The 57030-nt window shown below is 72.9% G+C and carries 52 protein-coding genes (1 of these 52 only partly in view); 20 read left to right on the top strand and 32 right to left on the bottom strand.

Features of this window, described 5'->3' with window-relative positions; genetic code table 11:
* Window positions 1-177 precede the first annotated feature (177 nt).
* The gene (locus ACFYON_RS12340) at window positions 178-747 is read right to left on the bottom strand and encodes a nucleotidyltransferase family protein (protein WP_355047349.1); all 570 of its coding nucleotides are present in this window, start codon (window positions 745-747) and stop codon (window positions 178-180) included.
* 439 nt (window positions 748-1186) lie between these two features.
* Here ACFYON_RS12340 and ACFYON_RS12335 point away from each other — a divergent pair, with 439 nt between their 5' ends.
* A complete protein-coding gene (locus ACFYON_RS12335) occupies window positions 1187-1912 on the top strand; it encodes a methyltransferase domain-containing protein (protein WP_355047348.1) in 726 nt (241 codons plus the stop codon).
* 111 nt (window positions 1913-2023) lie between these two features.
* On the opposite strand, the gene ACFYON_RS12330 is transcribed toward ACFYON_RS12335, so the two are convergent.
* Window positions 2024-3037, bottom strand: coding sequence for a LacI family DNA-binding transcriptional regulator (locus tag ACFYON_RS12330; RefSeq protein ID WP_354874560.1), 1014 nt, complete (start codon window positions 3035-3037; stop codon window positions 2024-2026).
* A gap of 151 nt (window positions 3038-3188) precedes the next feature.
* Between ACFYON_RS12330 and ACFYON_RS12325 the strand changes: the two genes are divergently transcribed.
* From ACFYON_RS12325 to ACFYON_RS12310, 4 genes are read left to right on the top strand one after another with little or no spacing between them, the layout of a single operon-like run.
* Window positions 3189-4700: an alpha-N-arabinofuranosidase gene (locus ACFYON_RS12325; RefSeq protein WP_354874562.1), complete on the top strand. Its 1512-nt coding sequence runs from the start codon at window positions 3189-3191 to the stop codon at window positions 4698-4700.
* A 36-nt stretch (window positions 4701-4736) separates the two neighbouring features.
* Window positions 4737-6068, top strand: a complete 1332-nt coding sequence (locus ACFYON_RS12320; protein ID WP_354874564.1) for an ABC transporter substrate-binding protein — start codon at window positions 4737-4739, stop codon at window positions 6066-6068.
* A gap of 6 nt (window positions 6069-6074) precedes the next feature.
* On the top strand, window positions 6075-7037 hold the full coding sequence (locus ACFYON_RS12315; RefSeq protein WP_354874566.1) for a sugar ABC transporter permease: 963 nt from the start codon (window positions 6075-6077) through the stop codon (window positions 7035-7037).
* 9 nt (window positions 7038-7046) lie between these two features.
* Complete coding sequence (locus ACFYON_RS12310) at window positions 7047-7871, top strand: carbohydrate ABC transporter permease (RefSeq protein WP_354874568.1); 825 nt, start codon at window positions 7047-7049, stop codon at window positions 7869-7871.
* A 69-nt stretch (window positions 7872-7940) separates the two neighbouring features.
* Here the strand turns inward: ACFYON_RS12310 and ACFYON_RS12305 are convergent, their stop codons facing one another.
* The gene (locus ACFYON_RS12305; RefSeq protein ID WP_354874570.1) at window positions 7941-9434 is read right to left on the bottom strand and encodes an amino acid permease; all 1494 of its coding nucleotides are present in this window, start codon (window positions 9432-9434) and stop codon (window positions 7941-7943) included.
* Window positions 9435-9704: 270 nt separating this feature from the next.
* Here ACFYON_RS12305 and ACFYON_RS12300 point away from each other — a divergent pair, with 270 nt between their 5' ends.
* Together ACFYON_RS12300 and ACFYON_RS12295 are read left to right on the top strand one after the other, a co-directional pair.
* Window positions 9705-11369 (top strand): family 10 glycosylhydrolase, encoded by a 1665-nt coding sequence (locus ACFYON_RS12300; protein WP_354874572.1) that lies wholly within the window; start codon window positions 9705-9707, stop codon window positions 11367-11369.
* A gap of 161 nt (window positions 11370-11530) precedes the next feature.
* Window positions 11531-12073, top strand: coding sequence for a phospholipase (locus tag ACFYON_RS12295; RefSeq protein ID WP_354874574.1), 543 nt, complete (start codon window positions 11531-11533; stop codon window positions 12071-12073).
* A 56-nt stretch (window positions 12074-12129) separates the two neighbouring features.
* Here ACFYON_RS12295 and ACFYON_RS12290 read toward each other — a convergent pair whose 3' ends face one another.
* Window positions 12130-14946, bottom strand: coding sequence for an adenylate/guanylate cyclase domain-containing protein (locus ACFYON_RS12290; RefSeq protein WP_354874576.1), 2817 nt, complete (start codon window positions 14944-14946; stop codon window positions 12130-12132).
* A 155-nt stretch (window positions 14947-15101) separates the two neighbouring features.
* Window positions 15102-15317 carry a zinc ribbon domain-containing protein gene (locus tag ACFYON_RS12285; RefSeq protein WP_354874578.1) on the bottom strand — a complete coding sequence of 72 codons (216 nt, stop codon included), beginning with the start codon at window positions 15315-15317 and terminating at the stop codon, window positions 15102-15104.
* A gap of 56 nt (window positions 15318-15373) precedes the next feature.
* Between ACFYON_RS12285 and ACFYON_RS12280 the strand changes: the two genes are divergently transcribed.
* From ACFYON_RS12280 to ACFYON_RS12270, 3 genes are all read left to right on the top strand, one after another.
* Complete coding sequence (locus ACFYON_RS12280; RefSeq protein WP_387320738.1) at window positions 15374-16648, top strand: murein transglycosylase; 1275 nt, start codon at window positions 15374-15376, stop codon at window positions 16646-16648.
* Between the two features lie 67 nt (window positions 16649-16715).
* A complete protein-coding gene (locus ACFYON_RS12275) occupies window positions 16716-17732 on the top strand; it encodes a GNAT family N-acetyltransferase (RefSeq protein WP_387189703.1) in 1017 nt (338 codons plus the stop codon).
* Window positions 17733-17824: 92 nt separating this feature from the next.
* Window positions 17825-21091 (top strand): lamin tail domain-containing protein, encoded by a 3267-nt coding sequence (locus ACFYON_RS12270; RefSeq protein ID WP_387189641.1) that lies wholly within the window; start codon window positions 17825-17827, stop codon window positions 21089-21091.
* A 32-nt stretch (window positions 21092-21123) separates the two neighbouring features.
* Here the strand turns inward: ACFYON_RS12270 and ACFYON_RS12265 are convergent, their stop codons facing one another.
* The 6 genes from ACFYON_RS12265 to ACFYON_RS12240 form a co-directional block, all read right to left on the bottom strand.
* Window positions 21124-21828 (bottom strand): helix-turn-helix transcriptional regulator, encoded by a 705-nt coding sequence (locus tag ACFYON_RS12265; protein ID WP_354874584.1) that lies wholly within the window; start codon window positions 21826-21828, stop codon window positions 21124-21126.
* A gap of 426 nt (window positions 21829-22254) precedes the next feature.
* Entirely contained in the window at window positions 22255-23238 is a 984-nt protein-coding gene (gene hemB, locus ACFYON_RS12260; protein WP_357711497.1) for a porphobilinogen synthase, read from the bottom strand.
* Window positions 23239-23252: 14 nt separating this feature from the next.
* A complete protein-coding gene (locus ACFYON_RS12255; RefSeq protein WP_354874588.1) occupies window positions 23253-24833 on the bottom strand; it encodes a uroporphyrinogen-III synthase in 1581 nt (526 codons plus the stop codon).
* Entirely contained in the window at window positions 24830-25816 is a 987-nt protein-coding gene (gene hemC, locus ACFYON_RS12250; protein ID WP_354874590.1) for a hydroxymethylbilane synthase, read from the bottom strand. Before hemC ends, ACFYON_RS12255 begins: the two co-directional genes overlap by 4 nt.
* The gene (locus ACFYON_RS12245; protein WP_357711494.1) at window positions 25813-27186 is read right to left on the bottom strand and encodes a glutamyl-tRNA reductase; all 1374 of its coding nucleotides are present in this window, start codon (window positions 27184-27186) and stop codon (window positions 25813-25815) included. The genes hemC and ACFYON_RS12245 overlap by 4 nt, the downstream gene beginning before the upstream one ends.
* Entirely contained in the window at window positions 27183-27953 is a 771-nt protein-coding gene (locus tag ACFYON_RS12240) for a redox-sensing transcriptional repressor Rex (RefSeq protein ID WP_354874594.1), read from the bottom strand. Before ACFYON_RS12240 ends, ACFYON_RS12245 begins: the two co-directional genes overlap by 4 nt.
* Before the next feature lie 390 nt (window positions 27954-28343).
* Here ACFYON_RS12240 and ACFYON_RS12235 point away from each other — a divergent pair, with 390 nt between their 5' ends.
* Together ACFYON_RS12235 and ACFYON_RS12230 are read left to right on the top strand one after the other, a co-directional pair.
* On the top strand, window positions 28344-29645 hold the full coding sequence (locus ACFYON_RS12235; RefSeq protein ID WP_354874596.1) for a sensor histidine kinase: 1302 nt from the start codon (window positions 28344-28346) through the stop codon (window positions 29643-29645).
* 84 nt (window positions 29646-29729) lie between these two features.
* Entirely contained in the window at window positions 29730-30386 is a 657-nt protein-coding gene (locus ACFYON_RS12230; RefSeq protein ID WP_354874598.1) for a response regulator transcription factor, read from the top strand.
* 9 nt (window positions 30387-30395) lie between these two features.
* Here the strand turns inward: ACFYON_RS12230 and ACFYON_RS12225 are convergent, their stop codons facing one another.
* The 3 genes from ACFYON_RS12225 to ACFYON_RS12215 are packed head-to-tail and all read right to left on the bottom strand — an operon-like array spanning window position 30396 to window position 31564.
* On the bottom strand, window positions 30396-31037 hold the full coding sequence (locus ACFYON_RS12225) for an HAD hydrolase-like protein (protein WP_354874641.1): 642 nt from the start codon (window positions 31035-31037) through the stop codon (window positions 30396-30398).
* Window positions 31038-31061: 24 nt separating this feature from the next.
* Window positions 31062-31316, bottom strand: a complete 255-nt coding sequence (locus ACFYON_RS12220; RefSeq protein WP_013288752.1) for a glutaredoxin family protein — start codon at window positions 31314-31316, stop codon at window positions 31062-31064.
* Complete coding sequence (locus ACFYON_RS12215; RefSeq protein ID WP_355047351.1) at window positions 31289-31564, bottom strand: hypothetical protein; 276 nt, start codon at window positions 31562-31564, stop codon at window positions 31289-31291. The genes ACFYON_RS12220 and ACFYON_RS12215 overlap by 28 nt, the downstream gene beginning before the upstream one ends.
* Before the next feature lie 568 nt (window positions 31565-32132).
* On the opposite strand from ACFYON_RS12215, the gene ACFYON_RS12210 reads away from it, so the two are divergent.
* The 3 genes from ACFYON_RS12210 (at window position 32133) to ACFYON_RS12200 (ending at window position 35232) form a co-directional block, all read left to right on the top strand.
* The gene (locus tag ACFYON_RS12210; protein WP_355047345.1) at window positions 32133-33104 is read left to right on the top strand and encodes an ECF subfamily RNA polymerase sigma factor, BldN family; all 972 of its coding nucleotides are present in this window, start codon (window positions 32133-32135) and stop codon (window positions 33102-33104) included.
* Between the two features lie 282 nt (window positions 33105-33386).
* Window positions 33387-34241 (top strand): DUF5667 domain-containing protein, encoded by an 855-nt coding sequence (locus tag ACFYON_RS12205; protein WP_354874605.1) that lies wholly within the window; start codon window positions 33387-33389, stop codon window positions 34239-34241.
* Window positions 34242-34353: 112 nt separating this feature from the next.
* Window positions 34354-35232, top strand: coding sequence for an HAD family phosphatase (locus ACFYON_RS12200; RefSeq protein WP_357711489.1), 879 nt, complete (start codon window positions 34354-34356; stop codon window positions 35230-35232).
* A 15-nt stretch (window positions 35233-35247) separates the two neighbouring features.
* On the opposite strand, the gene ACFYON_RS12195 is transcribed toward ACFYON_RS12200, so the two are convergent.
* From ACFYON_RS12195 to ACFYON_RS12145, 11 genes are all read right to left on the bottom strand, one after another.
* Entirely contained in the window at window positions 35248-36138 is an 891-nt protein-coding gene (locus tag ACFYON_RS12195; protein ID WP_355094549.1) for a lysophospholipid acyltransferase family protein, read from the bottom strand.
* A gap of 263 nt (window positions 36139-36401) precedes the next feature.
* Window positions 36402-37475, bottom strand: a complete 1074-nt coding sequence (locus ACFYON_RS12190) for an NAD-dependent epimerase/dehydratase family protein (RefSeq protein ID WP_354874608.1) — start codon at window positions 37473-37475, stop codon at window positions 36402-36404.
* 120 nt (window positions 37476-37595) lie between these two features.
* Complete coding sequence (locus ACFYON_RS12185; RefSeq protein WP_007465623.1) at window positions 37596-37697, bottom strand: 30S ribosomal protein bS22; 102 nt, start codon at window positions 37695-37697, stop codon at window positions 37596-37598.
* A 221-nt stretch (window positions 37698-37918) separates the two neighbouring features.
* On the bottom strand, window positions 37919-38128 hold the full coding sequence (locus tag ACFYON_RS12180) for a helix-turn-helix domain-containing protein (protein WP_013288759.1): 210 nt from the start codon (window positions 38126-38128) through the stop codon (window positions 37919-37921).
* Window positions 38129-38347: 219 nt separating this feature from the next.
* Window positions 38348-39532 (bottom strand): ABC transporter permease, encoded by a 1185-nt coding sequence (locus ACFYON_RS12175; RefSeq protein ID WP_354874611.1) that lies wholly within the window; start codon window positions 39530-39532, stop codon window positions 38348-38350.
* On the bottom strand, window positions 39529-40419 hold the full coding sequence (locus ACFYON_RS12170) for an ABC transporter ATP-binding protein (protein WP_354874613.1): 891 nt from the start codon (window positions 40417-40419) through the stop codon (window positions 39529-39531). Before ACFYON_RS12170 ends, ACFYON_RS12175 begins: the two co-directional genes overlap by 4 nt.
* Window positions 40416-41810: an efflux RND transporter periplasmic adaptor subunit gene (locus tag ACFYON_RS12165; protein ID WP_357711486.1), complete on the bottom strand. Its 1395-nt coding sequence runs from the start codon at window positions 41808-41810 to the stop codon at window positions 40416-40418. Before ACFYON_RS12165 ends, ACFYON_RS12170 begins: the two co-directional genes overlap by 4 nt.
* A gap of 29 nt (window positions 41811-41839) precedes the next feature.
* The gene (locus ACFYON_RS12160) at window positions 41840-43306 is read right to left on the bottom strand and encodes a hypothetical protein (protein ID WP_354874617.1); all 1467 of its coding nucleotides are present in this window, start codon (window positions 43304-43306) and stop codon (window positions 41840-41842) included.
* Window positions 43307-43463: 157 nt separating this feature from the next.
* A complete protein-coding gene (locus ACFYON_RS12155; protein ID WP_354874619.1) occupies window positions 43464-44033 on the bottom strand; it encodes a TetR-like C-terminal domain-containing protein in 570 nt (189 codons plus the stop codon).
* Entirely contained in the window at window positions 44026-44820 is a 795-nt protein-coding gene (locus ACFYON_RS12150; RefSeq protein WP_354874621.1) for an alpha/beta hydrolase, read from the bottom strand. The genes ACFYON_RS12155 and ACFYON_RS12150 overlap by 8 nt, the downstream gene beginning before the upstream one ends.
* A gap of 122 nt (window positions 44821-44942) precedes the next feature.
* Window positions 44943-45863 (bottom strand): proline dehydrogenase family protein, encoded by a 921-nt coding sequence (locus tag ACFYON_RS12145; RefSeq protein WP_354874623.1) that lies wholly within the window; start codon window positions 45861-45863, stop codon window positions 44943-44945.
* Between the two features lie 118 nt (window positions 45864-45981).
* Between ACFYON_RS12145 and ACFYON_RS12140 the strand changes: the two genes are divergently transcribed.
* Genes ACFYON_RS12140 through ACFYON_RS12130 form a run of 3 tightly spaced genes read left to right on the top strand, consistent with a single transcriptional unit; the run spans window position 45982 to window position 48020 of the window.
* A complete protein-coding gene (locus ACFYON_RS12140; RefSeq protein ID WP_354874625.1) occupies window positions 45982-46266 on the top strand; it encodes a hypothetical protein in 285 nt (94 codons plus the stop codon).
* Between the two features lies 1 nt (window position 46267).
* Window positions 46268-47434: a glutathionylspermidine synthase family protein gene (locus ACFYON_RS12135; protein WP_354874627.1), complete on the top strand. Its 1167-nt coding sequence runs from the start codon at window positions 46268-46270 to the stop codon at window positions 47432-47434.
* 19 nt (window positions 47435-47453) lie between these two features.
* Complete coding sequence (locus ACFYON_RS12130; protein WP_354874629.1) at window positions 47454-48020, top strand: CGNR zinc finger domain-containing protein; 567 nt, start codon at window positions 47454-47456, stop codon at window positions 48018-48020.
* A gap of 31 nt (window positions 48021-48051) precedes the next feature.
* Here the strand turns inward: ACFYON_RS12130 and ACFYON_RS12125 are convergent, their stop codons facing one another.
* Entirely contained in the window at window positions 48052-48858 is an 807-nt protein-coding gene (locus ACFYON_RS12125) for a sugar phosphate isomerase/epimerase (RefSeq protein WP_354874631.1), read from the bottom strand.
* A gap of 75 nt (window positions 48859-48933) precedes the next feature.
* Window positions 48934-49878: a Ppx/GppA phosphatase family protein gene (locus tag ACFYON_RS12120; protein WP_354874633.1), complete on the bottom strand. Its 945-nt coding sequence runs from the start codon at window positions 49876-49878 to the stop codon at window positions 48934-48936.
* Window positions 49879-49952: 74 nt separating this feature from the next.
* Between ACFYON_RS12120 and ACFYON_RS12115 the strand changes: the two genes are divergently transcribed.
* On the top strand, window positions 49953-50759 hold the full coding sequence (locus ACFYON_RS12115; protein WP_354874635.1) for a hypothetical protein: 807 nt from the start codon (window positions 49953-49955) through the stop codon (window positions 50757-50759).
* Window positions 50760-51296: 537 nt separating this feature from the next.
* Here the strand turns inward: ACFYON_RS12115 and ACFYON_RS12110 are convergent.
* The 4 genes from ACFYON_RS12110 to ACFYON_RS12095 all read right to left on the bottom strand — a co-directional run bounded on the left by ACFYON_RS12110 (window position 51297) and on the right by ACFYON_RS12095 (window position 55791).
* A complete protein-coding gene (locus ACFYON_RS12110) occupies window positions 51297-51875 on the bottom strand; it encodes a hypothetical protein (protein WP_355015042.1) in 579 nt (192 codons plus the stop codon).
* A 768-nt stretch (window positions 51876-52643) separates the two neighbouring features.
* Window positions 52644-53521, bottom strand: a protein-coding gene (locus ACFYON_RS12105; RefSeq protein WP_387189624.1) for an IS5 family transposase whose coding sequence is annotated in 2 segments (ribosomal slippage) — window positions 52644-53129 and window positions 53132-53521 — 876 coding nt in all. Because the reading frame shifts where the segments join, the coding sequence is not laid out codon by codon here.
* A 276-nt stretch (window positions 53522-53797) separates the two neighbouring features.
* A complete protein-coding gene (locus tag ACFYON_RS12100; RefSeq protein ID WP_354868456.1) occupies window positions 53798-54481 on the bottom strand; it encodes a response regulator transcription factor in 684 nt (227 codons plus the stop codon).
* 20 nt (window positions 54482-54501) lie between these two features.
* On the bottom strand, window positions 54502-55791 hold the full coding sequence (locus tag ACFYON_RS12095) for a sensor histidine kinase (protein ID WP_387320735.1): 1290 nt from the start codon (window positions 55789-55791) through the stop codon (window positions 54502-54504).
* A gap of 198 nt (window positions 55792-55989) precedes the next feature.
* On the opposite strand from ACFYON_RS12095, the gene phoU reads away from it, so the two are divergent.
* Window positions 55990-56634: a phosphate signaling complex protein PhoU gene (gene phoU / locus ACFYON_RS12090; protein ID WP_354868458.1), complete on the top strand. Its 645-nt coding sequence runs from the start codon at window positions 55990-55992 to the stop codon at window positions 56632-56634.
* Window positions 56635-56680: 46 nt separating this feature from the next.
* On the opposite strand, the gene ACFYON_RS12085 is transcribed toward phoU, so the two are convergent.
* Window positions 56681-57030 carry the 3' end of a phosphoglyceromutase gene (locus ACFYON_RS12085; protein ID WP_354868460.1) on the bottom strand. Its footprint extends 418 nt past the window's final position, so only the last 350 of its 768 coding nucleotides appear in the window; the start codon falls outside the window, past its right edge — the gene reads right to left on this strand; the stop codon is at window positions 56681-56683.

Below are 57030 nucleotides of genomic sequence, written 5' to 3'. Positions count from 1 at the left end.
GCCTGTCCTGCTGATCTTCGGCAAGCGAGCACAGCATCGCGCGGTTGCGAGCCACTAACTGGAAACAGAACAGGAATTCGCAGGCAGTGAGCCTGGAGCCAAAGATAGAGCGTCGTCTTAGGAAACCGATGCTCTATACCCTGAGCTACGAGGGCGCGGCGGGCTCCGAACGCCGGCTCACGTCACGACGCGGACACCGGGCCAGCGTTCGGTGGGGCGGTGGCGGGCGAGCCGTTCCCGAGAGATCTCCAGGCTTGCCCTGGTCGGGTTGCGGCGCCACACCCCGTCGAGGAGGTCGTCGAGGCCGTGCGGCGCACACACCGCGATCTGGCCGTAGGTGTCGAGGCGGGTCGCCACGGCGGTGGCGTACTCAGGCCAGGTGGCAACGGCATCGGCGATCGTCCGCAACGGCGCCACCGAACCACCGCCGAACTTCGCCGGATACCAGGTGTGCACAGCGGCCTGGTTCTTCGCCTCCCACGGAGGCTCCGGCCAGGCTGCCACCAGCCGCCGGGTGGCCTGGTCGTCGTTGTCCCGGCTCAGGTCCGCCGGATCGAGGAAGACGACGTCGACGTCCCGCACCGACGAGGGGTCGAAGCCGTCGCCGTACCGCTCGCTCCAGACCAGGTCGCGGATGGCGCCGGCGCCGATCCAGGCGTCCGGGAGGCCGGAGTCTCGAACGACGCCCAGCGCCCGGATCAGCCACGGGCTGCGCTGGACCAGATCCCGTAGTTCGTCTTCCCGCATCGTCTCCCCTGGTTGCCGCTGCCGGAGTCCTGAACAGTCGAACATTCGGCCCACGAGGGCGCCTGGCCGGACTGCAGGACCTGCGCGGCTCGTAACGGTCAGTGTCAGTGTCTGGGCGGGTTCTGCCGGTCATCAGATGGTGAGTGTCGGTGGCGGCGTCGGCGACTTCATGCCACCGGGGGTGAGTGAGGTAGTCGTCGTCGAGGGCAGTGGGTCCGAGTTCGTTGAGGATGGCGGTCAAGGGTTCGAGCGTCGCGCTGATCGGTGCCATGGTGCCTTCGGCGGGGTGGCGGCGCTCGCCGGCTGCCGTTCGTCGTGGGCTTCGACGAGGACGGCACTGCGACAGGACCGGAGGGCTGCCGCGCGGCGGGACTGGATCGGTGCCTGAGCGGGGACATATGAGGGCCAAACGGGGGTAACGGGCCGCCGGAGGTGGCGCATGGTGGCGATGGGGCAGGCCGCGCTCTCGGGTGAGCGGCTCCGGCAGACCGACGGCTTCCTCGCCGAGGCGTGGGCCGACATGGTCCGGCACGACGAGCGGCTGCGCGGGACGGCAGTCGAGGTGCGCTTCGACCGGGGGGTGGCGCACCTGACCGGCGAGGTCGCCGACCCGGAACAGTTGCGGCTGGTACGGGAGCTGATCGGCCGGCTCTCCGGCGTACTCGGGGTCTGGTGCCGGGTCACCGTGGCCGGGCGGGCGCCGGTGGCGGTCGACCTGGGCTGCGGTGCGACCAAACAGTGGCCGGGCAATCTGGGACTGGACATCTATCCGGCGCCGGGGGTGAACGCGGTCGCCAACCTGGCCGGCTCGCTGCCGCTGCGCGACGACTCGGTGGACGTGTTCTTCGCGGTGCACATCGTCGAGCACCTGATCGACTTCCTGCCGCTGTTCGACGAGTGCCACCGGGTGTTGCGTCCCGGCGGGGTCCTGCACGTGATGAGCCCCTGGTGGCGGCACGTCAACGCGGTGGCCGACCCGACCCACGTGCGGCTGCTCGACATGCAGACGTTCAAGGGCATCTGCGGTCAGCGACCACCGGGCACCCCACGCTGGTATCCGCTGCATGTCGGCTGCGACGGCGCCTCGATCTTCGCCGACCTGACTCCCCTGCCCGCGGACGCCCCACCCCCTCCCCCAGCCCACCTGGCCCGCTTCTTCGACTGACCTCGCGGCCCGAACCGCATCACTCCGACGATCATGAGGTTGGCGGCAGCCGAGGAGGCCGACACCGCCGCCATGACCGCCCGGGCGGTGAGGACGCCGCGGGAGGGAGGGCTAGGTGGGAGGGGGTGGGGCGGACTCTCTCAGGGCCAGGTGGTGGGGGGCCACCAGCTCTCGGGGCGGGGCGTCGCGGTCGGGGCCCAGGCGGCCGGCCAGCAGCTCGACCGCCAGGCGGGCGACGCGCTCCTTGTCCGGGGCGACCGTGGTCAGCGTCGGGATCGAGAAGCGCCCGTCCTCGATGTCGTCGAAGCCGGCCACCGCGACGTCCTCGGGCACGCGCAGGCCCATCTCGTGCAGGGCGCGCAGCACGCCGAGCGCGAGCGTGTCGTTGAAGCAGAAGACGGCGTCGGGGCGTACCCCGGTGGTGAGCAGGTGCCGCACGGCGGCTGCGCCGTCCGCGCGGTGCCAGGCCGGTGCGGGCGCCACCAGGCGGTCGTCGTAGCCGATGCCGGCCTCGGCCAGCGCGGCGGTGTAGCCGGCCAGGCGGAGCCGGGCGCTCGCGCCCTCGGGGGTCCGCTGGGAGCCGATCGCGGCGATCCGGCGGCGGCCGAGCCCGATCAGGTGGGCGGTGATCTCGCGGGCGGCGGCCACGTTGTCGATCATGACGTGGTCGGCAGGGCCGTGGTCGACCCGTTCGCCGAGCAGCACCATGGGCAGGCCGGCCAGGGCGGCGAGATCGTCGGCGGTGAGCGCGAGCGGGCTCAGGATCAGGCCGTCGATCATGTGGTCGCCGATCCCGCTGGCGGCCTTGCGCTCCTGCTCGGAACGGCCGCCGGTCTGGTCGATCAGCACGGTCCAGTCGTGGTCGGCGGCGGCGGTCACGACGTGCCGGGCCAGCTCGGCGAAGTAGGGGATGTCCAGCTCGGGCACGGCCAGGGCGATCACCCCGGTACGCCCCTTGCGCAGGTTGCGGGCCGACAGGTTGGGCCGGTAGTTGAGCGCGGCGATGGCCTCCTCGACCCGGGCCCGGGTGTCGGCGCGCACGTGCTGGTAGCCGTTGACGACGTTGGAGACGGTCTTCACCGACACTCCGGCCCGCTCGGCGACGTCCTTGAGCCTGTGCCGCACTGAACTTCCTCCCGGTGAACGCTGGCCGCAGCGTACCGCGTCACGACGACGCAACTGCCCCCTTTACACAGGTGCTTACAACGTTGTAGAAACCACTGACAGCGGAGTGACAGCGGTCACTCGCCACCGCAACGAGGAAGAGGTTGGCATCGTGCCGAACGCGCAGCTCACGATCGATCCGGCGTTCAGGGTCGCGCCGGCGGACCGTCGGATCTTCGGTTCCTTCGTCGAGCACATGGGGCGCTGCGTCTACGGCGGGGTGTACGAGCCGGGCCACCACACAGCGGACCGGCGAGGGCTGCGGCGCGACGTGCTGGACCTGACCCGTGAGCTGGGTGTCTCGGTCGTGCGCTATCCCGGTGGCAACTTCGTCTCCAGCTACCGGTGGGAGGACGGCGTCGGCCCGGTCGGCGACCGTCCACGCCGGCTCGACCTGGCCTGGAAGACCATCGAGACGAACGAGTTCGGGCTGGACGAGTTCATGACCTGGGCGGCCGAGGCCGGGATCGAGCCGATGATGGCGGTCAACCTCGGCACCCGCGGCGTCACCGAGGCGCTCGACCTGCTGGAGTACACAAACCACCCGGGCGGCACCCAACTGTCCGACCTGCGCCGCAAGCACGGCGCCGAGCAGCCGTACGGGGTGCGGCTGTGGTGCCTCGGCAACGAGATGGACGGGCCGTGGCAGGTCGGGCACAAGACCGCCGACGAGTACGGCCGCCTCGCCGCCGAGACCGCCCGCGCGATGAAGATGATCGACCCCTCGATCAGCCTGGTCGCCTGTGGAAGCTCCGGCCGCGGCATGCCCACGTTCGCCGCGTGGGAGGCGACCGTGCTGGAGCACACCTACGAGCACGTCGACTACATCTCCGCCCACACCTACTACGACCCCTCCGACGGCGACCGGGCCAGCCTGCTCGCCTCCGCCGTCGACATGGACGCCTTCATCACCGAGGTCGTCGCCACCGCCGATTACGTGGGCGCAAAGCTGCGACAGAAGCGCAAGCTGAAGATCTCCTTCGACGAGTGGAACGTCTGGTACCAGTCCCGCCTCCAGTCCGACCTGGACCGGCGCGGCTGGGTCGAGGCACCGGCGCTGATCGAGGACGACTACACGGCAGTCGACGCGGTGGTGGTGGGCGACCTGCTGATCACCCTGCTCCGGCACGCCGACCGCATCGGCGTGGCCTGCCAGGCGCAGCTCGCCAACGTGATCGCCCCGATCCGTACCCGCACCGGTGGTCCGGCCTGGCGGCAGAGCATCTTCCACCCGTTCGCCCTGACCGCCCGGTACGCCCGCGGCACCGTGCTGCGGACCGAGCCCACCGGCCCGACCTACGAGACCCGGCGGTACGGCGACGTGCCCGCGCTGGACACCGTCGCCGTGCACGACGAGGAGAGCGGCGAGCTGGCCGTCTTCGCGGTCAACAGGGGTCCGCAGGACATCCCGCTCGACCTGGACCTGCGCGGCCTGCCCGGCCTGCGGGCCGAGGCGCACACCACGGTGGCGGCCGGAACCGACCCGGACGCCACGAACACCGAAGCGGATCCGGAGCGGGTCACGCCCCGGGACCTCACCACGCCCACTGTCGACGGCGGCCGGGCCTCCGTGCTGCTGCCGGCCACCTCCTGGAACCTGCTGCGCTTCGTGCCGGCGTCGTGACCAGGCAATACTCCATCCCGTCCCCAAGGAGTACGCATGATCCAGAACGAGATGAGCCGACGGCACCTGCTCGGCCTCGGCGTCGGGCTCGGCGCGGCGGCCACGCTGACGCTCAGCGGCTGCGGCGGCGGCAGCAGCTCCGACAACTCCGGCGCGGCCGGCAACGGCGGCAAGGACTACACCGGCCCGAAGGTGGACCTGAAGCTGTGGAACGGCTTCACCGGCGGCGACGGTGACATCTTCAAGACGCTCGTCCAGCAGTTCAACGGCGAGCACCAGAACATCGCGGTCAGCGTGGTCACGTACCAGTGGGAGGACTACTACAGCAAGCTTCCCGGCGCGGTCTCCAGCGGCAACGGCCCGGACATCGCGGTCATGCACATGGACCAGCTCGCCACGTTCGCCGCCCGCGGCACGATCAGCGAACTGGACGACGTGGCGAAGGCCCTCGAGCTGAGCGAGGGCGACTTCGCCCCGACGGTCTGGAAGGGCGGCCTCTACAACGACAAGCGGTACGGCATCCCCCTGGACATGCACCCGCTGGGCTTCTACTACAACAAGGCGGTCATGCAGAAGGCCGGCCTGGACCCGGAGAAGCCGCCGGCCACCCGGGACGAGTACACCGCCGCGCTGACCGAGCTGAAGAAGTCGGGCGTGCAGGGCTTCTGGGTCAGCCCGTTCCAGTTCACCGGCGGCATGACCTTCTACAGCCTGCTGCACCAGTGGGGCGGCACGCTCTTCGACGCCGAGGTGGCGAAGGCGACGTTCAACTCCGACCCGGCGGTCGAGGCATGCTCCTGGCTGGTCGACCTGATCAAGCAGGGCCACTCCCCGGCCAACGTCGGCCAGGACGCCGACTACCTGGCATTCAAGAGCGGCAAGAACGCGTTCAACTGGAACGGCATCTGGCAGATCAACGACCTGAAGAAGAGCTCGAACGTGCAGTGGGGCGTCGCGCCGCTGCCGCAGATCGGCAGCCAGAAGGCCGCCTGGGCGAACTCGCACAATTTCACCATCGTCAAGCAGCGCTCGGCGAACGCGAACAAGACCGCCGGCGCGAAGGTCTTCATCAACTGGCTGAGCCAGCACTCGCTGGACTGGGCCAAGGGCGGCCAGGTGCCGGCCCGCAAGGCGGTCCGCGAGAGCAGCGAGTTCAAGGGCCTCGCCGAGGTCAACGCGCTCGCACCGGAGCTGGAGTACGCCGCGTTCCCGCCCGCCGCGCCGGGCCTGGGCGAGGTCATGCTGACCTTCTACAGCGCGTTCAACGAGGCTGCGCTGGGCAAGAAGTCGCCGAAGCAGGCGCTCGACGACGGCGTGACGAAGGCGAACAAGCAGCTCGAGGACAACCGCAAGAAGTACGGGAACTGATCCGCCGTGGCGGACGTGATCGAGGTCGGGGCGGCGCGCGACGGCGTGCCGCCCCCGGCGGCGCGCCCCCGCCGCCGGGGCGCGACGGAACGCGGCAACCACGCGACCCCGTACCTCTTCCTCGCGCCGTACCTGATCCTGTTCGGCGTCTTCGGCCTGGCGCCGATCCTGTTCGGGGTCTGGATCAGCCTGCACCAGTGGGACCTGCAACTGCCGAACCGGCCGTTCGTCGGGATCGGCAACTACCGGGACCTGTTCTCCAGCGACTCGGCGATCTACGGGGACTGGTGGTCCAGCGTCCGGGCGACCGGGATCTTCACGCTGTTCTCCGTACCGCTGCTGGTGGTCGTCCCGCTCGGCCTGGCGCTGCTGCTCAACCGCTCGTTCCCCGGCCGGACGTTCTTCCGGGCCGCGTTCTTCGCGCCGTACGTGCTGGGCGTGGCGGTGATCGGCCTGCTCTGGCGGTTCCTGCTGGACGCCAACCTGGGGCTGGTGAACCGGCTGCTCGGCGTGGTCGGGCTCCCCTCGGACACGCCCTGGGTGACCGACGTGCCGTGGGCCTGGGTGTCGCTGGTCGGGGTGACCGTGTGGTGGACCTGCGGCTTCAACGCGGTGATCTACCTGGCCGGCCTCCAGGACATCCCGGCCGAGCTGTACGAGGCGGCCGAGGTGGACGGCGCCGGCGGCTGGGACCGGTTCCGCCACGTCACGATCCCCGGCCTGCGCCCGGTGATGCTGTTCGTCTTCACCACCACGATCCTCGCCTCGGCGAACGTGTTCGGGCAGGCGTTCCTGATCACCCAGGGCGCACCGGGCGAGCAGACCCGGACCGTGGTCTGGCGGATCGTCGACGAGGGGTTGCGGGACTACGACGCCGGGCGGGCCGCCGCGATGAGCGTGTTCTTCGCGCTGATGCTGGCGGTGGTGAGCGTCGCCAACTTCCGGCTGTTCCGCTACCGGGAAGACTGAGGCTACGACATGAGGAACATGCGCGCGGTGGCGCGGTACGGCGTACTGCTCCTGATCACCGCGATCTTCGTGACCCCCCTGGCGTGGATGCTGCTGACGTCGGTGAAGACGTACGACGACGCGCAGCGGGTGCCGCCGGGCTGGCTGCCGAACCCGTTCTCCACCTACGGCTACCAGCAGATCGTCGACAACGCGGCGAACCCGGTGCTGCGCTGGTTCGTCAACAGCATGCTGGCGGCCAGCCTGCACACGCTGCTGGTGCTGGTGACCGCGTCGATGGCCGCGTACGCGCTGGCCCGGATGCGGTTCCGCGGCCGCAAGCTGCTGTTCGCGCTGATCGTGGGCACGCTGTTCCTGCCGCCCACCTCGCTGATCATCCCGAACTTCATCATCGCCGAGAAGCTGAGCTGGATCGACACGCTGACAGTGGTGATCGTGCCGGGCGCGGCGAGCGCGTTCGGGGTGTTCTTCCTGCGGCAGTTCTTCCTCTCCATCCCGGCCGAGCTGGAAGAGGCGGCGGTGCTGGACGGCGCGAACCACTGGCAGGTCTTCCGCCGGGTGCTGCTGCCCCTGTCGAAGCCGGCGCTGGCGACGCTCGCGGTGCTGTCGTTCCTGACCAACTGGAACGACTTCCTCTGGCCGGTGTACGTGCTGTTCAGCCCGGAGCGGCTGACCCTGCCGGCGGGCCTGGGCCTGCTCCAGGGCGCGTACGTGACCGACTATCCGGTCATCATGGCCGGTGCGGTGCTGGCGAGCGTGCCGGTGCTGATCCTGTTCGTGCTCGCCCAGCGGCACGTCATCCAGGGCGTCTCCCGCAGCGGCCTGAAGGGGTGAGCGGGTGAGGAAGGGCCCCTCTCAACGCGCGCCGGCGTTGAGAAGGGCCCTTCCTTCGGGGTGCCCGCCTCAGGGGATGGGGGCGCGCTCGGGGGTCTCCGAGTGCTCGCGACGGGCCAGCCGGTTCTTGCGGTGGCCGTACCCGAAGTAGATGACCGCGCCGATCAGCATCCACGCGAGGAATCGCAGCCAGGTCTCGACCGACAGGTTCAGGCTCAGGTAGATGCACGCCAGCGCGGTGATGATCGGCAGCACCGGCGAGAACGGCACCTTGAACGGCCGCTCCAGGTCGGGGCGGCGCTTGCGCAGGAGCGGCACCGCGATGGCGACCAGCGTGAACGCGCAGAGCGCGCCGATACTGACCAGGTCGGCGAGCGCGGACAGCGGCAGGAAGCCGGCGAGCAGCGCCACCGCGATGGTCATGATCCCGGCGATCCGGTACGGGGTGCCCCAGCGCGGGTGCACCTTGGCGATGGCCGGCGGGATGAGCCCGTCCCGCGCGATGGCGAAGCCGATCCGGCCCATGGCCACCAGGTCGACAAGGATCACGCTGGTGAGCCCGGCGACGGCGGCGATGGAGACGAGCACGGCGGCCCAGCCGGCACCGACCGCCCGGAACGCGGACGCGATCGGCGCGCCCTCGTCGATCTCGGTGTACTTGACCATGCCGACCACCACCAGCGAGACGCCGATGTAGAGCACCGTGGAGATGATCAGCGTGCCGAGCAGACCCAGCGGCAGGTCCCGCTTGGGCTTGCGGGTCTCCTCACCCAGGTTCGCCACGGCCTCGAAGCCGGTGTACGCGAAGAACACCACGGCGGCGGCGGTGAGGACCCCGACGAAGCCGAAGACGGAGGGTTCCAGCCCGAAGATGGCCTGGGTGACCGGTTGCTTGATGCCGTCGTCCCCGGCGCCGGCCGGCTCGGCGGCCGGGATGAACGGGCTGAGGTTTGCCGCCTTGACGAAGAACGCCCCGGCGATGATGACGAAGGCGCAGATCGCCACCTTGACCAGCACGAGCAGGTTGGTGACCCGGGCCGACTCGCGGATGCCGACGATGGCGACCACGCCGAGCACCAGCACGATGCCGATCGCGCCGAGGTTGACGACGCTGCCCTCCTCGGCGAACCAGGCGCTGGGCAGCCCGAACAGGTCGGCGAGGTAGCCGGACCAGCCGCGGGCCACCACCGCCGCGCCGAGCGCGAACTCCAGCAGCAGGTCCCAGCCGATGATCCAGGCGACGATCTCGCCCATCGTCGCGTACGCGTAGGTGTAGGCGCTGCCGGCGGTCGGCACGCTGCTGGCCAGTTCGGCGTAGCAGAGCGCGGCGAGCAGCGCGACCAGGCCGGCGATGCCGAACGAGATCACCACGCCCGGCCCGGCGCTGTTGCGCGCCTCGACGCCGGTGAGCGTGAAGATGCCCGTGCCGATCACGATGCCGATGCCGAAGCCCATCAGGTCGACCGCGCCGAGCCGGCGCCGCAGGCCCGGCTTGCCGTCCTCGCCGTCGGCGTCGCCCTGGGCGAGCACGTCCTGGATCGGCTTGGTGCGCAGGACCGACATCTGATCACCTCCCCGCCGTACGGCCGCCACGGTGGCGGTCTGTGACCGGGGGAGCTACCCAGCCGTTTCGGCTCCAATCCCGTACGCCATGTATCGGAATCGTCACGATCCGGTCGGTCGGACGAAGCCGGACATCGATCGGCCGTCCGGGTCTTGCGCCCGGCACGGATAGATGAAAGTTTCCTACCGGAGGAATGGATGTATCGGCGAATCTTGCCGCTACGCCCGCCACCGACTGTCCCCCCGGACCCGACGAAGGGACCGCACCGCATGAAGGCAACTCGGCTCGGAGCCGCCGCGCTGGCCGCGGCGTTGCTCGGCACGCTGGTCGCCGGCACGCCGGCGCAGGCCGCACCCGGCGACAACAGCACCGCCACTTACCCCTCCACCGACTGCGTCACCGACCCGGCCACCCCCAAGCGCCAGTTCCGGGCCATGTGGATCGCCTCGGTGACGAACATCGACTGGCCCAGCAAGGACTCCTGGACCGCGCCGGACCAGGTGGCCAAGCAGAAGGCCGAATACCTGGCCTGGCTGGACCTGGCGCAGAAGCTCAACCACAACGCCGTCGTGGTCCAGGTCCGCCCGACCGCCGACGCGTTCTGGCCCTCGCCGTACGAGCCGTGGTCGGAATACCTGACCGGCGTACGCGGCAAGAACCCGGGCTGGGACCCGCTGGACTTCCTGGTCGCCGAGTCGCACAAGCGCAACCTGGAGTTCCACGCCTGGTTCAACCCGTACCGCGTCTCCATGCCCGCGCCCGGCGGCGCCGGCGCCGACCTGTCGCAACTGGCCCCGGACAGCCCGGCCCGCCAGCACCCCGACTGGGTCTTCGCCTACCCGCCGGCCGGCGTCGCCGGCAGCCGGCTCTACTACAACCCCGGCGTCCCGGAGGTCCGCGAGTTCGTCCAGACCGCGATGATGGACGCGGTCAAGCGGTACGACATCGACGGCGTGCACTTCGACGACTACTTCTACCCGTACCCGAGCGGCACCCACCAGGTGCCCGACGACGCCACGTTCGCGGCGTACAACAGGGGCTTCACCGACAAGGCCGACTGGCGGCGGGACAACATCAACCTGCTGATCCAGGAGATGAACGCCAAGATCAAGGCGGTCAAGCCGTATGTGAAGTTCGGCGTCAGCCCGTTCGGCATCTGGCGCAACGCGTCGGCCGACCCGAACGGCTCGGACACCACCGGCTCGCAGTCGTACGACATCATCTCCGCCGACTCCCGCAAGTGGGTCAAGGAGGAGTGGATCGACTACATCGTGCCGCAGCTCTACTGGTACATCGGCCAGTACCCGGCCGCCGACTACGCCCGGCTGGTGCCGTGGTGGGCCGAGCAGGTGCGCGGTACGCGGGTGCAGCTCTACATCGGCCAGGCCGACTACAAGAGCGGTGACCCGGCGTACGGGTCGTTCTGGATGAACCCGCAGGAGCTGTCGAACCACCTGACGCTCAACCGGTCGTACCCGGAGGTGCTCGGCAACGTGCACTTCTCCGCGGTGCAGGTCCGGGCGAACCGGCTCGGCGCCACCGACATCTACGCCGCCGAGCACTACTCCCGGCCGGCGCTGGTGCCCACCATGACGCACCTGCCGCGTAAGCCGCTGCTCTTCCCGGTGGTCACCAAGGCCCAGCGGGAGGCGGACGGGGTACGCCTGAGCTGGCGGCAGCCGGCAGACGGCAAGGGGCCGCTCGGCACCGCCGCGTCGTACGCGATCTACCGGTTCGACGGGCACGGCCTGGCCGGGCGCTGCGACTTCGCAGACGCCTCGCATCTGGTCGGCACCGTGCGGGCCACCGACGGCGCCGTGCAATCCTGGCTGGACAGCACAGCTGCCGACGGCGCCCGCTACACCTACTACGTGACCGCGCTGGACCGGCTGGCGAACGAGAGCCCGGCGAGCCTGCCGCGCTTCGTGCGCTGATCTCCACCGGATGCCCCCGGGCCGCCTCGCCGGCCCGGGGGCATTCGTCTGTTTGGGCGAATGTCAGCGAGCCGTTCCCCGAAGCATCGCCGCAGCTCATCGGCTTGATCGACACTTGTCGACATCCGGAGATCCCGGACGCCACCCCCGCGGAGGTTCCCGTGTCCCGTCGCCTCGCCACCACCCTCGCCGCCGGAACACTCGCCCTGCTCACACTGCTCGGCCTGGCCACACCGGCCGCCGCCGCGGTGAGCACCCAGCAGAAGCTGTCCGTCCTGACCAGCTGGACGCAGACCAGCGCGTCCAGCTACAACGCCTGGAACAGCGCCCGGCAGAACCGGTCGCCCTGGGCCGAGTACGGCTTCGACTGGTCCACCGACTACTGCTCGTCGAGCCCGGACAACCCGATCGGGTTCAACTTCAAGCTCTCCTGCTACCGCCACGACTTCGGCTACCGCAACCACAAGGCGATGGGCGTCTTCTCCGCCGGCAAGTCCCGGCTGGACAACGCCTTCTACGCCGACCTGAAGCGGGTCTGCGCCACGTACAACGCGGTGGTGCGGCCCGCCTGCTACAGCCTCGCCTGGACGTACTACCAGGCGGTGAGCGTGTTCGGCTCGGTCGCCGCCGTGTCCCGGGCCGACCTCGACCGCGCCGCCCGGATGAAGGCCGAGGCCGAGCGCCGCGCCGCCGCCCGAGCCTGACGGGTGGGGAGCCCGCCGCCCGGCGGGCTCCCCGCACAGCCGTTCAGCGGCCCGGCTCAGCCCGTCGTGCTGCGCGGCTCGAACGCCGGCCACGAACCCCGCGTCTGCCCGCCGAACCGGGGCGAGTCGGCCGCCATGTCCGGGTGCTCCACGTGCAGCGCGAGCGCCGCGACCTCGTCCAGCCGCAGCCCCGCACCGGCGCCGTACGCGGCGTCGAACGCCTCGTCCCCGAGCACCCGGCGCAGCTCCGTCTGCCGGGCCGACCAGTACGGACCGTAGATCCCCGGCGTGGCCCGCAGGTTCGCCCGGGTGGCCTGCGCCGCGCCGAACAGCCGCGCCGCGGAGAGCGCGTCCCCCGCGAGCGCGCAGCGCACCGCTATCGCGTTTATCGTGTCGCAGGCCCGGCCCAGGTAGCCGTGGCTCATCCGGGACCGCAACGCCACCAGCAGGTGCTCGTGCGCGGCGACCAGATCGCCCCGGGCCAGCGCCACCATCCCGAGCAGCATGTCCACGGAGCGGCCGCCCCGCTCGGCCGGCCGGGACGCCTCGACCGGACGGGCCGCGGCCAGCAGGTCGGCCGCCTCGTCCAGCGCGCCCCGGCGCCAGAGCAGCTCGGAGAGGTTGTAGACGGCCAGCAGCGCGTCCCCCACCACGTCCTGCGCGTACGCCCAGTCGATCACCTCGCGGCAGATCCGCTCCGCCTCGGCGAACTGCCCCATGTCGACCAGCGGCGCCGCGCGTCCGGCCAGCACCCGGGCCAGCAACCCCCGGTCGCCGGACTGCCGGGCGGCCGCCTCGGCCCGCTGCGAGTACCGCAGCTCCTCGCCGAACTCGCCGTCCGCGCCCGCGTGCAACGAGTGCATGTGGTACGCGGCGGCCAGCTCGGCGTCCGGCATCACCTCGCCGGTCTCGGCCAGCCGGCCGTAGAGCCGGAACAGCCAGAGCCGCCCCTCCCGGGCCAGCCCGCGCTCCCGCCACCACTGGTCCAGGTCACCGGCCAGCGACAGGCCCGACCGGGCGCTGCCGCCGGTGGCGCACCAGCGCAACGCGGCCCGCAACTCGTTCGCCAGCGGGTCGAGCGCGTACAGGGAGAGCGTCACCGGGCGGCCGTCCGGCCCCAGGTGCGCCCGGTCCAGCGCGTGCCGGCACCAGGCGACGTGCCGGTCCCGGGCGCTCTGCTCCTCGCCCGCCTCGACCAGCCGCCGGGCCGCGTACGCCCGGATCGGGTCGAGCATCCGGTACGTGCTGCCGGAGGCGTGCGGCTCGGCCAGCACCATCGACTTGTCCACGAGCACCGAGAGCGGGTCGAGCGGGTCCTCGTCGAGCAGCCACTGCACGGTGGGCAGGTCCAGCGGACCGGCGAACACCGCCATCCAGCGCAGCAGCCGGGCCGAGCGCGCGCCGAGCGTCCGGTACGACCAGGTCACTGTGGCCTGGATGGTCAGGTGCCGCTCGCTCGCCGAACGCTGCACCGCGCGGGTCGCCGGGGTCGGCGGGGCGGCGCCGGTCGCGGCGGCCACCAGGTCGACGGTGTCCTGCTGGTTGCCGCTCCAGCCCGCCTCCACCGGCGGCGGCTCCGCCGTCTCCCGGCCGGCGTCGAGCGTGCCCAGCATGTCGTCCAGCCGCTCGGCCAGCTGCCCGGCCGAGAGCACCCGCAGCCGGGCCGCGGCCAGCTCTATGGCCAGCGGCAGCCCGTCCAGACGGCGTACCACCCGGTGCAGGTCGGCCTGCTCGGCCGGCTCCGGCGCCCGTCCGCCCCGGGCCACAGCGGTGCGGTCCAGCAGCAGCGCCACCGCGTCGCTCCCCCCACCGTCGGGGTCCTCGTCCACCGACAGCGGCGGGATACGCCACACCACCTCGCCGGGCACGCCGAACGACTCCCGGCTGGTCGCCAGCACCCGCACACCCCGCCCACCGGCCAGCAACCGGCCGATCACGTCGGCCGAGGCGGCGGTCTGGGCGTCGCAGGTGTCCAGCAGCACGAGCATCCGGCGCGGCGCCGCGTACTCGACGAGGGTGTCGACCATCGGCCGGCCCGGCTCCGGGCGGAGGCCGAGCACTGCGGCGATCTCGAACGCCACGAGCCCCGGGTCGGTCACCGCGGCGATGTCGACGAACCAGACGCCGTCCGGGTAGTCCTCGACGGTCCCGGAGGCCAGCTCCACCGCCAGCCGGGTCTTGCCGGCACCGCCCGCGCCGAGCACCGTCACCAGCCGGTACGCCTCGACCAGCCGGCCCAGCTCGGCGCGCTCGGCCTGCCGGCCGACGAACGAGGTGACCTGGGTGGGCAGGTTGTGTGCCGTCGCGTCGGCGGTACGCGGGCGCGGGAACCGCCGCTCCAGCCCCGCCGCGACGAGCTGGAACAGCCGCTCCCGGTCGTCGAACCCGCGCAGCCGGTGCAGACCGAGGTCCAGCAGGGACACCCCGTCCGGCAGCGGGTCGGCGTGCCGGGCGGTGGCGGCCGAGCAGAGCACCTGCCCGCCGTGCGCGGCGGCGGCCACCCGGGCGGCCCGGTGCACCTCGGGGCTGGCGTACTCGCCGTCGCGGGGCTCGGCGTAGCCGGTGTGCAGCCCCATCCGTACCCGTGGGGTGGCGTCCGGGTTGGGCCATTCGTGCTCGGCGAGCGCCCGCTGCGCGGTCAGGCAGGCGCGGACCGCGGCAGCGGCGTCCGGGAACGCGAGAAAGAACGAGTCCCCCTCGGTCAGCAGCTCCGCGCCGTCCGTGCCGGTCAGGGTGTCGCGCAGCAGCCGCCGATGCTCGTGCAGCACCGGACGGTAGACCGGGCCGAGCATCCGGGCCAGCCGTGTCGAGCCCTCGATGTCGGTGAACACGAAGGTCACCCACCCGCTGGGGAGGTGGTGTCCTTGGGACATACGTCGAACCTCCGCCCGGTGACGTCGGGTTCATACTGCCCTATGGTCGCGCCGTCACGCATCGTGAGAACGGCTGGGCAGATTCCGCCCCAAGGTGCCAAAAGATCACACCGACGGCAAGACCCCGATCGACACGCGGGACGGACGCCCGAAAGTCAGCAACCGCAGGAGCCGCCGCAGCAACCACCACCGCTGGGAATCCCACCGCTCGGGGCGGCGCCGCCCCGGCCGGTGACGGCCACCGTGGACAGCAGTTTCACCGTGTCGGCGTGGCCCTGCGGGCAGGTGGCCGGCCGTGCGGCCTCGGCCATCGGACGGTTGACCTCGAAGGTGTCGCCGCAGGCGCGGCAACGGAACTCGTACCGGGGCATGACCCAAGCGTACGGCCGGGCCTGACGTCGTCACCCCGATGGGTGATACTCGACGAGTGGTGGACGGCGAACGGCGAGCGACGGCCCGGCCCCTGCGACCCGCCGCGCCACCCGACGACGGCACCCGGTCCATCCCGCGTCAGCGCAGCGACCGCGACTCCCTCCCGCCGGAGTCACCCGCCGACCCGCAGCCCGCAGCCGGGGCGAAGCCGACCGTCGAGCCGGACGCCGCGCCGGGCGGGAAGCCGCAGCCCGAGCCGGGGGAGAAGCCGGGAGCGGACGGCGGGCGTGCGCAGCCGGGCTCCGAACCGGCGGCGACAGCCGAGGCGGCGGCGGAGGCGGGAACGGCGGCCGAGAGCGGCGGGCGACGTCGGCGGATGCCGTTCGCACACGCCGTCCGGGCGCGGCCCGGGCAGGTCGCCGCCGGGGCGGCCCGGGCCACCCGCGCCTGGTCCCGGCGGCCCGGCGGGCGCACCACGCTGCCCGCGCTGTTCCTGCTCGCGCTGGTCGCCGCGGCCGCCACGGCCGGCGCGGTGGTCGTACCGGCGGCGGTCGGCCGGCCGCAGCCGATCGCCGGGGGCACGCCGTCGCAGAGCGTGCCGCAGAGCGCCGCGGCGCCCGCCACGCCTCCGTTGCCGGGCCTGACCGGGCTGCCCGGCACGGCCGCGCCGACCGGCATGCCACTGCCCGGCATGCCACTGCCCGGCACGCCACTGCCCGGTGCGACCACCGCTCCGGTGCTGCCCGCCGGCCGTCCGGCCGACGCGCTCGCCGGCTGGGCGCAGCGGGTCAGCGCGGTGACCGGCATCCCCGTGGTGGCGCTCCAGGCGTACGCCTACGCCGAGCTGGCGCTCGCCCAGACCAACCGCGGCTGCCAGCTGAGCTGGACCACGCTGGCCGCCATCGGGTACGTCGAGTCGCGCCACGGTGCGGCGAACGGCGCCACGCTGCAAGCCGACGGACGGGCCCTGCCGGAGATCAAGGGGCAGCCGCTCGACGGTCAGGGTGGCCGGTCCCGCATCCCCGACACCGACCAAGGGCTGCTCGACGGCGACCGCGTCTTCGACCGGGCGCTCGGCCCGATGCAGTTCATCCCGACCACCTGGCAGGAGATCGGCGCGGACGCCGACGGCGACGGCGTGAAGAACCCGCACGACATCGACGACGCGGCGCTGGCCGCCGGGCTCTACCTGTGCAAGGGCGGCCGGAACATGACCATCCCGGGCGACTGGTGGAGCGCCATCCTCTCCTACAACGACGTGCGTCGGTACGCCCAGGCGGTCTTCGACAAGGCCGACGAGTACGGCAGGCTCAGCCGCAACGTGAGGTGACGGCTCGCGTACATTCGCGGACTGAACCCTTCCCCCCGGCTGCCGTTGGCGGCAAGCTAGACGGGTGATGGTGCGCGAGTGGGATCCCCGGACCGCGTCGTCCGCCGAGATCGCGTCCCTGCTGGACACGCTGAACGCGGTCCTGGCGGCCGATCTGCCGCAGGATCCACCATGGCGGGAGAGCTCCCTGCGGGAGTATCTGTCCGAGGTGATGCCCGGCGAGCGGCGGATCTCGTGGGTCGCGCAGGACGACACAGGGCCGGACGACACGCCCGGCGCGATCCTCGGGCATGTGCACGTGCTGCTGCTCGGCGGGATCGGCGTGCTGGAGGTGCTGGTGCACCCGGCGATCCGGCGCAGCGGGGTCGGCCGCGAGCTGGTGCGGGTGGCCGCCCGCCGGGTCTGGGACGAGGGCTTCCAGTCGATCGGCGTGGAGGTGGTCGGCGACACCCCGGCCGTGGGGTTCCACGAGTCGCTGGGCTTCACCCGGGACTACGTGGAGACCCGCAGCGTGCTCGACCTGGGTTCGGTGGACTGGCCGGCGCTCACCGAGATGGCCGCCGGGCTCGGCGCGGGCTACCGCGTGGAGTTCTGGCCGGGTGGCCCGCCGGACGAGCTGATCGGGGCGTACGCGCGGGCCAAGGCCGAGGTGCGCGACTCCGACGACGTGGAGCTGCGGCCCAGCTCCTACGACCCGGACCGGCTGCGTGACAGCCTCGCCACGCTGCACCGGCGCGGCATGAAGCCGTACATCGTGCTGGCGCTGCACGAGCAGACCGGCGAGGTGGCCGGGTTGACCGAGGTGGTCGTGCCGGCGCAGCACCCGACCCGGGCCGACCAGTACGACACGATCGTCGTCCACGATCACCGCGGCTACGGCATCGACCGGGCCATCAAGGCGCGGATGCTGCTGGAGCTGCGCTCGGCCGAGCCCGAGGTGATCGAGGTGCAGACCTGGAACGCGCAGGACAACGAGTCGATGCTGAAGGTCAACGCCGAGTTGGGCTACCGCCCCGACCGCGACTGGTGCGAATACGGTGTGGACGTCGCCAAGCTGGTGCACCGGCTGGACAGTCATCGCTGATCGTTCACCGGCCGGTCATCGACAGGGCTGGACGGCGCACCCACGAGAGCCTTAACGTTCGTTAGTTCACGTCCACCCATCGTGGAGGCCCCATGCGCCCGCGCCGCACCCTCGCCGCGCTCGCGACCGCCGCCGTCACCCTTACGGCGATCGCTGTCGCACCCACCGCGGCCAGCGCCGCGCCCACCGACCTGTTCATCTCCGAATACGTCGAGGGGTCGTCCAACAACAAGGCCGTCGAGCTGTACAACGGCACCGGCGCCCCGGTCGACCTGGCCGCCGGGGGCTACCAGCTCCAGCTCTTCTTCAACGGCGCCACCACCTCGACGAACGTGGCCCTGACCGGGACCGTCGCCGCCGGTGACGTGTTCGTCTTCGCCGCCTCGTCGGCCGGCCCGGCGATCCTCGCCCAGGCCGACCAGACGTACTCCGGTTCGCTGTTCAACGGCGACGACGCGGTCGTGCTGCGCAAGGGTGCCGCGGTGGTCGACTCCCTCGGCCAGGTCGGCGTCGACCCGGGCACCGAGTGGGGCAGCGGGCTGACCAGCACTGCGGACAACACGCTGCGCCGCCTGCCCTCGGTGACGGCCGGCGACACCGACCCGGCGGACCCGTTCGACCCGGCCGCGCAGTGGGCCGGCTTCGCCACCGACACGTTCGACGGGCTGGGCAGCCACACCGTCGGCGGCGGCCCGGCCGACCAGCCGCCCACGGTGGCCTGCGGCGGCGCGCTGACGCTGTCGGCGGGCGCCACCGCGACCCGTGAGGTCACCGCTACCGACGCCGACGACACGGTCACCGACCTGGCTGTCACCTCGGTCGTGCCGGTGCCGGCGAGCGGCTCGATCAGCCGTACCGCGTTCACCCCGGCGGCAGCGGACGGCGGCACGGCCACCGCGACGCTCACCGCCACCGGCCTGCCGGCCGGCGGCTACGCGGTCACAGTGACCTCCACCGACGACGAGGGCGACACAGCCACCTGCACGCTCACCGTGCAGGCCACGAGCGTGCTGTCGATCGGCGAGGTGCAGGGCCGCACCGCGGACGACGAGGACGGTCGCACCGACCGGTCGCCGCTCGCGCCGGCCAGCGGCAACGGCACCAGCTCCACGCTGTACGACGTACGCGGCGTCATCACCGGCATGTCGCTGACCCGCAGTTCGGCCGGGGCCGACCAGTGGGGCTTCTACCTCCAGAGCCGGCTCGGCACCGAGGACGGCGACCCGCTGACCTCCGACGGCCTGTTCGTCTTCATGGGCTCGTTCACCACGCTGATCGGCGGGTACGCCCCGGCCGTCGGTGACGAGGTCGTACTGCGCGGGCGGGTCTCCGAGTACTTCGACCAGACCCAGCTCTCCGGCGCCTCGCTGGTCCGCAAGCTCGACTCCGGCCTCGACGTGGACACCGTCGTCCGGGTCGACGACGCGACCCCGCCGGCCGAGGCGGCCGCCGCCGACCTGTTCTGGGAGCGGCACGAGGGCGAGCGGATGCGGGTACGCGCCGGCAGCGGCGTCTCCGCGCCCCGGCACATTTACTCCTCCACCGCCGACTCCGAGATCTACGTGCTGGACCGCGAGGACCCGATCATGAAGCGGTCCGACCCGTACGCCCGCCGGGTGTTCCGGGACGCCCACCCGCTCGACGACATCCCCGGAACGCTCTTCGACAACGGCAACAACCAGCGGATCCTGCTGGGTGCCGGCGGCGTGAAGGCGACCGCCGGTGATTCCCGGGCGCTGCTGCCCGAGGCGCGCACCTTCGACACGCTCACCGAGGACGCCTACGGCTCCGTCTCGTACGCGTTCAGCAAGTACAGCGTGCAGCCCGAGCAGCTCACCCTGACCGGTGGCACGGACCCGGCCGGGAACCACCCGCCGCAGCCGGCCGACCGCGGCAGTGAGGTCGCGATCGCCACCTACAACGTGGAGAACCTGTACGACTACCGGGACGATCCGTTCGACGGCTGCGACTTCGCCGGCAACACCGGCTGTCCCGGCGTCAGCCCGCCGTTCGACTACGTGCCGGCGAGCCCGGAGGCATACGCCGCCAAGCTGGCCGTGCAGGCCCGGCAGATCGTCAACTCGCTGCACAGCCCGGATCTGATCCTGGTGCAGGAGGCCGAGGACCAGGACATCTGCTCGGTGGTCGACGGCGCCCTCGCCTGCGGCGACGCCAACAACGCCGACGGCGCGCCGGACACGGTGCAGGAGTTGGCGCTGGCCATCGCGGCGAACGGCGGCCCGGCCTACGCCGCCGCGTACGACCGGACCGGTGCGGACGCCCGGGGCATCGCCTCGGCGTTCCTGTACCGCACCGACCGGCTGACGCTGGCCCAGGCGACCGCCGCGGACCCGCTGCTGGGCTCCGCCCCGACCGTCCAGTACCGCTCGGCGGCGCTGCCGTCGAACGCCGAGGTCCAGAACCCGAAGGCGTTCAACGCGGTGCTGCCGGCCGACGTGGACCGGTCGACCGGGGTGGACGGCAGCAACGTCTACACCCGCGCGGCGCAGGTGGCCCGGTTCACAGTGAAGGCCGCGCCCGGATCGAGTGAGCGGTTCACGCTCTGGGCGGTCGCCAACCACTTCTCGTCCGGTCCGGACAGCCGGGTCGGGCAGCGCCGGGAACAGGCCGCGTACGGGGCGGCGATCGTCCGGGCGGTCGAGGCGAGCGACCCGGACGCCCGGGTGGTCTACGGCGGCGACCTGAACGTCTTCCCCCGCCCGGACGATCCGATCGCCACCGCACAGAACCCGACCCCGTCGGACCAGCTCGCCCCGCTGTACGACGCCGGGCTGCACAACCTCTGGGACGACCTGGTGGCGGACGCGCCCGCGTCGGCGTACTCGTACACCTTCAGCGGTCAGGCGCAGACGCTTGACAACCTCTTCGTCAACGACCCGATGCACAAGGACCTGGTGCAGGTACGGACGGCGCACGTCAACGCCGACTACCCCACCGACGCGCCGGAGCTGGGTGACCGGGGCGCCAGCGACCACGACCCGCAGGTGGCCCGGTTCCGGTCGCGCGCCTCGCTGCGGGTGGCGGACACCTCGATCACCGAGGGCGACAAGGGCACCCGCGCGATGACGTTCACCGTCAGCGTGTCCCGCCCGCTCTCCGAACCGGCCCTGATCTGCGCGGCCACCTACGGCGGCACCGCCCTGGCCGGGTCGGACTACGACCCGTACGTGGGCTGCCGGCTGCTGGCCGCGGGCCGGACCTTCCTGGAGTTCCCGGTCACCGTGCGCGGCGACCGCAGACGCGAGGCGGACGAGAAGCTCACGCTGTACGTGGGCGGGGTGCCGGGCCTGCGGCTCGTCGACCCCTCCGGCGTCGGAACGATCCTGAACGACGACTGAGCGGTGTGCCGCGCGGCGGCCCGTCGATTCGCTCATGGGCGGATGGGCGGGCCGCCGCGGTATCCGCACCGCTGCGGGTCGGGCGGGGGCGGCACGTTCCGGTACTTGGCCACCCGTACCTCCCACTGGCTGCGGCGGCGCAGCCAGTCCCGGACCTCCCGGTTGCGATAGAAGGTTTCCGGCGGGCGGGCCAGCCCGTACCGGTCGGCCCACCACTCCCCCGGCTCCGGGTCGGTGACCACGTCGAGGTGGGACGGGTACCGCCGGTCCGCGCCGTCCCGCAGGTCGGCCCGGTCGCGCATGGGCTTGAGCACCCGGCCGGCCTCGTCGACGACCACGAGCCGGAAGCCGGCCGTGCCCACGATGCGCGACAGCATGGCCAGGCTCGGCGTCAGGCTGCCCGCCTCGATACGCCCGATCGTGCTCGGATGGACCCGGGCGAACCGGGCCAGCTCACGTTGGCTGGCGTCGCCCCGGCGGCGCACCGCCCGGACGATCCCCGGCGCCGGGAACGGCACGTCGAACGGCTCGGTGAGCAGCGCCGGCCCGTCGTCTCCCGCCGCCGCGGCGGGCACGCCGGGTGCGGCGGGCACGCCGGGTGCGGCGCAGGCTCCGGTGCCCGTGCCCGTGCCCGTGCCCGCGCCTGTGGCGGTGGCGGTGGCGGTGCCGCTACGGGCGCCCGTGGCGGTACCGGTCGCGGCGGACGCCTCCGGCTCGGTGTCGGCGATGTCTGTCACGCCGCCCACGGTCCCGTCCCCCGCACCGACCGGGCAACCCCGCTCCCCGCCCCTGTGGAAAACCCGGGACGCGGCGTCCAACTCCGCCTGACAGCGACCACTAGAACATACAGAGAGTGACACTTACTCGACGTTAAGAGCCACCGCCAAAGCGATAGACCCAGCCGCAGCATAAAACCGACCTAAGCGGACACAATGCCCACGACCCCCGGAGCAGTGATAACCACCAGGGCAGACTTTGCTCTGCAGCCACCGCGGCAGCGCTCACGTTTCGTGACCGTTGCGCCCATGGCTGCAGAGCAAAGTCGGCGAGGGGTCGGGTGTGGTGCCACCCGAAAAGACACGCTGAGTCACTGCCTTGGGCTGTGGACAGCGCGCGGCGACCAACAACGAAAAGGCGAAACCGGAGAACTCCGCGAGCGGCGGTCAGTAGCGCTCGCGCAGCAGCCGGGCTGCCTCGACGGCCCAGTAGGTGAGGATGATCTGGGCGCCGGCCCGGCGAATCGAGGTGAGCGTCTCCAGCATCACCCGCTCCCGGTCGATCCAGCCGTTCGCGGCGGCGGCCTCGACCATCGCGTACTCGCCGGAGACCTGGTAGGCGGCGACCGGGACGTTCACCGCGGCCCGGACCGCCGACACCACGTCGAGGTAGGGCAGCGCCGGCTTGACCATCACCATGTCGGCGCCCTCGGCCACGTCCAGCTCGACCTCGCGCAGCGACTCCCGCAGGTTCGCCGGGTCCTGCTGGTAGGTGCGCCGGTCGCCCTCCAGCGCCGACTCCACCGCGTCGCGGAACGGGCCGTAGAAGGCGGAGGCGTACTTCACCGCGTACGCGAGCACCGAGACGTCCTGGTGCCCGGCGGCGTCGAGCGCCTTGCGGACCACGCCGACCTGGCCGTCCATCATCCCGGAGGGCCCGACCACGTGGACCCCGGCGGCGGCCTGGGCCACCGCCATGTCGGCGTACGCGGCGAGCGTGGCGTCGTTGTCGACCCCGCCCTCGGGGGTGAGCAGGCCGCAGTGCCCGTGCGAGGTGAACTCGTCCAGGCACAGGTCGCTCATCACCACTGTCGAGTCACCGACCTCGGCGATCACGTCCCGAATAGCGGTGTTGAGCACGCCGGCCGGGTCGAGGCCACCGGAGCCGGTCTCGTCCCGCGTCGCCGGCACCCCGAACAGCATGATCCCGCCGACCCCGGCCTGGACCGCCTCGGCGGCGGCCTTGCGCAGCGAGTCCCGGGAGTGCTGGAGCACCCCCGGGAGCGACGCGATCGCCCTCGGCTCGGTCAGCCCCTCCTTGACGAACATCGGCACGACCAGCTCGGCCGGGTCGACGCGGGTCTCGGAGACCAGCCGCCGCACGGCCGCGTTGCTGCGCAGCCGGCGGGGCCGGATCTCGGGGTACGGCATGACGGGGCCTCCTGTCAGCGGAACCGCAGGGCCGTCGGGCCCTGCACCTTGGAGCCCCGGCGCTGCTTCGCCGGCATGGCGGCGAGCTTCTCCCGCAGCTCGACGGCGTAGGCGGCGAGCGCCTCCACCAGGTCGGGCACCGAGGCGTGCGGCGGCTGCACGTCGACGCGCAGGCCGAACTCGGTGGCCGTCTCCGCCGTCTTGGGCCCGATCACTGCAACAACCGTCCGCGCGTGCGGCTTCCCGGCGATACCGACGAGGTTCCGCACGGTGGACGACGAGGTGAACAGCACCGCGTCGAACCCGCCCGACTTGATCGCGTCGCGGATCTCGGCGGGCGGCGGGGCGGCGCGCACGGTGCGGTACGCGGTCACGTCGTCGACCTCCCAGCCGCGCTCGGTGAGGCCGGCGGCCAGCGTCTCGGTGGCGATGTCGGCGCGCGGAAGCAGCACCCGGCCGACCGGGTCGAGGATCTCGTCGTGCGGCGAGAACTCGGCCAGCAGGCCCTCGGACGACTGCTCCCCGGAGGGGATCAGCTCGGGCTGGATGCCGAAGGCGCGGACCGCCTCGGCGGTGGCGTCACCGATGCAGGCGATCTTCACGCCGCCGAAGTGGCGGGCGTCGAGGCCGTGCTCGGCGAACTTCTCCCACACCGCCCGGACCGCGTTCACCGAGGTGAAGATCACCCAGGCGTACCGGCCGTCGACCAGGCCCTTTACCGCCCGCTCCATCTGCGCCGGGGTGCGCGGCGGCTCGACCGCGATGGTCGGCACCTCGCACGGGATCGCCCCGTACGCGCGCAGCCGTGCGCTCATCACGCCGGCCTGCTCCTTGGTGCGGGGCACCAGCACCTTCCAGCCGTACAGCGGGCGGTTCTCCCACCAGCTCAGCTTGTCGCGGTCGGTGACGGCCGCGCCGACGGTGAGCACCACCCGGCCGGTGAAGCCGAGCGCCGCCGCGACGAAGGAGTCGACCGTCGACGTGGTGGTGTACTGCGTCTCGCCGGTGCCGTCGCCGGTCACCCCGACCGGGGTGGTGCCGTCGACCCCGGCGGCCAGCAGGCCGTCCCGGACGGCGGCCAGGTCACCGGCGTCCACGGCGAGCGCCAGCGAGCCCCGGCCCACGGCCGTGGCTAGCGCCTCGAAGTCCAGCGCGGTGACGTCCTCGACGTCGGCGGCGGTGCGTACGCCCGGCAGCGGGACGCCCGCGTAGGTGGCCACGCCCTCGGCCTGGCCGACGCCCGGCACCACCTCGAAGTGCGCGGCGGTACGAGCGACCGCCTGCACCTCCTTGACCACCGAGTCGTGGCCGAACGGGTCACCGGCGACGAGGTGCACGGCGTTCTGCCCGGACCGGGCCGCGGAGATCAGCACCTTCGCCACGTCCCCCGGCACGCCCTCGGCAGGGCTGAACTCGGCGTCGGGCCGGGCCTGGGCGCGGACGTGCGCCAGGAGCGACTCGGGTACGCCCCGGTCGTAGACCACCTGGTCGGCCTCGACCAGGGCGTCCAGCGCCCGGCGGGTCAGCAGGCCCGGGTCGCCGGGTCCAGCCCCGACGAATGCGATCTGGCCGACGGGCTTACGGGTGCGGGTCATTCTGTGCTCCCAAGTTGCTGGGTCCCCGGGCCGGCCTGAGCGTCCTGGCCGAGGATCGAGTCGGCGCCGAGTTCGAGGAGTTCGGCGGCGAGTGCCTTGCCGATCTCCGCCGCGTCGGCGGGCGTTCCGGTGCGGGACAGCCGGAGGTCACGGGTACCGTCCGGGCTGATCACCGCACCGCGCAGGTAGATCTCCTGATTCACGTCGCCCTCGTCGGTGGGCTCGCCTTCGGCGAGGACGGCGTACGCGGCCACGGGTGCGCTGCACCCTGCCTCCAGGGTGGCCAGCAGCGCCCGCTCCGCGGTGATCGCGGCGCGGGACGGTTCGTCGTCGAGCAGCGCGAGCAGCTCGATCACGTCCTGGTCGTCGGCCCGGCACTCGACGGCCAGCGCACCCTGGGCGGGCGCGGGCAGCATGAGCATCGGGTCGAGCGTCTCGGTGATGACGTCGGCACGGCCGATCCGGTTGAGCCCGGCGCGGGCCAGCACGACGGCGTCGAGGTCGGCGTCCGGGCCGAGCACCCGGGCCACCCGGGTGTCGATGTTGCCCCGGATCGGGGTGACCTCCAGCTGCATGCCCAGCGCGTGCAGCTGGGCGATCCGGCGCAGCGCGCCGGTGCCGACGCGGGCGCCGGGTGGCAGCTCGGCGAGCGTACGGCCGTTCGTCGCCACCAGCGCGTCGCGCGGGTCCTGCCGGGGCGGCACGGCCGCGACGTGCAGGCCGGGCGCCGCCGCGGTGGGCAGGTCCTTGTACGAGTGGACGGCGAAGTCGATCTCACCGGCGGTCAGCGCGTCGCGCAGCGCGGAGACGAACACACCGACGCCGAGCCGCTGGACCGGGGCGGTGGACCTGTCGCCTGCGGTCACCACCTCGACCAGCTCGACCGGGCGGCCGGTGGCCGCGGTGAGGGCCTCGGCGACGTGGCCGGACTGGGCCATCGCCAGGGCGCTGCCCCGGGTACCGAGGCGAAGGGGGGCGGTCATCGCGCACCTCCGGTGGGCGGGACGTCGGCGGCGTCGAACGACGGCCGGCCGTCGAGGTCGGTGGTGACCACGTCGGGGACGGTGTCGACCGGGGACGTCTGCGGGACGTCCAGGTCGAACAGTTCGCGCAGCAGCGCCGCGTACTGGTCGCCGCCGGGCTCGGCGGCGAGCTGGCGGACCCGTACGGTCGGCTGGTGCAGCAGCCGCTGCACGACCCGGTGCACGGTGCGGGCCACCTCGGCGCGCTGGTCCTCGCTGAGGTCGGGGCGGCGCTGGCCGAGCCGGCGCAGCTCGGCGGTGACGACGTCCTCGGCCCGGCCGCGCAGGGCGGCCACCGTCGGCGCGACGTCGGCGCCGCGCAGCCAGCTCAGGAACGCCTCGACCTCGTCGGCCACGATCCGGCCCACCTCGGCGGCGTCGGCCGCGGCCGGTCCGTCGGCGAGCACGGTGACCATCCGGTCGATGTCGATCACCTCGACGCCGGGCAGCTCGGCGACGCCGGGCTCGACGTCGCGCGGAACGGCCAGGTCGAGCAGGATCAGCGGCCCCCGGTCGGCGTCCCGGCGGGCCAGCGCCCGGGTCACCACGTCGCGGGTGAGCACCGGCTCGGTGGCGGCGGTGGCGGCCACCACGACGTCGACGGCGGCGAGCGCGGTGATCAGCTCTGCCATCGGCACGGCGGCGGCGCCGTACGACTCGGCGAGCCGGACGGCACGGGCGGCGCCCCGGTTCGTCACGGTGAGCGGGCCGGCGCCCAGCCGGGACAGCGTGGCCACGCCCAGCGAGCCCATCGCGCCCGCGCCGACCACCATGGCGGGCCGGCCGGCCAGGTCGCCGTCGAGCAGGTCGGCGGCGAGGTCGAGGGCTGCGGTGACGACGCTCTGCCCGGCCCGGTCGATGTTGGTCTCGGCGTGTGCGCGCTTGCCGACCCGCAGCGCCTGCTGCATCAGCTCGTGCAGCAGCCGCCCGGCCGAGTCGGCGCCACCGGCCCAGTGGTACGCGTCGCGGAGCTGGCCGAGGATCTGCGCCTCGCCCACCACCATCGAGTCGAGCCCGGCGGCCACCCGGAAGACGTGGTCCACGGCGGCGGCGTCGTAGTGCACGTAGAGGTGCGGGGCGAGCGCCGACGGCTGGCAGCCGGCCTGGTCGGCCAGGACCGCGCAGATGTCACCGAGCCCGCCGTGGAACCCGGAGACGGCGGCGTAGACCTCCACCCGGTTGCAGGTGGAGACCAGGACGGCCTCGGCCACGTACGGCTGGGCGATCAGGCGGTCGAGCGTGCGGGTGAGATCGGCGGGCGGGACGGCCAGCTGTTCCAGGGTGGCGACCGGGGCGGTGCGGTAGGACGCGCCGACGACGAGCAGTTTCACGTGCCGATCGCCTCCTGGGTCTCGGTTGTCGCGAGTCCGCCGGGCAGGGCGGTGAGGGCGGACCCGCCCGTGGCGGGGAGCGCGGTCAGCGATGCCTTGCGGTGCTCGTGGAAGGACAGGATCTGCAGCTCGATGGCGAGGTCGACCTTGCGCACGTCGACCCCGTCCGGAACCGAGAGTACGCACGGCGCGAAGTTGAGGATGCTCGTCACGCCGACGGCGACCAACTGGTCGGCGACCGCCTGGGCGGCCGGGGCGGGGGTGGCGATGACGCCGATCGAGATCGAATCCTCGGCGACGATGGCGGGCAGTTCGTCGACGTGCCGTACGACCAGGCCGTTGATCTCCTCGCCGACGCGGGACCGGTCGGCGTCGAGCAGTGCGGCGATGCGGAATCCGCGGTTGGCGAAGCCGTCGTAGCCGGCCAGGGCGTGACCGAGGTTACCCACGCCGACGAGCGCGACGGCCCGGCACTGGGTGAGTCCGAGCACCGAGGAGATCTGGTCGATCAGCAGCGCGACGTCGTAGCCGACGCCCCGGGTGCCGTACGAGCCGAGGTGGGACAGGTCCTTGCGGAGCTTCGCGGAGTTGACGCCGACGGCGTTCGCGAGGCCCTCGCTGGACACCGTCTCGTGCCCGGAGTCGGCGAGCGCGTGCAGCGCACGCAGGTATTCCGGAAGCCGGGACACGGTCGCCTCGGGCAGGTCCGGAAGCGCCGGTATGGCACCGGTGCGATCGGGCGCGCCTGGTTGACGGTGCTGGCTCATGAGACTCCGTGCGGTGCGATCCTCGACCAGCGACGGGGGCCGGTCGTTTCGGGACTCCCGCTGGCGACCGAGATTGCCGGCTGTGCTAGCAGGGCGCGTCGAAACTACAGAGTAGGTGTTTGTGAAGGGGTGCACAAATCGCGATCTTGAAAGCTCGCGACGCGCCTTCACCTGCCCCTCCATTCCCGCAAGATCGATCAACCGCGTCCGTCGGCGGCGTGTGGCGATTATTGCTCAATCCAGACTTCTCTGACCAATCGCACGGGCCCTGTAGCGCTCCGTGACCGGCGTGGCGAGGCGAGTCTCACGTTTTCGAGTAGGGAGAACCCCACCCCGAAGAGGCCAGCGTGCGGGATGGGTCGGCGGCTCACGCGCCCATAGCCTCGAACCATGACCGCCATACCGCTGAACGCGCCCACCCCGCTGTCCCCCGTCCGGGGGCTCCTGCACCGCCTCGCCCGTGACACCACCTACGTGCTCGTGGGCCTCCCGTTGGCGATCGTCGGGTTCGTGCTGGCAGTGGTGGGGATCGCACTCAGCGCCGGATTGCTGGTGACCACGCTCGGCCTGCCGATCCTCGCCGGCTTCCTCTACGCGGCCCGAGGGCTGGCCGACATCGAGCGGCTCCGGCTCGCCGGCGTGCTGGACCGGCCCCGGGTACGCCCGGTCTACCGCACGCCGGAGCCGGGCGCCGGGTTCTGGCGCCGGGTCTTCACCCCGATCCGGGACGCGCAGTCGTGGCTCGACCTGCTGCACGCGTTCGTCCGGCTGCTGGTGGCGGCGCCCACATTCGTGCTGCTGGTGGTCTGGTGGGTGCTGGCCCTGGGCGGCACGCTCTACGTCACATACGACTGGGCGATCCCGCGTGGCGCGAGTGACCAGGACCTGAGCCAGCTCCTCGGGATGGGCGACGGCGCCGGGGCGCGGATCACGCTGAACACCGCGATCGGCCTGTTCGCCCTGTTCACCCTCCCGCTGGTGGCGCGCGGTTGCGCCCGGCTCGAGGCCGGGCTGGCGTACTCGCTGCTCACCGGCGTGGCCGAGATGCGGCAGCGGATCATCACGCTGGAGGAGCAGAAGCGGGCCGCCGCCTCGGCCGAGGCGGTCGCGCTGCGCCGGCTGGAGCGCGACATCCACGACGGCCCGCAGCAGCGGCTGGTCCGGCTCGCCATGGACCTCGGCCGGGCCCGCCACCAGCTCGCCGCCGACCCGGAGGCCGCCCGGCAGACGATCGACGAGGCGGTCGCGCAGACCCGGGAGACGCTGGACGAGCTGCGTGCCCTGTCCCGGGGCATCGCACCGCCGATCCTGGTCGACCGGGGCCTGCCCAGCGCGCTCGCCGCACTCGCGGCCCGCGCCCTGGTACCCACCGAGCTGACGGTGGACGACGACCTGGGCACCGCCGCCGGACGGCTCGACCCGGGGCTGGAGAGCACCGCGTACTTCGTGGTGGCCGAGGCCTTGACGAACGTCTCGAAGCACAGCCGGGCGACCGCCTGCCGGGTGGAGGTCACCCGGAAGGTGGGCCGGCTGGAGATCACCGTCACCGACGACGGCGCGGGCGGCGCGCACCTGGCCAAGGGGCACGGACTCAGCGGCATCGCCGACCGGGTCCGGGCGGCGGGCGGCACGCTCGAGGTGGACAGCCCGGCCGGCGGCCCGACCCGGATCCACGCCGAACTGCCGAGGTGAACCGGGCCGCCGTGCGGTGACGCGGCGCCCGGTATCCGGGTCGCCGGGCGGGTGCCGGGTCCAGGCGTGATAGACACCGGACCCATGCGGGTGGTGATCGCGGACGATGCCGTACTGCTCCGGGAGGGGCTGGTCCGGCTGCTGACCGAGTACGGGCACGAGGTGGTGGCGGCCGTCGGTGACGGTGACGCGCTGGTGGAGGCGGTGGTGGCGCACCGGCCCGACGTCTCGGTGGTGGACGTGCGGATGCCGCCGTCACACACCGACGAGGGCCTGCGCGCCGCGGTGGAGGTCCGCCGCCGGGTGCCGGGCACGCCGATCCTGGTGCTGTCCCAGTACGTCGAGGTGTCGTACGCCGACGACCTGCTGGACACCGCGGGCGGGAGCGGCGGCGGAATCGGCTACCTGCTCAAGGACCGGGTCGCCGCGATCGACGAGTTCCTGGACGGCCTGGCCCGGGTAGCCGCCGGCGGCACCGTGCTCGACCCGGAGGTGATCAGCCAGCTGCTGGTCCGGCGGCGGCGCGACGACCCGCTCGGATCGCTGACCCCGCGCGAGCGCGAGGTGCTGGCGCTGATGGCCGAGGGACGCTCGAACACCGCCATCGCGCGGGCGCTCGTGGTGAGTGACGGCGCGGTCGAGAAGCACGTTCGCAACATCTTCACCAAGCTCGACCTGCCCCCGGACGCGACCACCCACCACCGCCGCGTCCTGGCCGTCCTGGCCCACCTGCGCGCCTGACCGGGCCGGTCAGGTCAGCGTGCGGGCCAGTGTCACCGCGTCGGTGAGCGTGTCGGCGGCCGGGTGGCCGCTGCCGCGCAGCCGGTCCGGGTCGGAGAGGCCGCCGGTGTAGAGGACGCAGCGCGCGCCGACCGAGGCGGCCGCGTCGGCGTCGTCGAGCGAGTCGCCGATCAGCACCACCTCCTGCCCGCCCAGCCCCAGCTCGGCCAGGTGCTTCTCCAGCCACTCGGCCTTGTGCCCGCCGCCGACCGTGGCGCGCAGCCCGTCCACCCGGCGGAAGTGCGGGGTCAGCCCGTACGTGTGCACGGTCGGCACCAGCTCGTCGTGGAACCACATGGACAGCAGCGACTGGCTGCCCTCCCACGCCTCGATCGCGGCGGTGGCGTCGGCGGCCAGGGCGCAGGTGGTGAGCCCGGCCCGGTACGCGTCGTGGAAGACCCGGTCGAGCACGCCGAAGGCGTCGGCGTCGACGGCCCGGCCGAGCATCTCGGCGTAGTAGTCGGCGATCGGCCGCCGGAACCGTACCCGGTGCTCGGCCGCGGTGACCGCCGGCCCGCCGGCGCGGGCGAAGGCCACGTTGGTGGCCCGGACCACCAGGTCGAGGTCGTCGAGGAGCGTTCCGTTCCAGTCCCACACGAGGTGGCGTCGCATACCCGTCACCCGAGCACTCTAAGGCTAGAGCTGCGGCGTGGTCAGATCGCGCAGCAGCCGGTCCTCCTCGACCCGCCAGTAGCCGTGCTCCTTGCCGTCGAGCAGCACCACCGGCAGCCGGTCGCCGTAGTCGCGCTCCATCTCCAGGTCTCCGGTGACGTCCCGCTCCACCCAGCGGTCGCCGGTGACCGCCACCACCCGGTCCAGCGCGGCCTTGGCGTCGTCGCACAGGTGGCAGCCGGGCCGGGTGATCAGGATGAGCCTCGGGTCGCTGGACATCGGATACCTCCGTGCGGATCTCGGTCGGCGCCGGCGACGGCACCGGGGGGCGCCGGGCGCAGCTCGGTCCTGTGTACCTTCCCGATCGCCGAGCACGGCAGGCCGTCGGCGAACTCGACTGCGGTCGGGCACGTGAACCCGGCCAGGTTACGCGCGCGGTGGGCGAGCAGGTCCGCCGCCGTCACCGGCGGGCCGGCCGCCCGGACCACGTACGCCCGCACAGTCTCGCCGGTTCGCGGGTGCGGCACGCCCAGGACGGCCGACTCGGCCACGCCGGGGTGCGCCCGGACGCGTGGAACAGCGGTGGCGCGAGCCCGGACACGCCCGCCGGGTCCCCCGCATGGGACTGCAATTGCCGTAGCGTGGGATTCCCCGCCACGGGACGAGGATCTCCACGGATGTCCGGCGGTCAGCCCGAGGTGAGCCGTCCGCACCGCCCCGCGACACGCCGAGTGAAAAGAAAATCGGCTCCGACCAGGGCTTTCCACTGCAGACCAGGTTCCGGCGCGAAAGTCAATCGCCCGCGACGGACAACCGGTCCGCCATGTGTGCGACCTGGCGGGAAATACTTCCGCTCTGTGTAACGGACTTGCCACGCGTGGGTGACGTTGGCCCTATCATCACTCGGGTCGGCTCACCCCATTTGCCGTGAGTCGACACCCCTCAGCCCGAGGAGGCCCCCGTGCCGTTGAGCGCATTGGACCAGCACCTCAAGGGGATCTGCCGCGCGTCGGCACGTCCCGACCCGGCCGTGCCCGACCGGGTGCCGCCCGGTCCTCCGGCGCGGTCGTCGTCCGCTCGGACCGGGGAGGCACAGTGACCACCTTCGGTTACGCCGAACGACCATCCGGTGTCACCGGCCCGGCCCAGCGCAACCCGCTCAACGAGCGCGCGGACCCCGGCGCCCGGGGCGCCGACGGCCAGCTCGCGGTCCGCGGCGAGGGATGGCGGGTACGCAGCCGCGCGCACCACACCAACGAGGCGCCACCCAGGCCCGCGGCGCCCGGCGGCAACGCGAAGCCCGCGACCGGCCGCCTGGGCAGCCCGACCCGCCCGACCATGCCGGCTCAGGCGCGCCGCGGCGACGCGGCGACCGGGAGTGAGCCGTCCGCCGCCGAGACCGCCATCCTGCCGGCGGTGACCACCGGCGACACCGCCGTCCTGCCCGCCGTGCCGGCCACCGCGCCCGCCACCGGATTCCCCAGCCGCCCCGACCCGTCCGACCCGGCGACCGAGGTGTGGACGCTCGTCGAGCGCGCGCAGGCCGGCGAGTCCGAGGCGTTCGGACTGATCTACGACAGGTACGTGGACACCGTCTTCCGGTTCGTCTACTTCCGGGTCGGCAACCGCCAGCTCGCCGAGGACCTCACCTCCGACACGTTCCTGCGGGCGCTCAAGCGGATCGGCAGCTTCACCTGGCAGGGGCGCGACCTCGGCGCCTGGCTGGTCACCATCGCCCGCAACCTGGTCGCCGACCACTTCAAGTCCGGACGCTACCGGCTGGAGGTCACCACCGGTGACGTCCTGGACGCCGACCGGGAGGACCGCGGGCCGGAGGGCAGCCCGGAGGCGGCGGTGGTGGAGCACATCACGAACGTCGCCCTTCTCACCGCCGTCAAGCAGCTCAACCCGGAGCAGCAGGAGTGCATAGTGCTGCGGTTCCTCCAGGGCTTCTCGGTGGCCGAGACGGCCCGCTCCATGGGCAAGAACGAGGGCGCCATCAAGGCCCTCCAGTACCGGGCGGTCCGGGCGCTGGCCCGGCTGCTGCCCGACGGCTTCCACTCCTGACCTGGCGCACCCGCCCGGCGCACGGACGCCGGGGGTGTCGCATGCCCGACGTGCCCCGCTCGCCCCTCACTCCCGGTGATTTCTTCCGCCGCCCCGCCCGTAACCGGCGACCGGCGCGGTCCGTTTCTCCGGGTGCGACCAGTGGTTGTCCCGGCGTCCCCCGGGCCACCCGGTCCGGCGGGTCAGGTCGGCCGTCCCGGTCGGCCCTGGGCCACACGCTGCCACCGGTCGCTGGTGACGACGACGGCCGTCCGGCCGTGACCAGCGAGAGGGGGTGCCGCGGTGGACAGCGACCTCTTCTCCCGTCGGCGAGCCGAGCGCTTCGCGCAACTCCTCGACGAGGCAAACGGCGGACGCCGGCACCACGTCCGGTCCAGGGCGGACGGTGAACTCACCGCGCTCGTCGAGGTGAGCCGCCGGCTCACCGCCGACCGGCCCGACGTCGACGTGGACGCCGAGTTCCGTACCGGCCTGCGGGCGATGCTCGTGGCCACCGCCGAGCGCGAGGGCGTCGGCGCCCCGGCCAAGACCGCCACCGGGGTACGCGGCGCGCTGCTGCCCGCCATCACCGGCCGCCGGGCGCGGGCGCGGGGCGCGATCCTGGTCGGCGTGGCCGCCGGGGCCATCGCCCTCTCCGGCATCTCCGCCGCGAGCGAGAACGCGCTGCCCGGCGACGCCCTGTACGGCATGAAGCGCTCCACCGAGCGCGCCCAGCTCGCGCTCGCCAGCTCGGACATCGGCCGCGGACAGCTCTTCCTCGACTTCGCCCGCACCCGGCTCGACGAGGCCTCCTCGGTGCGCGACGACCGGCTCGGCTTCAGCGCCGTCCTGGACGACATGGACGCGGACACCCGCCAGGGCGTACGCCTGCTGACCACTGTCGCCGCGCAGCGCTCCGACCCGACGGCGCTGGACGCGGTGGACACCTTCCTGGCCGGCCAGCGCCAGGTGGTCAGCGGCCTGCTCGACCGGCCCGACCACGCCGACCGTGAGCGCACCCGCCGCTCGCTGGCGCTGCTCGACGCGGCGGGCAAGCGCACCGACGCGCTCCGCGAGGCGATCGCCTGCGGGCTGCCCGCGCCGCAGGCCAGCGACACGCTCGGGCCCGCTCCGGCCGCCTGCCCGGCCGACCGCTGAGCGGCGGACGCCTACCGCGCCACACTTCTCCCGGCGGACACCCGGCCGTCACAGCCTGCCGGATACGCTCGACGAGGAGGTCGCACGCCGTCGTCGAGGCAGGGAGGTCACCGTGGCCGGGAGCCGGAAGGTGACCGTCAGCACCGACGCGCACGGGCACACGGCGGGCTGGTCGGAGACCCCGTCGGCACCGGCGACCACCGTCGCGCCCGACCCGGCCGCCGCCGCGTTCTTCGACGTGGACAACACGATGATGCAGGGCGCCTCGATCTACTGGTTCGCCCGCGGGCTGGCCGCCCGGAAGTACTTCACCGCCGGTGACCTGGCCCGGTTCGCCTGGCAGCAGGCCCGGTTCCGGCTGCTCGCCACCGAGCACGCGGGCGACATGTCGCAGGCCAAGGAGACGGCGCTCGCCTTCGTCCAGGGCTGGCGGGTGGACGACATCGAACGTCTCGCCGACGAGATCTTCGACGAGCTGATGGCGCCGCGCATCTGGGCCGGCACCCGCCGCCTGGCCCAGCGTCACCTCGACGCCGGCGAGCGGGTCTGGCTGGTCAGCGCCGCCCCGGTGGAGATCGGCCGGGTGATCGCGGCCCGGCTCGGCCTGACCGGCGCGATCGGCACTGTGGCCGAGGTGGTCGACGGCGCGTACACCGGACGGCTGGTCGGCGACCTGATGCACGGGCCGGCGAAGGCCGACGCGGTCATCCAGCTCGCCGCCGTGGAAGGGCTGGACCTGGCCCGGTGCGCCGCCTACAGCGACTCGGCGAACGACCTGCCGATGCTCTCCGCGGTCGGCCGCGCGGTGGCGGTCAACCCCGATCCCGCGCTGCTGCGGCAGGCCCGTGAGCGGGGCTGGGACGTGCGCGACTTCCGCACCGGGCGCCGCGCCGTACGCATCGCCGTGCCCTCCACCGCCGCCGCCGGGCTGCTCGCCGGCGCGGTCACTGCCGGCCTCGCGCTGCACCGGCGCCGCCACCGCGACGCCTGAACCCGCGCGCCCGGCTCAGGGGCCGAACGGGTCGGGGCGCCGTTCGAGCAGCTTGTGCAGCGTCTGCTGGATCGTCTCCCGCACCTGGTCGGCGAGGTTGAACACCACGAGCGGGTCGTCCGCCGCGTCACGCAGGTGCGCGGTCGGGATCGGCGGGCAGAACTCGATCAGCCACTTGCTCGGCAGCGGCACCATGCCCAGCGGCCCCAGCCAGGGGAACGTCGGCGTGACCGGGAAGTACGGCAGTTTGAGCAGCCTAGCCAGCGGTTTGATGTCGGCGAGCATCGGATAGATCTCCTCGCCGCCCACGATCGCCACCGGCACGATCGGCGTGCCGGTGCGCAGCGCGGCGGAGACGAACCCGCCCCGGCCGAAGCGCTGGAGCTTGTAGCGGTCGGCGTAGAGCTTGCCGACGCCCTTGAAGCCCTCCGGGAACACGCCCACCAGTTCCCCGTTGCCGAGCAGCCGCTCCGCGTCCGGGCTGCACGCGACGGTGCCGCCGGTCTTGCGCGCGATCCCGGAGACGACGGGCATCCGGAAGACCAGGTCGGCGCCGAGTAGCCGCAGGTAGCGGTGCGTCGGATGCCGGTCGTGCAGCGCCGTGGAGAGGATCAGCGCGTCGAGCGCCACAGTGCCGGAGTGGTTGCCCACGACCAGGCCGGCGCCCTCGGCGGGCACGTGCTCGACGCCGGTGACCTCGGTGCGGAACCAGTCCCGGTAGAGCAGCCGGACCAGCGGGTGGACCACCACGTCGGTCAGGTCGGCGTCGAAGCCGAACTCGTCCACCTCGTAGTCGCCGGCCAGCCGCCGCCGCAGGAACGCCAGCCCCTTGGCCACCCTGCGGTCCCATTGGTCCCCCGGCCGGTCGGCCACGGCCGGCCCGGACGGGGTGGCTTCGGCGGGCACGTCGTCCCCGGCCGGTGCCGCGTCCGCGACGGACTGCTGCGCCTCGGTGACCGCCTTCTTCGCCACGGTCTTCTTCGCGACCGTCTTCTTCGCCGGCTGGTGGGCCCCGGCCGGACCGGCCACCGCCGGGTCCGGCGGCGCGGCCGGGCGGACGGACGGCGCGGTCACCCGCCGGTGTCCGTTGCGCCGCGCCGGCTCCGCGCCCGGATCCGGCACCTCCAGCGGTACGTCGTAGCGCGCGTCACGCCGCTCGTCCGGGCTGCTCACGAACGCTCCCGTAGGGTCGAGCGGACCTGCCTGATGCTCTCCAGCACCAACTGCTCGGCGGCGGCCAACTGGTCCCGGGTGACCACGACGCCGCCGTGGTGGGCGCGGATGAAGTCGTCGAACGCGGCGGCGGTGGAGCGGGGCGTGAAGCCGTACTCCCGCTCCAGTCGGCTGGTGTCCACCACCCGACCGTGCACGAAGAGGTCCACCTGATCCAAGCCGTACCGGCCGAAGCCCAGACTGCGGGCGATCGCGGCGACCCCGGCCAGTCCCGGTTCCAGCACCGGCACCGCCACCCGGCCGGCCCGGCGGATGGCCTGTGACAACGAAAGCACCCCCGGCCCGGCGACGTTGTAGGTGCCCGGGTGGTCCTCGGCGACGGACCGGTGCAGCACCTCCAGCGCGTCGTCGAAGTGCAGGAACTGCAGGCGCGGGTCGCGGCCGAAGACGGTGGGCACCACTGGCTGGGAGAAGTAGCGGGTGAGCGTGGTGTCGGCGGCGTACCCGATGAACGGCGCGAATCGCAGCACCGTCGCGGTGACGTCGGGCCGGCGGCGGCGGAACCCGCGGACGTACCCCTCGATGTCGAGGATGTCGCGGCCGAAACCGCCGCGCGGCACCTCGCGCGGCTCGGTCTCCTCGGTGAAGACGGCCGGATCGCGGAACGACACCCCGTACGCGGCGGTGGACGAGCGGACCACGAGCTTGCGCAGCCGGGGCGCGCGCTGCGCGGCCGCGAGCAACTGCATGGTGCCGATGACGTTCTGTTCCTTCATCCCCGCCCGGCCGCCCTGCTGCGGGTCGGGGGCGGTGACAAGCGCCAGGTGCACCACCGTGTCGACGTCGAGGTCGAGCAGGAGGCCACCGAGCGAGTCGAGGTCCAGGCGGATCCGTTCGACGTCGGAGAGCAGGTCGGCCAGCTCGGGGTTGGGCGGCGACGGATCGACCCCGATGACGCGCTCGATCCGCTCGTCGGCGGCGAGCCGGGCGGCCACGTGGGCGCCGAGCCAGCGACCGACCCCGGTCACGACGACGACCCCCGGGGCACCGGAGGTGTCACCGGGGGTCATGTCGTGCGCCTAGCGCGGCAGGCGGGATCGAGCCGGGACGTCCACGGCCTGATCACCTGAGCCTCCGAGGGTCGACATTTGGCAAGTGGTGCCGGGTGCCGGGCCGGAGCCCGGCCCCGGTCACTTGCCGAGACGGCGACGCTGGACGCGGGTCTTGCGCAGCAGCTTGCGGTGCTTCTTCTTAGCCATGCGCTTACGGCGCTTCTTGACCACCGAGCCCATACGACAGCCTTTCGATGCAACGTGCGGGGCGGACCGGCGGACACCACCACGGGGTGGTGCCCTGACCGCTTGCGGACAACGGACCGGACCAGCGTGGTGGGCAGGGCACACCAGAGGGCGATCACGGTCGTGGCCCAGCCTAACCGGAGTGCGTCAGCAGGACCAACGCGCCCCCGTCGATGCCCCTTTCGTCGCACTCCGCGGACCGGGCCGCCGAGGGCTCAGGCGGACTCCTGGAAGGCACCCCGGAGGTATTCGTGCACGGCGTGCTCGGGCACCCGGAACGACCGGCCGACCCGCACCGCGGTCAGCTCACCGCTGTGCACGAGACGGTAGACGGTCATCTTGGAGACCCGCATGACCGTCGCCACCTCGGCGACGGTCAGGAACCTGACATCCGACAGTCGTGCGTCGGACTGCGACCCGGCCATGGCTCACCGACCCATTCCCGTGCCCGGCGCGTGCCACCGGGCAGGTGCTTCCGCCTCGACGAGCGACGCGCGTGTAACCAGTACGGTAGCGGGACGGCTGTGACCTGCGCGATCCCTTCCACCCTTTGATCATGGCGAGACGGTCGTTCACCCGATGTCCACCAGGGCTTTTTCGCCCGGACGGGTGCCTCGTCCGAATCCGCCGCCGACACGCGCCGTCTACTCGGCGCGCAGCGCCACCACCGGGTCGAGCCGTCCGGCCCGCTGCGCCGGCACCACGCCGAAGAGGATGCCGACCGCCGCGGAGACGCCGAACGCCAGCGCCAGCGACCACCAGGTGATCGCCGCCGGGATCGGCGAGAACGCGTCCACGAGCAGCGCGGTGCCCACGCCCAGCGCCATCCCGGCCAGGCCGCCGACCGAGGTGAGCAGCACCGCCTCCAGCAGGAACTGCACGCCGATGTCGCGGGGCCGGGCGCCCACCGCCTTGCGCAGCCCGATCTCGCGGGTCCGTTCGCGTACCGAGACCAGCATGATGTTGGAGACGCCGACGCCGCCGACCAGCAGCGAGATGCCCGCGATGGCGGCCAGCACGCCGGTCAGGACGCCCAGGATGTCGCCGAGCACACCGAGGATCTGCCGCTGGGTGACGGCGCTGAACTCGGTGTCCGGGTGCCGGCGGGTCAGCTCCGCGACGATCCGGTCGCCGAGTTCGTCGATCCGTTCCCGGTCCGGCGCCTTCACCGCGATGCCGTCGATGCGCTGCGTGCCCCACAGCCGTTGCGCCGCCGTCACCGGTACGTGCACCTCGTCGTCCCGGTCCACGCCGAGGCTCTGCCCGAGCGGGGCGAAGACGCCGATCACCCGGAACCGCACGCCGGCCAGCGTGACCTGCTGGCCGAGCGGGTCACGGTCGGGAAAGAGCGCCCGCGCCACCGAGTCGCCGAGCACCGCCACCCGGCGGCTGGTGTCCACGTCCGCCCCGGTGAGGTAGCGGCCGCGCGACAGCGACCGGGTGAACACCGACGGGGTGGTCTCCAGCACGCCCTGCACGGTGGTGAAGTCGGACCGGTTGCCGGCCCGCGCGGTCGCGCCGGAGGCCACCGTGACGGCGACCCGGCCGGGGTCGCCGACCACCCGGGAGACCGCGTCGGCGTCGCCGAGGTCCAGCGGCGACACCACCGGCGCGTTGCCCACCTCGATCCGGCCCGGCACCACCAGCAGCAGGTTCGAGCCGAGCCCTTCGACCTGCTGCTCCACCTGCTGTTTCGTGCCGGTGCCGATGGCCACCAAGATCACCACCGAGGCGACCCCGATGATCACCCCGAGCATGGTGAGCAGGCTGCGCAGCCGGTTGGCCCGCAACGCGTCCGATGCCACCCGCCACGCCTCGGCAAGTCTCATCCGGCGTCCTCGGAGTCGCGCGGGCGGCCCTCGGCCGGCAGGTGCTTCCCGGCTCGCGGAAGGCGCCCGGTGGCACCGGCGGCGCCACCGGGGCCACCGGGCGGGTGCCCCGGGCCGCTTCCGGACGCGGACCGGGGCTCCGCGCTGGGAGCGGGGTCCAGTGTCGCAGGTCCGCCGGATCCGTCCGACGGCGGTCGATCATGAGCGCTGTCGGAGCGGATCAGCCCGTCCCGCACCGCTATCCGCCGACGCGCCCGGGCGGCCACCTCCTGGTCGTGGGTCACCATCACCAGCGCCACCCCGGACTCGGCGTTCAGCTGTTCCAACAGCTCCAGCACCGCCTCGCCGGTGGCGCTGTCCAGGTTGCCGGTGGGCTCGTCGGCGAGCAGCACCGCCGGTTCGGTCACAAGCGCCCGGGCGATCGCCACCCGCTGCTGCTCGCCGCCGGAGAGCTGGTTGGGCCGGTGGTGCAGCCGGTGACCGAGCCCCACCCGGCCCAGCACCGCCGCCGCCCGCTCCCGCCGCTGCCGCGCCCCGACACCCCGGTAGACCAGCGGCAACGCCACGTTGTCCACTGCCGACGTACGGGCCAGCAGGTGGAACGCCTGGAACACGAAACCGATCGTCTCGTTGCGCAGCGTCGCCAGTTCCGGGGCGGTGAGCGTGGTGACGTCCCGGCCACCGATCACCAGCCGGCCGCCGCTGGGCCGGTCCAGCCCGCCGAGCAGGTGCATGAGCGTCGACTTGCCCGAGCCGGACGGCCCGATCACCGCCACGTACTCGCCCTGATCGATGGTGAGCGACACCCCGCGCAGCGCGGACACCGACACCCCGTCCAGCTCGTACGTGCGCGAGACGTCGACCGCCTCGATCGCCGGTACGGTCACGGCAGCTCCTGGCCGTCGCGCACCTGGTCGGCGCCGCGCACCACCACCCGGTCACCGGCCCGTACGCCGTCGACGATCTGCACCAGGTCCTGCCCCTGCACGCCGACCGTAACCGGCACCCGGTCGGCCCGGCCGTCGCGCAGCACCCAGACCGCGTCCCGCCCGTCGGCGGAGAACACCGCCGACGCCGGCACCGCCACCGCGTCGGCCGCCTCCCGCACCCGCAGCCGCACCACGGCGTTCATGCCGGGGCGGGGCGCCGGAGCGGCCTCGGCCTCACCGAGGCGGCCGGCGCCCAGGTCGAGCCGGACCCGGTAGGTGACGCCACCCCGGGCCGAACTGCTGGGCAGCACGTCGACCGACCGCACCGTCGCGTCGTACGTCGCGCCGGTCACCGCGTCCAGCTCGACCGACGCGGGCACCCCGGCCCGGACCAGCAGCACGTCGGTCTCGTCCACCTCGGCGAGCAGGCCGAGCCGGCCGATGTCCACGACCGTGAGCACCGGGGTCCCAGCGGTGACCCGGCCACCGGCCGGGATCGCGTCGTCCACCCCCGGTGGCGGGCCGCTCTGCCCGCCCGTGCCGAGCGCCGACGGGTCGAGACCGGGCACCGCCGCGCCACCCGCCGCACCGAGCAGCCCGGCCAGGTCGGCCGGGGCCGCCCGGGTGCCGCCCGGCTGCACCACACCGGCGATCGGCGCGCGCAACGTCAACGCGTCCACAGTCGCCTTCGCCAGGTCGTACGCCTGCTGGGCCTGGAGTCGTTGCGCGGCCGACAGCGCGCCGACGGCGCTGTTCAGGCCGGCGACCCCGCGCTGCACCTGGGCGACCGCCCGGTCGGCGGCGCGGGCGGCCGACTCGTACTGCCGCTGCGCCGACTGGACCTGGAGCAGCAGCGCGGCGCGCACCTGCGGGTCGCCGACCTTGCCGGCGGCGGCGCGGGCGGCGGCGAACGCCTCGTCGGCGGCCCGGTCGGTGCCGCGCCGGCTGCCGCCCAGGTCGCCCGTGCCGGCACCCCGCCCGGCGCGCTTCGCCGCACGCAGCGCGTCCCGCGCCTTCGCCAGGCGGTCCCGGGCCGACGGCGAGTCGATCACCGCGAGCACCTGCCCCCGGCTCACCCGCTGCCCCGGCTGGACGCGCAGGCGGGTGAGCGTGCCGTCGGCGGGTGCGGTGAGGGTCGCCGCGGCTCGCGCGGTGACCGTGGCCGGAGCATCGATCACCTCGCTCACCGGCGCGCGGGAGACCTGGGCGACTGCCACCGCCGGGGCGTCGTCGCCGCAGGACGCGGCGGTCGTGCCGGTCAGCGCGACAACGGCGAGCACCGCGGTGACGAGACGGGGGCGGCGGGCCGCGGGCAGCCGCGGCGAGGAAGTGCGGACCACCCGGCCCATGCTACGACCCGTCGACAGGTGTCGACGTGTCAGCCGACGACGCCGCGCACGTAGGCCACGCAGTCGTCGTGCAGCATCGACCACGGGTCGCCGAACACCTCGTCGGCGGCCTGCGCCGGGGGCCGGCCCTGGTGGACCACGGCCCGGTAGAAGTCCAGCATCCGCTGCTCGCCGTACCTGTCGACCAGATGGCGTACGGCCAGGTAGCCCACGCCGTAGGCGCCGCCGACCCGATCGTCGCTGGCGTCGTCGGCGGGCGCCACCGCGTCCAGCCGCCCGGACCACCCGCCGCGCAGCAGCTTCCGCACCTCGGCCAGGCCGTCGTAGCGCTGCACGGGCTGACCGTCGGCCCCGGCGTACTCGGCCAGCCCTTCCACCAGCCACCAGTCCGCGCGGTCGGCATAGCCCCGGTCGGGCAGCGAGGCGGCATGGGTCAGCTCGTGCCGGAGCAGGTCGTCGATGCCGGCCGGGGTGACGATCGGGGCGTTGAGCACGACGTCGTGCCGTCCCCCACCGACGCCCACCGCGTACCCGGCGGTCCACTTCGGCCGGCCGCCGCCGTACCAGCGCTGCCACTCGCCCTTCCCGGCGTAATAGACGAGATACCGGTCCGGCGGGGCGCCGCCGACCGCGTAACGGTCCGCGGCCCGGGCGGCGGTCTCGGCCTGGGCGAGCAGGCCGGGCAGCCGGCGCCGCTGGGCGGGCGTGGTGGCCACCACGACCCGCTTGCCGACCGCCACCGCGAGGTCACTCACCTGCCACGGGCGCGCGCCCGTCGGGTCCGTGGCGGACGGGTCCACGGCGGCCAGCCGGGGCTCCTCCCCTGCCAGCCGCCAGCGCGTGCCCAGCTCCACTGTGCTCGGCGCGCAGTCCGGCACCACGAAGCAGTAGCCGACCGTGACCACGAACCGCCACTCCCCCGGCTTCCCGTCGACCGCCGCCGGCACCCCGTCGGCCGACGACCGCCAGGTGGTGACGCGCAGCGCCCGCAGCGCCTCGTACCGGCGGGTCAGCGCCGGCCGGGCGGCCGGTTCGGCGACCGTGAGGAAACCGGCCCGGTCCGCGCCGACGAGCGCGGCGGCCTGCCGGTCCAGCAGCGCGAGCATCCGCTCGCCGAGCCGCCGCTGCGCCGCCGTGCCCGGGTCGTCCTTCGCGGCCGTCCGCCCGGCCGCGTCCGGCGCCGACTCCCGCAGGAGTACGCCGGGCACCGCGCCCGCCACCAGGCCGAGCGCGAGTCCGAGCGCGGTCCAGAGCGGCCACCGCCGCCGTCCTTGCACGGCCCTCGGGCCCGGCTGCGCCGGCGGTACGGGGTACGGCACCGGAACGGTGACGGGGTGCGACGGTGACGCCGGGTCCGGCGCCGGGGCGGGGATGCCGGCGGCGGCGCCGACCTCGGCGCGGGGTTTGTCGGCGTCGGCGTCGGCCGCGGGGGCGGTGGGACGAGGCGAGTCGCCGTCCGTCGTCCGGCCGGGAGGCTGCTCGTCGCCGTCGGTCACCGGCGAAGGGTACGACCAATCGGGCGTTCCGGGAAAGAGTCACGCGCCGTTGCGCCGCGCCCCGAGATCTCGCGCCGGTCAGGAGGCAGGCGGCCTGGACGGCGAGCTTGGCCGGGTCGGGCGACGTCACCGCGGCACGCGGCGAGCAGCAGCGCCTTCATCGGTTCTCCCAGGAGCGGTAGGCACGGTCCAGGCCGGCGACGAGCTCCCCGAAGGAACGGTCGGTGTCGCGGGGGAGCCCGAAGCCGCCCGCCGCCTCCAAGGCGACGAAGCCGTGCACGGCGGCCCGGAACATCCGGATGGCGTCGACTGCGGCGTCGCCGTCGAGGCCGTACCCGAGCAGGATGGCGCGGATCGCGCCGACCGCGCGCTCCCCGGCGGCCAGGTGGTCCGGGTCGGCCGGGTCGGGGGCGCGCTGGGCCGCCGGGTAGCGGCCGGGGTGCCGCCGCGCGTACTTCCGGTAGGCGGCGGCGACGGCGCGCAGAGCGTCGCCACCGGAGCGACCGGCGGCGGCGGCCGTGAGCACGTCGGCGATCTCGGCGGTGGCGAGCACGGCCAGCTTCTGGTGCAACGCCTCCACGCCCCGGACGTGCTTGTAGAGGCTCGGCAGCGCGACGCCGAGCCGGGCCGCGAGCGCGGCAAGGGTCAGCCGCTCGTAGCCGACCTCGTCGGCGAGCGCGGCGGCCTCCCGCACCACTGTCGCCGGGGTCAGGCCCGCCCTAGGCACGCCCGGTCACCGCCAGGAACTCGACCAGGTCGGCGGCGGTGGCGTCGGGCTGGTCGGCGTGCGGATAGTGCCCGGAGTCGGCGATCATCCGGGCCTCGGCGACGGCGAACAGCCGCCGCGCGGCCCGTGCCTCGGCGCCCGGGTCGGGGAAGTCCGGGTCCTTCGTGCCCATCAGCACCAGCACCGGCCGGCGTACCTCGGGTGCCCGCGCGGTCCAGTGCGGGTCGGCGGGCGCGATCACCCCGCGCACCGCGGCCATCCGGCCGCGCAGCCTGGTGACCAGTTCCTTCCGGTACGCGGCGTCGTCCGCCGGCCGCCCGCACGGGAACAGCGTGCGGTGGAACAGCCCGAACAGCCGAGGGCTGCGCAGTACTGCCGCCTGCGCGACACGCATCAGCGGATTCAGTTTCGGGGTGCCGACGAACGCGCCGACCTGCACGATGCCGCTGACCAGTTCCGGCGCCTCGGCGGCGGCGAAGACCACAGCGGCGGCGCTGGACGAGCTGCCGACGAGCGTGGCCGGCCCGCCGCCGAGCGCCCGCACCACGGCGAGCAGGTCGCCACCGACGTGCTCGGGGGCGTACGTGGGCCAGTGCGGACTGGAGTCGCCGTGGCCACGTACGTCGACCGACGCGACCCGGTGACCGGCCGCGACCAGGCGGGGCGTCAGGTGCCGGAAGGCGGCCCGGTTCTCCCCCATGCCGTGCGAGAGGACCACGAGCGGCCCCGTTCCGTGCACCTCGTACGCGATGATGCCGCCGTCCCGCGCCACTTGGCTAAGTATCATAGCCAATAAGCTAATGCTGTTAGCTTTGGCCGTCAAGAAGCGTCCCGGGACGAAGACAGGCCGGCGGGACCAGAGGTCTCCGCCGGCCTGTCTCGGGACAGACGAGGGGTGTCAGGCCCGCTTCACTTCTTCGACAGCACCGCGCGGCCGAAGAACGCCAGGTTGGCCGGGCGCTCCGCGAGCCGGCGCATCAGATAGCCGTACCACTGGTCGCCGTAGGGGACGTACGTCCGCACCGTGTAACCCTCGCCGACCAGGCGCTGCTGCTCCTCCGGGCGGATGCCGTAGAGCATCTGGAACTCGAACCGGGCCGGGTCGCGGTCGAACCAGCGTGCCCGGTCCTCCCCGATCGCGATCAGCCGCGGGTCGTGCGTGGCCAGCATGGGATAGCCGTCGCCGGACATCAACACGTTCATGCAGCGCACGTACGACCTGTCCACCTCGCGGGCGGACTGGAACGCCACCGACTCCGGCTCCTTGTACGCGCCCTTGCACAACCGCACCCGCGACCCGGCCGAGGCCAGCTCCCGGCAGTCCGACTCGGTCCGCCGCAGGTACGCCTGGAGCACCGCGCCGGTCGACGGGTGGTCCTTGCGCAGCTTGGCCAGCACGTCCAGCGTCGAGTCGGTGGTGGTGTGGTCCTCCATGTCCAGCGTGACGGTGGTGCCCGCCGCGTCGGCCGCCGCGCAGATCGCCCGCGCGTTGTCGTACGCCAACTGCTCGTCGAACATCTGGCCCAGCGCGGACAGCTTCACGCTGACCTCGGCGGCCGGGGTGAGCCCCGCGGCGGCGAGCCGGCGCAGCAGCCTCAGGTATTCGTCCCGGGTGGCGTTCGCCTGCTCGGGGGTGGTGGTGTCCTCGCCCAGGTAGTCGAGGGTGACCGCTTGGCCGTCGGCGACCAGCTCGCGGGTGGCGCGCAGCGCGTCGTCGGTGGCGGCGCCGGCGACGAACCGGCGGACGACGTCCCGGGTGAACGGGGCCGTCGCGACGAGCCGTTCCACCTGGGAGGACCGGGAGGCGGCGAGGATGACGGAACGGAGCATGAGCCGAGCGTAACGCTCATCACCGGACCTCCGCCGGGTACGTCCGAGGCCCGCCCCGCACCCTCCTCCGGCCTGGGCCGGGCACCCCCGGCTGGCGGGGATCGGCTACAACGTTCACGTGGATCGACGACACCCCCGGCGCCGGCTCCGCTCGGCCTCCGTGCAGCTCGGCGCGCTGACCGCGCTGGCCCTCGCGCTCTCCGGCTGCAACAACGGTTACGACGACGACGATGACGACTGCGCGCTCGGCCCGGCCGGCGGGGGCGGCGACGTCGTCGCCGTCGCCCAGCGCGTGCCGGCGGCGACGGCCACCACCGGCGCGCGCGGCGAGTCGCTCCCGACGACCGCCGCGCTGCCCGAGCGCGGCGGCTTCGGCACCCACCTCGCCTCCTGCGGCGGCTGACGTGCGTCGCGAGGCGAGCAAACCGCGCCCCGGCTGGGACGAGACCATCCGGGCCCAGGGCCTGGTGTACGTCGACACCGAGCTGCCCGACGGCGAGATCATGTCGTACTGGGACGAGACGGCGGCGTACGCGTTCACGCTCGACGAGGTGCTCCGGCTGGAGGAGGCCACCGAGGAACTGCACCGGATGTCGGTGGCCGCCGCCGAGCACGTGGTGACCCGCAACCGGTACGCCGAGTTCGGCATCCCCGAGTGGGCCGCCGAGGCGGTCGCCCGCTCGCTCCGGGAGTCCCCGCCGACGCTCTACGGCCGGTTCGACCTCTGGTACGACGGCAGCGGGCCGCCCAAGATGCTGGAGTACAACGCCGACACCCCTACCGCGCTGGTCGAGGCGAGCATCGTGCAGTGGTACTGGCTGGAGCACACCCGCCCGGATGCGGACCAGTGGAACAGCCTGCACGAACGCCTCGTCGGCGCCTGGGCCAAGATCGGAGCCGGGCTGCACGAGCCGCGGGCGCACGTGCTCTGGTCCTCCGAGGAGGAGTCGGGCGAGGACCAGATCACCGCGGGTTACCTGGCCGAGACGGCCCGCCAGGCCGGGCTGGACGTGACGCTCATGCCGATCCAGCGGGTCGGCTGGGACGGGCGACGCTTCGTCGACGCCGACGACCGGCCGATCACCACCTGCTTCAAGCTCTACCCCTGGGAGTGGATGCTGGCCGAGCCGTACGGGCGGCCGGCGCTCGACCCGGGTACGCCCACCACCTGGATCGAACCGGCTTGGAAGCTGCTGCTGTCGAACAAGGCGCTGCTCGCCGTGCTCTGGGAGCTGTACCCGGGACACGACTACCTGCTGCCCGCGTACCTCGACTCACCACGCGGCATGACCGAGTACGTGGCCAAGCCGCTGCTCGGTCGCGAAGGCGGATCAGTACGCATCGTGACCGGCGACACGGAGATCACCAACCCGGGGATCTACGGCGAGGAGGGCTTCTGCTTCCAGGAGTTCCGCGCGTTGCCCGAGTTCGAGGGCAACCGGACGGTGCTGGGTAGCTGGATCGTGGACGGCGAGTCGGCCGGCGCAGGCGTGCGTGAAAGCGAAAGCCTCATCACCGACGGTTACGCGCGGTTCCTGCCCCACTACATCGACGCGCCGCGTCTGCCCTGAGTCGTCTACCGTTGGTGTCGTGAACTTCGACGCGTACGCCCGGACCGGGGTCGAGCTCGTCAACGCCCGGCTGGACGACCTCGACGGTCTGCGGGCCGTCTTCTCGGACGAGCAGGGCTGGATGCGCGAGGAGGTCGCCGAACGGGACCTCGCGATCTTCCGGCGGGCGCAGAAGCGCCTCCGGGACGTCTTCGAGTACGGCACCTCGGGCCGGGACAACGAGGCGGTGGCGGAGCTGAACGCGCTGCTGGAGGCGTTCCCGGTGCAGCCGCGCATCTCCGGCCACGACTCCTCCGACTGGCACATGCACGTGACCAGCCGGGGCGCGTCGGTCTCGTCCGAATACCTGGCGGGCGCGGTCTGGGGCCTGTCGGTGTGGCTGTGCGAGTACGGCAGCGCCCGCTTCGGGGTCTGCGCCGACGACCGCTGCGGCAACGTCTACCTGGACACCTCGTCCAACTGCTGCCGGCGGTTCTGCTCCGAGCGCTGCGCCACCCGCTCCCACGTGGCGGCGCACCGGGCCCGCAAGCGGGCCGCTGTCGGCGAGCAGGCCGTACCGGCGCAGCCGCTGTCCCCGGTGAGCTGACCCGCCGCCTGATCGGGGCGGCGCGTCCCGATCAGGCGTCCACGGGCGAGGGCGCGGTCAGGTTGGCCCGGGCGAACTCCAGCGACTCCCGCAGGTCCGCCTCGCGGACCGCGCGGCTCTTCGCGCCCCGGGTGGTCACCTCCACCGCTACCGAGCCGGTGAAGCCCCGCCCGGCGAGCGAGCGCAGCATCTCCGCGCAGGGCTGGCCACCGCGGCCGGGCACCAGGTGCTCGTCGCGCCCCTCGCCGGTGCCGTCGCCCAGGTGCACGTGCGCCAGCCGGGAACCCATCCGATCGGCCATCGCCAACGCGTCGCTGTGCGAGGCCGCGCAGTGCGACAGGTCAAGCGTGTACGAGGCGTACTCGATCTCGGTCGGATCCCAGCCCGGCGCGTACGGGACGAACTGCCGCCCGGCCATCCGCACCGGGTACATGTTCTCCACCCCGAAGTGCAGCCCACCGAACTGCCCGGCGATGGTGTCGAGCCCGTCGGCGAAGGTACGCGCGTAGTCACGCTGCCAGGTGAACGGCGGGTGCACCACGACCGTCGGGGCCTCCAGCGTCTCGGCCAGCTCGGCGGCCTTGCGCAGCCGCTCCCACGGGTCGGGGCTCCACACCCGCTGGGTGACGAGCAGGCAGGGGGCGTGCACCGACAGCACCGGTACGCCGTAGTGCTCGGCGAGGCCGCGCAGCGCGCCCGCGTCCTGGCTGACCGGGTCGGTCCAGACCATCACTTCGAGGCCGTCGTAGCCGAGTTCGGCGGCGAGCTGGAACGCCGCCGCGGTCCGTTCGGGAAAGACCGAGGACGTGGACAGGAGCACCGGAACGCGGGAAGTCACGCTTTCGAGCGTAGCCCCAACCGCCAGCAAGCATCGGGACGAGCAACCGCAAAGCTACCCAGAGCGCTCGTACGGTCACATCGGCGCGAGCTGATCGAGCCGACGCAGGATCACACCCTCCCGTAGCGCCCACGGGCAGATGTCCACGCAGTCGACGTCGAGCCGGCGCATCACCGCCTCGGCCACCACCGCGCCCGCGAGGAGCTGGTGCGCCCGCTGCGCGCTCACCCCTTCCAGCCCGGGCAACTGGGCCGGTGGGATGTGCCGGACGAACCCGAGCACCTGCCTCAGGCCGGTACGGGTCAGGCTGCGCCGAGCCCACAGGCCCGCGCCCGAGGGCGCGGCGCCGGCCAGCCGGGCCAGCGTGCGGAACGTCTTCGAGGTGGCGACCGGCCGATCCCAGCCCACCGCTGTCAACTGCTCCACCACCGGGTCGAGCTGCGCGTCCACGTACGCCCGCAGTTGCTCCACGGCCTCGGCCGACGGCGGCGCCGCACCGGCCGGATCGACGGCGAGCCGCTCCCGGCTGAGCCGCCCCGCGCCGAGCGGCAGCGAGATCGCCACATCCGGGTGCTCGTCGATGCCGGCGGCCAGCTCCAGCGAGCCGCCACCGATGTCCATCGCCAGCAGCCGGCCGGCCGACCAGCCGAACCACCGCCGCACCGCCAGGAACGTCATCCGCGCCTCGTCCGCGCCGGAGAGCACCTCCAGGCGTACGCCCGTCTCGTCGCGGACGCGGGCCAGCACGTCGGCGGCGTTCGTGGCTTCGCGGACCGCGCTCGTGGCGAACGCCAGCAGATCCTCGGCGCCCAGCCCGTCGGCCGCCGCCCGGGCCATGCCGACCGCCTTGACCAGGCCGTCCGCGCCGCCGACGGTGAGCGCGCCGTCCGGCCCGATCTGCTCGGCCAGCCGCAGCACCACCTTCTCCGAGTGCGCCGGCCAGGGATGCGCGCCGTGGTGGGCGTCCACCACCAGCAGGTGCACCGTGTTGGAACCGACGTCGAGGACACCCAGTCGCATGGGGAAGACCCTAGGGCCAACACGTTTCGTCGGCTCGACGGCCGGGCGGGGTCACCGCGCGTACGCTGGTCCGAGTGACAGGGCAGATCGAGCTTCACGTGCTGGTGGACGACCCCGCGGACCCGCGCAGCCGCGAGGTCGGGCTGGACTTCCCCCGGGAGTGGATCGAGTTCGTCGACCCGGCCGACCCGAAGCACGTCGTCCGCGCCGACCTCACCTGGCTGCTGTCCCGCTGGACGTGCATCTTCGGCCAGGGCTGCCACGGCATCGTGGCCGGGCGGGCCGCCGACGGGTGCTGCTCGCACGGCGCGTTCTTCACCGACTCCGACGACGAGAAGCGGGTCCGGGCGGCCGTGAAGCGGCTGACGCCGCAGACGTGGCAGCACTTCCGGCGCGGGTTCAAGAACTGGACCGAGAACGACACCGTCGACGGCAAGACGCCGGCCCGGCGTACCGCCACCCGCGACGTGGACGCCCCGTGCGTGTTCCTCAACGACGCCGACTTCCCCGGTGGGGGCGGCTGCGCGCTGCACGCCCAGGCGCTGCGCGACGGGGTGCATCCGCTGGAGTACAAGCCGGACGTCTGCTGGCAGTTGCCGGTACGCCGCGACCAGGAGTGGCACAAGCGGCCGGACAACACGAAGGTGCTGATCTCCACGCTCGCCGAGTTCGACAGGCGCGGCTGGGGCGCGGGCGGGCACGACCTCGACTGGTGGTGCACGTCCTCCACCGACGCGCACGTCGGCGCCGAGCCGATGTACGTGTCGTACGGCCCGGAGCTGACCGCGCTGATCGGCGCGCCCGCGTACGCCAAGCTGGCCGAACTCTGCGCCGCCCGGCTGCGCCAGGGTCAGGTCGCCCCGCACCCGGCCAGCGAGTAGGGCTCCGCCCTTGCACGCTCCGGCGGCGACCCGACCCGTGTGAGTCCACCGTGGACGGGGTACCGGGCGGTGGTGGCGGTCGGCGAGGCGGTGGAGCTGTGGCGGTCGCGGCTGTGGCCCGGTGTCCTGCTCTCGGCGGGGTTGGCCGCGGGGTTGGCCGCGTTCGGGGTGTCGACCGATCGACCCGCCCTTTCGGTCTGGGCACGGCGGCCGCGGTGCCCGTGTGCTTCGCGGCGCTGCTGCGCAACGGTGGACTGCTCGCCGACGACGTCGGGCTGCTCGTGCGGCACCGTGGCCGCACGGTGCGCAGCTACCGGTGGGAGGAGATCCTCCAGGCAGGTCCGGTCTCGGTCGGCTTCAATCGGTTCGGTCTGGCGGTGCTGCCCGAGGGCGGCCCGTACGACGTTCCCGGCCCGAACCACGCCGTGGTAATCGGCCAGGTGTGGATGTGGAGGGGCCCGGACGGTCAGACCCGTGCCCGGCCCGGACATGCCGCCGGCCGGCACCCCGTCAGGGTGCCGGCCGGCGTGTGTGGTCTTACTTGGTCCAGTGCTGGGCGACGAGGTCGGCGGCCTGCTGCTCCCACTGGGCGTAGTGGTCCGGGTAGGCCGACACCTGGACGGTCTGGGCGGCCTTGGTCAGCGGCATGTCCCGCCAGCCGTCGACCTGCTTCAGGCCCTTCAGGAACGCCGTGGTCGAGTACTCGGGGTCGGTGATCTGCTCCACCGTGCCCCACCCGCTGGACGGCCGCTGCTGGAACAGGCCCTGCGAGTCATGGTCGTTACGGTCGCCGAGGTGGCCCAGGTTCTCCAGCTTCGACTCCTGCAACGCCGTGGCGATCGACACGACCGCGGCACGCTCGTCCATGCCGGCCTTCTTCGTCGCCGCGATGATCGCCTTCACATTCGCGGTCTGCTCGTCGTTCAGGTCGATGCGCGACTGCTCGCCCTGCACACCGTGCGGGATCAGCTTGTCGCCCTGCACGCTCACGCTCACCGGCTTCGCGGCGTGGGCGGTGGTGTCGGCCGCGTGGGCGGCGACGGGACCGGCGAACACACCACCGGTGAAAGCCAGACCAGCAATACCCAGGATGCTCTTCCGCAGAATCGTGTTCATGATGAGGGCTCCATTCGGGGGATCGACGCCCACACCGACGGGGGATCGGCGCGGGTGCGAGCACCGTCAGGCGCTCAGAAGAAGTCTTGGGGGATCTCGGCTGCTCGCGGAGGGCGCGGGGGCCTCGGCGCGGCGCCGGAAGCATGTCCAACGACCCGCGGCCCGGCGTCATTCCCGGGCGCCTCACGCCACCGGGGTGGCGCGGGTTCACGGCGTCGGAACCGAACTCAACGACCAGCAGCCCCGGGCTGTTCCCACACCCGGCGCCGCCGCCCTTGGGGGCGTGGCCTTGCTCGGTCGGTCACCCGGTTACAACGCCACCGGCCCGCCCACGATTCCGCCACCACAGTGCCGCTGGCCACCCCCGAACCGGACACCCGCCCCACACCTCCCACACACACCAGATGCAGCCGCCGTCCGGGCCGCCGCCGAGTGCATCCCCGCCGCGCCCAGCCCGGGCATCTCGCTCCACGCCCGTGATCAAGGAGTTTGCGGCACCTTCCGGGCGCCCACGAGACCACAACTCCTTGATCACCCCCGACGAGATCCTCCCGGGCACCCATCACAGGGTTGATCATGAAGTTGGCTGCGACAAAACGGGCACCCAGCGCCGCCAAGTTCATGATCGACACCCTCGGGCAGGGCGTGGCTGGACGGGAGCGAAGCGGCCGCCGACGGGCCACGCGAACGTCCCATTCGCGCGGTTTACGAGGCGCCAAAGTGCAAGATCGCGCACTCAGAGAACGCTAGGGCCTGTGTCGAATTCGGTCACAGCCATTCGTTGATGGCGGCGACGTGGACGGTGGCCTCGTAGCGCACGGCGAGTTTGTCGAAGCGGGTGGCCACGGCCCGGTGGCGTTTGAGGCGGTTGATGCCGCACTCCACGGCATGGCGCTGCTGGTACCGCTGCGGGTCGAAGGCCGGTGGCCGGCCGCCCTTCGACCCCTTCTTACGCCGGTTCGCGTCCTGGTCGGCCTTCGACGGGATCGTCGCGGCGATCCCACGGCGGCGCAGATAGCGGCGGTTGGCCTTCGACGTGTACGCCTTGTCGGCGAGGACCCGGTCCGGGCGGGTCCGGGGCCGGCCGCTACCGAGGCGGGGCACCCGGATCCCGTCGAGCACCGGGATGAACTGCGGGCTGTCCCCGCGCTGCCCGGCGGTCAACACGATCGACAACGGCTTCTGCCCCTGCTCACACGCCAGGTGCACCTTCGTGGTCAGGCCGCCCCGTGAGCGGCCGAGCGCATGATCGTCCGGTTCGACCGTGACCCCGCCCGGTGGCTCGGCCTGCAGATCCCCCTTTTACGCGCTCCAGCGGCGTGCTGATGCGCTCGGGCGACCGTCGAGTCCACGGACACGTCCCAGACGACGCGTCCGGCCCCGTCAGCCAGGGCCTGCAAGGCGGTCAGGATCTTCGCCCAGGTCCCATCCCGCTGCCAACGCCGGAACAGCGCGTACGCCGCAGCCCAGGACCCGTAGCACTCCGGGACGTCCCGCCACGGGCCACCGACCCGTATCCGCCACCGAATCCCATCAATGAGCTGCCGTTTCGTCCACATCGACGGCCGACCTGGCCTACGCCCCGGGGACAGCAACGGCTCCAGCGCCACCCACTGTGCGTCGGTCAGATCATGCCGCCTCGTCACCGCTAGGGTGTCCACGAGGTCTCCGGTGTTCGGGTTCTGCTTGGTCGCTGAACCAGATACCGGAGACCTCGCTACATCTCGAACACCGACACACCAAGATCCTCACCAGACAACTCAAGCCCTGACACCGACTTCGACACAGGCCCTAGGCGGGTTAGGGCGCCGAGAAACTCCCCCGAAGGCGGCTCGGGTCGCGATCTTGGAGTTGTGGACCTCGCGAAAGGCGCGTGACGGGGCTGATCCGGCGCCATAACTCCTTTGATCGACGAGGCCCGCCTACGGCTCGAACTTGTAGCCCAGGCCCCGGACCGTGACGATGTAGCGCGGCGCGGACGGCTCCGGCTCGATCTTGGAGCGCAGCCGCTTCACGTGCACGTCCAGCGTCTTGGTGTCGCCCACGTAGTCGGCGCCCCAGACCCGGTCGATCAGCTGCCCCCGGGTGAGCACCCGCCCGGCGTTGCGCAGCAGCAGCTCCAGCAGCTCGAACTCCTTGAGCGGGAGCTGCACCCCGGCGCCGCCGACTGTCACCACGTGCCGCTCGATGTCCATCCGCACCGGGCCGGCGGCGAGCGTCGGCGCACCCGTCTCGTTCGACTCGGCGCTCCGCCGGCGCAGCACCGCCCGGATGCGGGCGACCAGTTCACGGGGCGAGTACGGCTTGGTCACGTAGTCGTCGGCACCGATCTCCAGGCCGACCACCTTGTCGATCTCACTGTCCCGCGCGGTGACCATGATGATGGGCACGTGCGAGCGCTGGCGGAGCTGCCGGCAGACCTCGGTGCCGGACATCTCCGGCAACATCAGGTCGAGCAGCACGATGTCGGCACCGGTCCGGTCGAACTCGGTGAGGGCGGCGGGGCCCGTCGCGGCGACGGAGACCTCGAACCCCTCCTTGCGGAGCATGTAGGACAGGGCGTCGGAGAACGACTCCTCGTCCTCGACCACCAGTACGCGGCTCAACGGGTGTTTCCTTCCTGTGGTCAGACCTGCCGGAGCGCGGCCGGGCCGGCCTCGATCCCAGCGGAGGCGAGTGTCGTCTCCAGGTCGTCCGGGGGGCGTGCGGGCAGCCGGAGAGTGAACGTCGACCCCCCGCCAAGGGTGCTCGACACGTCGACCCGGCCGCCATGGTTGCTGGCGATGTGCTTGACGATGGCCAGGCCCAGGCCGGTGCCGCCGGTCGACCGGGAGCGGGCCTGGTCTGCCCGGTAGAAACGCTCGAAGATCCGGTCGACCTCGTTCGGGGCGATGCCGATGCCCTGGTCGGCCACGGCGATCTCGACGTGCTCCTCGGCGCCGGTCACTGTCACCCGGACCGTGGTGTCCTCGGCGGAATAGTTGATCGCGTTCTCCACCAGGTTCGCCACCGCCGTGGCGAGTTGGCTGTCGCTGCCGTACACGGTCAGGCCCCGCTGCCCGCCGACGGCGATTTCGACCCGGCGCGCGGTGGCCGCGGTGCGGGTGCGGTCGACGACCTCGGCGAGCACCCAGTCCACCGAGACCGGCTCGGGGGCGGGCTGCGGTTCGGCGCCCTGGAGGCGGGTCAGTTCCAGCAGCTCCTGCACCAAGCGGCCGAGCCGGGTCGACTCGTGCTGGATCCGCTCGGCGAACCGCCGCGCGGCGACCAGGTCCTCGGACAGGTCGGGCGCGCCGCCGGTGGCCGGCTCGGTGGCGTCGACGAGCGCCTCGGCGAGCAGTTGCAGCGCCCCGATCGGCGTCTTCAGCTCGTGGCTGACGTTCGCGACGAAGTCCCGGCGTACCCGCGCGAGACGGTGCGACTCGGTGACGTCGACCGCCTCGACCGAGACATAGCCGGAGCCCAGTCCCATCGCCCGCAGGTGCACGCCGAGCGGGTTGTCCCCACCGCCGTCGCGACCCCGCGGCAGGTCCAGCTCTATCTCGCGCCGCACGCCCGTGCGGCGGACCTGCCCGGCGAGGGTACGGATCAACGGGTGCGCCGCGATCGACCCCGGCGCCGCCCCGGCGCGGAGCAGACCCATCGCCCGGGCGGCCGGGTTCACCAGCACCGGCACGTCGTCCGGGCCGAGCACCACCACGCCGGCGCGCAGCGAGTCGATCGTCTTGCGGCCGAGCCCGGAGAGGCCCCCCTGCTGGTCGTCCGGAATCGTCGTCCTCCCTGCGTCACGGCTGGTCCCACCGCCCCCCGACGCCCGCCGGCGCCGCCATTCGTCAACCGGTCCGGACAGCATCGCCCCGGCGACCAGCCCGGTCACCAGCGCTACGGCCACCGCGATGGCCACCGTCCATTCCACCCGGCGATCGTAGGGTCATTGTTGACCCGGAGATCGGTCACAAAGGGACGAACCACTCTCGCTTTCGGCAAAGTTCACCTGCGGGCCCCGCGTCGTTCATCCGTGTTCACCCTGGTGCCGGCCGTTCGGCCTAGCGTGGGGCGCGCACATGCTTCTGCCGTACCCTCGGGGTCGCGGCACCGACCCCAGGAAGTGACGATGCGCGACGAGTTCCGGGCCGACCTGCAGATTGTCAGCCAGTTGCTGGTGGACATGGCCGAGGCGGTACGCGCGGCCATGCGCCAGGCCACGAAGGGGCTGCTCACCGCCGATCGGACGGCCGCCGAGACGGTGATCGCGCGGGACGCCGAGATCGACGACCTCTACCGGCACGTGGAGGAGCGGGTCTGTGACCTGCTGGCCCGGCAGGCGCCGGTGGCCTCCGACCTGCGGGCGATGATCACCGCGCTGCACGTGGCCGCCGATCTCGAACGGATGGGCGACCTGGCCGACCACGTGGCGAAGACGGCGCTGCGCCGGCACCCCTCCCCGGCGGTGCCGGCGGAGCTGCGGCCGGTCTTCACCGACATGGCCGGGATCGCCGACCGGATGGCCGAGAAGATCGGCTCGGTGCTGGCCAAGCCGGACGCCGACGTGGCCGCCGAGCTGGACCGTGACGACGACGCGATGGACGACCTGCACAAGAGCCTGTTCGGCGTGCTGCTCGGCGACGACTGGCCGTACGGGGTGGAGACGGCGATCGACGCGACGTTGCTGGGGCGCTTCTACGAGCGCTTCGCCGACCACGCGGTGAACGCGGGCGAGCACGTGGTCTACCTGATCACCGGTTCCACATCCGCCTGAGCACCGCGGGCGGGGCCGCCTCTGAGGAGGCCCCGCCCGCGCCGTCTCAGCGGCCCTGGTTGGCCACAGCGGCGGCGGCGTCCTTGGCCGCCGCCGGGTCCAGGTACGTCCCGCCGAGCACGTGCGGACGCAGGTCGGCGTCCAGGTCGTAGCGCAGCGGGATGCCGGTGGGGATGTTCAGCTTGGCGATCGCCTCGTCGGAGATCTGGTCGAGGTGCTTGACCAGCGCCCGCAGCGAGTTGCCGTGCGCGGCCACCAGCACGGTCCGGCCGGCCAGGATGTCCGGCACGATCGAGTCGTACCAGTAGGGCAGCATCCGGTCGACGACGTCCTTCAGGCACTCGGTGCGCGGCATCACCTCGGTCGGCAGCAGCGCGTACCGGGGGTCGCCGACCT

Source organism: Micromonospora sp. NPDC005686 (assembly GCF_042871665.1).
Classification (GTDB): domain Bacteria; phylum Actinomycetota; class Actinomycetes; order Mycobacteriales; family Micromonosporaceae; genus Micromonospora.
Note: the sequence above shows the minus strand (reverse complement) of the source record. Positions and strands in the feature narration are given on the sequence as shown.

Coding starts and splice junctions, on each gene's coding strand:
- ACFYON_RS12300 (WP_354874572.1), top strand. CDS start 9,705: ATGAAGGCAACTCGGCTCGGAGCCGCCGCGCTGGCCGCGGCGTTGCTC.
- ACFYON_RS12305 (WP_354874570.1), bottom strand. CDS start 9,434: ATGTCGGTCCTGCGCACCAAGCCGATCCAGGACGTGCTCGCCCAGGGC.
- ACFYON_RS12230 (WP_354874598.1), top strand. CDS start 29,730: ATGCGGGTGGTGATCGCGGACGATGCCGTACTGCTCCGGGAGGGGCTG.
- hemC (WP_354874590.1), bottom strand. CDS start 25,816: ATGACCGCCCCCCTTCGCCTCGGTACCCGGGGCAGCGCCCTGGCGATG.
- ACFYON_RS12190 (WP_354874608.1), bottom strand. CDS start 37,475: ATGACCCCCGGTGACACCTCCGGTGCCCCGGGGGTCGTCGTCGTGACC.
- ACFYON_RS12110 (WP_355015042.1), bottom strand. CDS start 51,875: ATGAACACGATTCTGCGGAAGAGCATCCTGGGTATTGCTGGTCTGGCT.
- ACFYON_RS12335 (WP_355047348.1), top strand. CDS start 1,187: ATGGTGGCGATGGGGCAGGCCGCGCTCTCGGGTGAGCGGCTCCGGCAG.
- ACFYON_RS12235 (WP_354874596.1), top strand. CDS start 28,344: ATGACCGCCATACCGCTGAACGCGCCCACCCCGCTGTCCCCCGTCCGG.
- ACFYON_RS12220 (WP_013288752.1), bottom strand. CDS start 31,316: ATGTCCAGCGACCCGAGGCTCATCCTGATCACCCGGCCCGGCTGCCAC.
- ACFYON_RS12175 (WP_354874611.1), bottom strand. CDS start 39,532: ATGAGACTTGCCGAGGCGTGGCGGGTGGCATCGGACGCGTTGCGGGCC.
- ACFYON_RS12120 (WP_354874633.1), bottom strand. CDS start 49,878: ATGCGACTGGGTGTCCTCGACGTCGGTTCCAACACGGTGCACCTGCTG.
- ACFYON_RS12185 (WP_007465623.1), bottom strand. CDS start 37,697: ATGGGCTCGGTGGTCAAGAAGCGCCGTAAGCGCATGGCTAAGAAGAAG.
- ACFYON_RS12290 (WP_354874576.1), bottom strand. CDS start 14,946: ATGTCCCAAGGACACCACCTCCCCAGCGGGTGGGTGACCTTCGTGTTC.
- ACFYON_RS12145 (WP_354874623.1), bottom strand. CDS start 45,863: ATGCTCCGTTCCGTCATCCTCGCCGCCTCCCGGTCCTCCCAGGTGGAA.
- ACFYON_RS12275 (WP_387189703.1), top strand. CDS start 16,716: ATGGTGCGCGAGTGGGATCCCCGGACCGCGTCGTCCGCCGAGATCGCG.
- ACFYON_RS12255 (WP_354874588.1), bottom strand. CDS start 24,833: ATGACCCGCACCCGTAAGCCCGTCGGCCAGATCGCATTCGTCGGGGCT.
- ACFYON_RS12165 (WP_357711486.1), bottom strand. CDS start 41,810: ATGGGCCGGGTGGTCCGCACTTCCTCGCCGCGGCTGCCCGCGGCCCGC.
- ACFYON_RS12320 (WP_354874564.1), top strand. CDS start 4,737: ATGATCCAGAACGAGATGAGCCGACGGCACCTGCTCGGCCTCGGCGTC.
- ACFYON_RS12180 (WP_013288759.1), bottom strand. CDS start 38,128: ATGGCCGGGTCGCAGTCCGACGCACGACTGTCGGATGTCAGGTTCCTG.
- ACFYON_RS12270 (WP_387189641.1), top strand. CDS start 17,825: ATGCGCCCGCGCCGCACCCTCGCCGCGCTCGCGACCGCCGCCGTCACC.
- ACFYON_RS12240 (WP_354874594.1), bottom strand. CDS start 27,953: ATGAGCCAGCACCGTCAACCAGGCGCGCCCGATCGCACCGGTGCCATA.
- ACFYON_RS12225 (WP_354874641.1), bottom strand. CDS start 31,037: ATGCGACGCCACCTCGTGTGGGACTGGAACGGAACGCTCCTCGACGAC.
- hemB (WP_357711497.1), bottom strand. CDS start 23,238: ATGCCGTACCCCGAGATCCGGCCCCGCCGGCTGCGCAGCAACGCGGCC.
- ACFYON_RS12340 (WP_355047349.1), bottom strand. CDS start 747: ATGCGGGAAGACGAACTACGGGATCTGGTCCAGCGCAGCCCGTGGCTG.
- ACFYON_RS12285 (WP_354874578.1), bottom strand. CDS start 15,317: ATGCCCCGGTACGAGTTCCGTTGCCGCGCCTGCGGCGACACCTTCGAG.
- phoU (WP_354868458.1), top strand. CDS start 55,990: ATGCGCGACGAGTTCCGGGCCGACCTGCAGATTGTCAGCCAGTTGCTG.
- ACFYON_RS12310 (WP_354874568.1), top strand. CDS start 7,047: ATGAGGAACATGCGCGCGGTGGCGCGGTACGGCGTACTGCTCCTGATC.
- ACFYON_RS12150 (WP_354874621.1), bottom strand. CDS start 44,820: ATGATACTTAGCCAAGTGGCGCGGGACGGCGGCATCATCGCGTACGAG.